Consider the following 57671-nt stretch of genomic DNA (forward strand, 5'->3'; position numbering starts at 1 on the left):
TTTATCGATTGAGAACTGCCATCCATAACATGCTATGGTGCTACTTCGCAATGCAAAATTCGGGATGACTCATGTTTAATTGTTATAATGAATAAGTGATAAAATAATCACTCCATGACAAATCACTAACTCACTAAGTATTAGTTGGCTGGAATCATTTTCACTGTTGCGTCAGTAGAAGGAATACCCAATTGAGGAATTGATGCAGTACCTGTAAAGTCGAAATTAGCGTCTTCCAAACGAGTCACCGTAATAGTACCAAAGTTAATTCCTGCGAAGTTGATTCCTGAAATTTCAATTTGAGTTTCGTTGTTTACAAACTTCCAAGTACCACTTGTCGAGGTATTTCCGTTGTTATCTACGCCACGAATTGTTCCGTTTGAAAGGAATTCTAAACGCACTTTTGATAAATCATATCCATTGCTGGCCAAATCTCTTTTGTACACCACTACCAAGCCTCCTGTTGAAGAAACTTCGGAAACCATCCATACTTTGGCAGTCAATTTTTCAGTGTTGGTTTTTGTAGAAACGTTATTCTTTTTACAACTAGATGAGACAACTAATAACAATCCTACAAGGACAAGGGCTAAATGCTTCATAAAAAATTTATTTGATTTGATATTTTCTTGTAAACGGCAATTGGGGACTTTTAGTACAAATATAAGTAAATTAAGAGAACTTCCACTGACAGATTATCTGCAAGTTACCTAAAAAAGCAATTTTAACAATTTGATAAACAACTTAATACCATTCGACTGTCCTTTTGCTAACTTCTCCAATTTTTTATTCTATAATAGGACTTTGTTATGATATTATCCATTTCAATGGTATCACCATAACTGAGTAAGGTTGGCATTTTTGCTGACCGTTCTCATACCTCCAATCTCAAAATAGATACAACTTTGCCTTTGAAGATTCGCTTACTATTAATCAAAAACATCTCAGATCTTCATAAAACTGAATTCTATTCAGACTTAACATTCGCATCATTGTACCCAAAACCATTTTAAACCATGAGTAGCAAAAAACATATTACCGAGTTGCACACAGAAATTAATGAGTGGAAGAGCAAAGTGAATTTTGTAAAAGATGAGTTAAAAACATTTCAAGACCAACTTGCTTCTGTTTCAGCACAAAATACCGCTCAGGAAATCAAAATAAAAGTAGGCCACTTTGAAAGTATTTTTATCAGACAAGATGAAGTAAACGATGAGTTATCGCATGAGTTACAAATTACTGATAATGAGTTGGGAGAAAAAGTAAAAGGTAATCCCGCTGGTGATCGAGTATTGTTTGATGATTTGGTAGAACTTAGAGATAAAATACAAGTATTTGAAAAAATCTGGTCCGAAAACAAAACCGATTTCAGAAGATTTTTGTCGGAAAGTTTGTAACGAGTACAAAAAGAAAGTCACTCCTAATTTAGGAGTGACTTTGCTGTATAAACCTCTTTAAACTTCTCAATCAAAAAGTCTTTTGCCGTGACCTAGTCTTTACGCTTTTTGAGATATATCTCATATTGCTCTGGAGTCAAAACGGCTTTAAAATCATTATCTTTATCAGCCTTCATTTTTTGCATTTGCTCACGAAGTTTAATTCGTGTTTCTTCTGAAGGAGGAGTTGTTCCGTTGTTTGTAGCCTTTTTTATCGCCTCATACATGTCCAATCGTTGGAAAGCATATTTGATGTTGATATCCTCGACTTTCATTTGTTGATCCTCGTTCAAACTCAATTTCTTAGTCATCCAACGAGTTTCTTCCTCTGCAATTTTTTCTGGGTCTGGAGTATTATCTCTCTTTCGTTCTTCGCCTTGACCAGCCTGCGGAATACCGCTACCAAATCGACGACCTCCATAGCCACCGCCGTATCCACCACCATAGCCGCCGCCATATTGGGCGTCAGCTTCATTTGTTGAGCATATTAACAAGCCCGCTCCCATCAAGAGCGCAGCGAGTATTTTTTTTGTAACGGACATTGTTTTGTTCTTGTGATTATTGCAATAGAATCAGTAGCAAAAATATGTATATACAGTGAACTTTCATATAGTATGCGACAAAATCGCATAAAAAAAAGACTAAAAGCCCCTTTTTGCAGTTTCTTCTTCTGTTTTCTATCTTTGAAACAAAAAAGCCATCTGCTTTCACAGATGGCTACCAAATTATCTATGTTTAGAACTTCACATTCAAACTTGCTTGGAAGGTAGTTCCTAGCTGGCTGAACTGAGAACCGTCGTAGGTAACATTTGAATAACGACCATTAAAAGTAATCAAATTGTATTGATCAAAATACTTCTGAGAAGGCACGTTATTGCTTGCATCATAGCGTGTTCTAACACCTGTTTTCAAGTCGATAAAATCCCATTTTGGCATAACATTCAAGATATTGTTCACATTGAAATTAAATGTAATATCTTTTGAAAGTGGTATCGAAACTGCCAAATCGGTCAAAACTGCTGGTACGAATTCTGTATCGGTATTTGCATCCAAACCATTTTGGTGGAAATGAGTAGTACCAAACAAGGTATTATTCAAGTTAATGTTGATACCTTTTACTGTATAATCCAAGCCTAAGATTGTTTTGTATTTTGGTCTTGACTGGAACAACAATGCATCTTGAGTTCTATCAAATACAGACTTACCTGCATCTGCAATTAATTTAGTATTTGTAATGGATGTGTATTTATTTTCAAATGTATAGTTACCAGCCAAGTTGACAGCCAATTTACCAGAACCTAACTCGATATTACGCAACGATACTACATAGTCTAAACCAGAAGTTACGGTATTCAAGGCATTTGAGAAGAAACTTACTGCTACAATACCATTTTTTACCAAGATCTGATCTAAAGCAGTATTTCCACTTGCCGTTCCTGAAATTTCAGAACCTAACACAATACGGTCTTTCACGACGATGTTGTAATAGTCAAGCGTAACACTCAAGTTCTTGTTTGGCTTATAACCCAAACCTAAAGTAAAGTTTGTTGATTTCTCAGGCGTCAACTTTGGTACACCTAATGCAAATGCTTGAGGAGATACGTTGTTTACGATACCTTTTGTTTGGATACCTTGTCCAGGCACAAAACTAGCTTGAGCTTGTTGTTGATAGATTTGGTGCAATAATGGCGCACGGAAACCTGTCGAGAATGAGCCACGAAGCGTAATTTTATCATCATTAAATTTATAACGAGAGCTAATTTTGTAAACAGTTGCGTCACCAAAGTCGCTGTAACGCTCCTGACGTACTGTACCATTTACTAAAAAGTCTTTAGTGATGTCATAACCTAAATCAATATAACCACCAAAGTTGAAACGAGAGAAAGTACCTGCATTATTTGGCGTTGTACCTGGGAATGAATCTGCCCCTGATCCTACATAAGAAGAAGTATCGCCAGCATATACCGTAAATTGCTCCATACGGAACTCAGATCCAAAAGCAAAGCTCAATTTATCAGAAAGCTGTTTCGAAACGTCAATGTTTCCTACATTGTGTGTAAACTCATATCCCCCTGGTTTAAAATAAATAGGGGAATTTTTTCCTAGACTTCTATTACGAGTATTTGAAACTGTGTACAATTGTTTATTTCCACCTGTAGTGAAACTCAAGTCTGTACTCCAACCATTATTGTCACTTTTAACACCCACTGTTGCATTGTAATCATTCAAATCTCCTTGAAATGTAGGCACATAACCCATATAAGGCTGGCCAGCTGGTGTCAATAACCCATCATCTGTAGTTCTCCAATAAGGAGTACGATAGTTAGCAAATGAATTTACTTTTTTGTAAACATAAGCAGCATTAAAATACAGTTGCGATTTTTCTGTCAACGGAATACCACTATTAATCAAAAATTTAGCAGCCGTGTTTTCAGGTTGACCATTGATATTACCTGCATCTGGTTTTTGAGCTAAAAAGCTTTTAACAGTTGCTAAAGGTGCATCAAAACCTAAGTTTGCATCTGCCTCAGCTTCAGCGCTTACCATTCCTGGACGGTTGGCTAATGAGGTTCTGTTAAATTCGATGGTATAGTTAACATATCCTTTATCACCAAAAGAAGCGCCATTGTTGACCGCAAAACTTAAACTATTTCCATCTCCTTTGTGAGTAGTCCCTAAGCTCAATGTCGCAGAACCATACTCAAATTTATCTTTCAAAATAATGTTCATTACCCCTGCAATCGCATCAGAACCATATTGTGCTGAAGCTCCATCACGCAAGATTTCGACACGTTTGATAGCTTGTTGAGGAATAGCAGCAATATCAGCACCACTTTCGCCACGTCCTGGTGACGTTTGGATATACATCAAGGCTGAAGTGTTTTTACGTTTACCATTAATCAAAATCAAGGTACGGCTTGGTCCCATGTTACGAATTTCGTAAGGGTCAAGCAAGGATGTTGCGTCGTTTACTGGCGTACTTACCGTGTTAAACGATGGCACACGGTATTGTAATGCCTTATCGAACGATGTCTGTCCAGTAGTTTTCAACTCCTGTGCCGACAAAATATCAATCGGTAAAGGAGTATCAGTCGCCGTACGTTGAGAGGCACGACTACCAACCACAATTACTTCAGCCAGTTGATCTGTCGAAGGTTCTAAACTTACGTCTTCCGTAACATCCGAAGCTGAAATCGTAATAGATTTAGTTACAGAGCCGTACCCAACAAATGAGTATCTAACCTGTGCTGTTCCTTTACTGAGCTTAAGCACATATTCACCACCCGAACTTGTGGTTGTTCCAATAGCTTTACCCACTACAGATACCGTTACACCCTGCATTGGGGCATTGGTTTTGGCATCCTTTACGATACCTTTTACGCTGAATTGCGCCATTACGGCGTTTGTCAACAGCATTACAAACAAAAGAGTAAAGAGTCTTTTAGTCATGTTAATAATTAATTTAGTTAAGTTAAGATTATGGTATGAATGATTAATATTATCAAATCTCAAGATAGCATTGGGTCAAACGTTGATGCTTGGTGTATTCAGTGATGAAAATAGAAGCCTTGAAGCTTCAAAATTTGAAGCTCGATTATCCAAAGTTTTCAACAAGAAAATCACCTAGCCCAAAGCCAGAGTCGAAAAATAGCATTTAAAGTCATTGATGAAAATCAATGAACAGGAACCGAAAAACGGAATTCGATTATATTAGAGATAAGAATTAAGAAAGATAAAAGTTAACTTGCCAAAAGTTTAATGACCGAATAAATACACGACAATACAGTTGAGTAGAAACAATACTCCTAGTCGAGAATACAACAAGGTTTTGTAAGCATTTGGAGTTAATTGAGTAGTTGGTAAAGTGTTTATCATATAATTTAGAAAAGGTTATATTAAAGCAAATATTAAGCATCCATTAATATTCTTTCGCAATTACGTAAAAAATCAGAATATTAATCAAGTAAATCAGTAAAAAATTACTGCAAAAATTTCGCTAAACGTTTGAAACAACCAAATAATCTAAATTATTATCTAGTATGTCCAAATTAAAATTTATTTATTCGGCATTTCACAGTTTTTTATTTTACAAACATTGGTTTTTTCTAAAAATAACTTAATTTTATTTGGGTGATTCAATAACTCATAAAATAATTAAGCATTTATACTTAAAGGTTCCATGAGCTTTTAATCAAAAACAATTTTCCAACTTAATCCTAGAAACTTATGCTAAGTCGAGTTGCTAATTCTATCTATTGGATGAATCGCTACATTGAGCGTGCCGACAATTATGCCCGTTTTATTTCTGTAAACTTCAACTTGGCGCTTGACTTGCCTCCCAATGTACCCGAACAATGGGAACCTTTAATCATTGCTACTGCCGACCACTTTATTTTTCAGGAACATTACGACGAACCTACTCGTGAAAATATTCTTTATTTCATGACATTTGATGTTCGTAATCCGAACTCTATTCTTTCATGTTTGCTAAATGCCCGTGAAAATGCTCGTACTATTCGCGAGAGTATTTCAAAGGAAATGTGGGAATATGTCAACCAGATTTATTGGACTGTCAAAAATGCTACGCACGAAAGTAAATCTTGGGAGTTATCGCAGTATCAAGGCTTTTTGGAAAATATCAAAACAGGTAGTCAATTGTTTTACGGTATCGTAGACTCCACCATTACACGTGGCGAAGGCTGGCATTTTGGTCGCTTAGGTAGATTGATTGAACGTACTGATAAAACTACTCGCTTTTTGGACGTAAAATATTTTACCTTATTGCCAAGTATCGAGTCGATCGGTTCGCCTCTTGACTTGATGTTATGGTCAGCGGTACTACGTTCGGTGAGCGCCTATAATATGTTCCGTCAGCAATACCCAGTGATGAACCCTACCAAAATCGTTGAATTTTTGTTGTTAGATAAGCGATTCCCTCGTTCTGTGATGCATTGTTTACGTCAGGCAGAATTGTCTTTGTACGAAATTTCGGGAACATCAGTAACAAATGGTTATTCTAACGAAGCCGAAAAAGCTATTAGTCGTTTGCGTTCTGAAGTAGAATTTACAGAAATTGAAGATATTTTTGAAATAGGTTTGCATCAGTACTTAGACGAATTTCAAACCAAAAACAATGGTGTTGGTCGCGCGATTTTCGAAACCTACTTCGACTTAAAACCCGTTGTAAGCGAATAATACATCCGAGTATTAGTGCTTAGTCTCAAGTTTTTTTATCTTTGTCATACTTTTAAGGGAATGGCTTCTCATTATGCATCTGTAAATCAACCAAATATCTTCTTGTCTACTAAAAAGCAACAGAAAGATATAGGAGATACATTTTGTAATTTGCACTCATAAATAAAATCATAGAATTATTAATACCAGAATCTTTTGACATAGTTATCTGACTCGTTATCAAAACTTAATCTCTTCATTCTGTATCCACAATTCATTGTTTTTAAGATACCCATTCAAAGGCTTTTGAGGAAAACTTGAGACATATTTAACCACAAAACATTCGTTACAGAAAGTTGTAACAATGTTTATCACTACAAATCAAATGACATACTGTTTAGGAATTAAGGTCCGAGGCGGACTAGTGGCAATTGCTGATACCAGAATCACTGCGGGAACAGAAATGTACTCAAATAAAAAAGTATCAGTACATGAGGTTGGGAAACACTCTTTGTTCATCATGACAGCGGGTCTGCGTTCGGTACGTGACAAATCTATTACCTATTTTAATAGAATGACCGAAGAACAAGGGGTAACTTTCGACTACATGTTCGAAGCAGTAAATGCTTTTGGAGATATGCTGCGAAAAGTAGCCAAAGAAGATAAAGAAATGTTGAAGTCGGAAGGTTATAATTTCAATCTTCATTCAATCATCGGTGGACAAATGTCTAAAGATGATGAGCATAAGTTGTTTTTGGTCTTTCCTGAAGGAAACTGGATTGAAATCAATGAAGGCCTTCGCTTTCAAATCATCGGCAATTCAAATTATGGTAAACCATTATTGAACCGTGGACTTACTTATGAAACGTCGTTAGAAGATGCTATTAAATTAGGCTTCTTGTCGTTTGATGCCACTCAGGTTAGCGCAACAGATGTAGATTATCCGATTGATGTAATTGTGTATCAAAAAAATAGTTTCCATTTAATCGAACATCGTCTTGAAAAAGAAGAAATGGAAAGTATCAGCAAGCAATGGACGGGCTTGTTGAAAGAATCGATGAATAGCCTAAACGATAGTTGGGTACAAAATATCATGGATAAATCCTTGATTTCGCAAGAACAGTAAAACCATTTCATAGAACAAATGTTGAAAAAGAGTAAAATACTTGAATCTGGACTTTCTTGTATTTTACTCTTTTCTTGCTAAATAAGCCCACTAAATTATTGTCGATTCATTTCATCAAACAATCTTATGAAACTAGCGATTACCCACACTTTGCTGTATGATTATAGTAATGATGTTCGACTCGAACCACACTACCTCTATCTGCATCCCAAGCAAGGGCCTTTTCTCAAGGTTGATCAATATTCCTTACAAATTTCACCAACACCCGACTTTATTTCGAAAAATGTCGACTCGGCTGATAATATTCAACATATCGTATTTTTTAATAGCAGTACTCGTCAGCTTAGTATCAAGGCCGAGTCTGTCATTGAAGTCACAGAGTTTAATCCCTACTCATTTATCTATCATCCTTTTGAGTCGAGTAAATTGCCCATTAAATATGCCAACGATTTAAACGATTCTTTACAATCATATCTAAGTCGAAAAGGGGTAACCACTTTTGTTGACCAAACGGCTCGTCAGATTGCGGCAAGCGTTAATTGGGACACCAGCAGTTTTCTTTCTGAGCTCAACAAATTTATCCATTCTTTTGCCTACGAAATTCGAGAAGAAGGCGATGCCTATTCACCCGAAAAAACCTTATTAGAGCGCAGAGGCTCTTGTCGCGACTATTCGGTGTTATTCATGGCAATGTGTAGAGCGTTGGGTATTGCTTCCAAATTTGTGAGTGGCTATTATTTTAGTGATCCAAATCAACCTCAATATCTTCACGCATGGGTCAATGTGTATTTGCCTGGCGGTGGCTGGAGAGGCTATGATCCTACCCAAAACTGTCTGGTTTCGGGACGTCATATTCCTCTAGCTACATCTGCAATGCCCAATTTGATTTCACCGATTCATGGTACTTTTAGAGGCAATGCTCAATCTATATTTAAGGCAGAAGTTTCGGTAAGAAAAATAGAAGAGTAACAATAATCACCCAATTCATGCAAGAGTTTATTTATTTGAATAATGCCTTTGTAAAGGCTGAAGATGCTAAAATCCATGTTTCAGACCTAGGATTAGTAAGAGGATATGGAATTTTTGATTTTTTTAGAGCTATCGATGGCAAAGCCATTTTCTTAGAAGACCATTTAGATCGTTTTGAAAACTCAGCTCGTTTGATGGGACTTCCCATTCCTACTACTCGCGACCAACTTAGAGCTATTATCTTAGAAAGTATTCAACGTCATTCTCTTCCCTTATTGGGTATCAAAATGATATTGACAGGCGGTTTTTCTACGGATGGTTATCTTCCTGCCGAAACCTCTAATCTTATTGTCACTGCCAAACCTTTTGAGTTTAAAAATCCAGATAAAGGAATGAAACTCTTAAGTTTAGAGTATAAGCGTGAAATCCCTGAAATTAAGACGCTTAATTACATCGTCCCGATTAGAATTCAACCTCAGCTTCGTGCCCAACAAGCCGATGATGTACTGTATCATCGCGATGGGATTATTTCGGAGTCTTCGAGAAGTAATATATTTATTGTCAAAAATAACACCATTGCTACGCCAAAAGATGGAGCCTTGTTTGGTGTAACCCGAAAACATGTCATTAAATTGGCTTCTGAACATTATAAGGTGGAAGAACGGGATGTTAGTTTTGAAGAATATCTACAAGCCGATGAGGTATTTACCACAGGAAGTACCAAACGTATTGTTCCTATTACTCAAACTGATGAAGTGATTTTCAACAATGGACAAACAGGGTCAGTCACAAAGCACTTACAAGAATTATTTTTAGCTTACGAAAAGCAGAATGGATAAGACAAACCAACGCACTTGGAAATCATTTTCCGAGTGCGTTTTGTTTTAAAGTGTTTCTATATTACAATGTTTAAATCGGTCGTAATATGTCTCTACAATCAGCCCATTGGGCGAATAGTTACTCAATTATTTATATTTTAGGCTAAATATTACTTATTTAGGTACAAAATTCAACAAACCTTTTGTGTAATTTATGAAAAAGACCTTCCTATTACTTTTTTCATTACTAGGAGCATCGGCGACGCAAGCACAGCAATCCCTGCTTTTGCGTCATCCGAGTATCAACAATGATGGCTCTGTAGTAGCGTTCTCATACCAAGGCGATATTTGGACAGTACCAAGCACTGGTGGACAAGCTACTCGCTTGACCATTCATGAGGCTTATGAGAGTAATCCAACCTTTAGCCCAGATGGTAAACAAATCGCTTTCTCTGGTGCAAGATTCGGCAACAATGATATCTTTATCATGCCAACCACTGGCGGAATGCCAAAGCGTTTGACTTTCCATTCAAGCCAAGACAATATCGCTAGCTGGACGCAGGCAGACAAAATTCTATTTTCAACTTCTCGTGAATTCCGTCAAATCGAGCGCCCTTCTGAAGTATATGCTATTTCTCCAAAAGGAGGTACTGAATCAAGAATGTTAGATGTTCTTGGATTTGAGCCAACAGCTTCGCCAGATGGACGTTTTGTGGCTTTAGTTCGTGGCGACATCAACCCAGTAGCTCGTCAAGCATATACTGGTAGCTCAAATCGTGAGATATGGATTTTTGACACAAAATCAAAAAGCTATAATAAACTTCCTTTGTTTGCTACCAACGACGTAATGCCTCAATGGGGAAAAAACAATACGCTCTATTTCTTGAGCAGTGTCGATGGAGCATACAACCTTTACCAGTTGAAAATTTCTAACGATGGTAAAGCAGAAGGAAGTCCTAAAAAGTTGACCAACTTCAAAGATGAATCTATCCGTCATATCAATATCTCTACAGACGGCAATACCATTGTTTTTGAACAAGATATGAATCTTTACACCTACAAAGTGGCAAATGGTTCTATCCAAAAAATCAATGTTACCATCAATGCCGACGATAGATTCGATGCTTCAGAAAGTAAAACATTTACTTCTGGTGTTGAAGATTTCAAGGTGTCGCCTAATGGTAAATTATTAGCTTATGGAATCCGTGGCGAAATTTTTGTCAAAGAAGCTGATAAAGAAAAAGCTCGTAGCATCAACGTTTCTTCTCACGCTTTCCGTGATATTGAACCTGCTTGGTTAAATGACTCTACCTTACTTTTCACAAGTGACCGTACAGGTGGTAACTTCGAAATGTTCATGGTACAGTCAGCAGATGCTTCAGAAAAGAATATCTTCAAAACATTGAAGCATAAAATTACACAGTTGACTACAACTCCAGACGATGAGTCAAATTTGGTAGTTTCGAACGACGGTAAAAAAATTGCTTATGTACGTGGTAGAGGCAAATTCGTCGTTGCCGATATTAGTGCAGATGGAAAGTTGAGTAATGAAAAAGTTATCAATGATAGCTGGGCATCACCTAATGACATCGCTTGGAGCCCTGACAACAAATATTTGGCATATAGCTTAACTGACTTGTATTATAATCAAGAGATTTTTATCAAAGCTTCTGACAACACAGGCAAAGCAGTAAACGTAACGATGCATCCACGCCGTGATTCACGTCCTTTTTGGAGTGGAGATGGTTCAAAACTAGGCTTTGTTTCAGAGCGTAGTTCTGGTCGTAGTGCCGACGTATGGTTTGTTTGGTTGAAAAAAGAAGACTGGGAAAAAGAAGCGCAAGACTGGCAAGAAAAAGACTCCGCTCCTACTGAAGGTGCTGCTGGCAAGTCAGATAAAAAAGAAAAAGGTGTTAAACCAATCGTCATTGACTTCGATGGTATTCACAACCGTGTAGTTCAAGTGACCAACTTCCCTGGTTCTGAATCTGATTTTGTTATTTCAAAAGACGGTGAAACATTCTATTATGTAACCAACAGTAGCTCGGCAAAAGGTCGTGATTTGTACAGCATCAAATGGGATGGTAAAGATTTAAAAGAAATCACCAAAGGTGGTAGCAACCCTGGTGGTCTGTATTTGGATAAAGAAGGAAAGTATATCTATTATAGCCGTATGGGCGGTTTTGGTGGTGGAGGCTTAGCTCGTATTGACACCAAAGCTGGTCTACCTGAATCATTACCAGTAAGTGCCAAAATGAAAGTAGACTACACTGGCGAGCGCACTCAAGTATTTGAAGAAGCGTGGCGTACAATCCGTGATGGTTTCTACGACCCACAATTCCATGGAAATAACTGGACGAAATTACACGACAAATACAAAGAACGTTGTATCAATGCTAGTACATCAAGTGATTTTAGAGATATGTTCAACTTGCTTTTAGGTGAATTAAACTCTAGTCACATGGGCTTAACAGCACCTGAACGTGCCGAAACTCAAAGAGAAGTAACTGGATTACTTGGTACAGAGTTGACTCCTACTGCAAATGGAATGAAAGTGTCACACGTTGTGCCAGAAACGCCTGTTACTAAATCAAAAAGTATCATTAATGAAGGCGAAACAATTGTAGCAATCAACGGACAACCTGTTGGACAATCTGATAACTTCTATGAATTGTTGAATGGTTTGGCTAATGAAAAAGTAATTGTCTCTGTCAATGATGCTACAGGTAAAACTCGTGAAGTTGTGGTTCGTCTAACCAATAGCATTAGCAACAACCTTTATGATGAATGGGTAGAAAATCGCAAAAAGTTAGTAGAAAAATTCTCTAACGGTCGTTTGGGATATATCCATATCAAGAGTATGGATTTCCCTAGCTTTGAGGTAGTTGAGCGTGAGTTTACGGCAGCAGGATATGGCAAAGACGGTATCGTAATAGATGTACGTTACAATGGTGGTGGTTCGACAACTGATTACTTAATGACGATTTTGAACTACAAACAACACGCCTATACGATTCCAAGAGGCGCTAGTGAAAATTTGGAAAAAGATAAATTGAAATTCCGTGATTACTATCCAATTGGAGAGCGTTTGGTTTATGCAGCTTGGACAAAACCGTCAATTGCTTTGTGTAATGAAGGAAGTTATTCAAATGCTGAAATTTTCTCACATGCTTACAAATCATTAGGTATTGGTAAGTTGGTAGGTTTACCAACAAATGGTTCTGTAATTTCAACAGGTGGAAAATCATTGATGGATGGCTCGTTTGTTCGTCTTCCAGGTCGTGGTTGGTACACCAAAACTACAGACAAAAACCAAGAACTCGGACCAGCAGTTCCAGACGTTATTGTAGAAAACGAACCAGAGTGGATTTCGAAAGGTACAGACAATCAATTAAAAGTAGCCGTTGAAACTTTATTAAAAGATATTGATTCAGCGAAAAAATAATCTAAAATTTATTTAATATTTAAAGGGCTTCTGATTTGTTTCGGAAGCCCTTTTTTGTATTTTTAGGCGACCTTACGACGTTGAATTATTTTATTTCACAAACCTGTGACTTCTTGCCTTGTTCAACGTTTAGAGGTAGATTAATTTAAACTTAAATCAAACTTATACCGCTATGGGACTTATGTCTTTCTTTAAGGGTGTTGGTGAAAAAATTTTCGGAAACCACACTCAAGTAGAGCCAGCAAAAGCTGCCGAAGTAGAACCTCTAAGAGCTAGTGCTCTTTTAGCACACGTAAAACAATTAGGTCTTGCCTACAACTCATTAACTATCCGTACAAATGGTGACACAGTTTCAATCATCGGAGAAGTTGCCAAACAAGAAGATGCAGAGAAAATTGCATTAGCTGTGGGTAACGTTGAAGGTGTAAAGGTTGTAGATAACCAACTTACGGTAGACGAACCAGAAGAAGAAGCACAGTATCACGAAGTAGTAAAAGGTGATTCTTTATCAAAAATTGCCCAGCATTACTACGGTGACATGATGAAATATCCTGTGATTTTCGAAGCAAATAAACCGATGTTAAAAGATCCTAATTTGATCTACCCTGGTCAGTTGCTTAGAATTCCACCATTGAAATAAAAGTATTAAGGCTAGTCAAAACTGACTAGCCTTATTTTTTATATCGCAAATCGACGCGTTTCTATCCCTTGTGCTTCTACCTTGCATCTAAATATGTGTCCACTCATAGGATAAGTCAAAAGTTCACGCTCATCCAAGCCTTCTCTAGCGGTTGTAATCACCAATTCGTTAAAATCAGGACCTATCCAGTTACAAGAAGTTACATTCGGAACTGGAAGTTTTATTTCGGCCAGCTCCTCTCCTGTTTTTGAGTCAATACAAGCAACCCTAAAACCACCCCAGAACGCTACCCACAAATTACCCTCAGTGTCAATACACATTCCATCGGGTAGCTCATCACGATTTCGAGATTGATAAACCACCTTTTCTTTGGTCAATATCAGCGCATTTTGCTCGTTTATTTCAAATCTTCTAATATTTCGTTTAAGTGAATCTATAAAGAAAAAGTATTGCCCATCTTGGCTCCATGCCATACCATTCGAGATTCCTAACTTAGACAGCAAGTGTATTTGCTCTCCTGTGGGCGAAATACAGTATAAATTTCCTTCATTTCGCTGATTTTCGATTTGCATAGTACCCACCCATAATCGCCCTTGAGGGTCTATTTGTCCATCATTACACCTATTATAGACCAAATGAGTCTCCATTGGCTTCCACAACTCCAAATAACTAGTTTTGACATCATACCAACATAAACTACCCTGCAATCCCAAAAGTACCTTGTAAGGCGTATTTGTCAACGCTACCATACCTATACGCTTTGAGATAGCACTAAGATGGTGTACTTGAGTATTCAAACAATACCAGTTGATTGTTCGTCCTTCAATATCAACCCAATAAATCGCATTGGTAGACGAACACCATACAGGACCCTCTCCCAATCGACAGCTCGATTCTAATAGCAACTCAGCTTGATATACTTTTTTCATAGTCAGTTCGGATCTTCTAAACATTTTTGATGAGAGAATAGAGTTATACAATAATAGTTTTTTTCGCAGGCTATTTTGCGAAAAATCAAAGATATTTTTCAGAATGAACCTACTTATTTCTTACCAGATGTTAACCTAAGTAAAACTACCTGTAGCATTGTTATAACAAGCTTAATTTTGTACAATCGACAATCTTGTAAAAATACAATTAGTTAAGGAGAGAGAAAAATCATCGAAAATTCAGGCTATTTCCCATAATATATTCTTTATTGAGTGTGTATGCTAAATAAAAATAGCTGTAAATACATCAATTTTTCCAAACACTTTACTGCTATTAATGGTTACTTAATACACTGGCAATCAAGACATTTTCAGAAAGAAACACGGTAAATAAAATCTAAGAAAAATCATATTTTATTTTTTTGAGTAAATCTGCACCGTTTTTGTTCTTTTTATGTTAAAAAATTAGAAAGCCCTTAGATTTGAAATTTAAGGCATAATTTAATAGACTATTATAAAGAAAAAATATAAAGAGAACAAGAAAGTAATTATTATATGACAGGAATTGTGCAATTTTAAGATTATTTTTTTGTTACCTATTCGAATAAGTATAATATAACTAACGAGATAATTTTTTTTGTGAGAAATGCGTAAAAAATTAAAGAGTGCTGCCAACTATTCAGATGTTGTTTTGATTGGGGCAGGCGTTATGAGTGCGACGCTCGGGGTGTTGTTAAAAGAACTTCAACCTGATTTAAAAATTACTATTTTCGAACGTCTTGATTTGATTGCAGGAGAAAGTTCGGAAGCTTGGAACAACGCAGGTACAGGTCATGCCGCATTATGTGAGCTGAACTATACTCCTGAAAAACCAGACGGTAGTGTTGATGGATCTAAGGCGTTAAAAATTTATGATTCATTCCAACTTTCACGCCAATTCTGGTCATATTTAGTCGAAAAAAATATTCTTTCACCTGAGGATTTTATCCAATCTGTACCTCACATGAGTTTTGTTCATGGTGAAAAGAACGTAAGCTATCTTCGTAAGCGTTTTGATTTATTGACTCAATATCATGTTTTCAAAGATATGATTTATACCGAAAATCCAGAAGAAATTAAAAACTGGATTCCTTTGGTAATGGAAGGTCGCGATGAGAATCAACCTGTGGCAGCTACTTACACTGATGCAGGAACTGATGTCAACTTCGGAAATTTGACACGTATGTTGTTCGATCATTTGAAAAACATGGACGGTGTTAAAATCCGTTTGAAGCATGAAGTAACCGATTTAGAGCAATTAGAAGATGGAAACTGGTGTATTACTTTAGATAACCTTGCTACCAAAAAGCGTAACAAAAAGAAAATCTACGCAAGTTTTGTGTTTGTTGGTGCTGGTGGTGGTGCTTTACCATTATTAGAGAAATCTAAAATTGAAGAGGGTAAAGGTTTTGGAGGTTTCCCAGTAAGTGGACAATGGTTAAAGTGTAACAATCCTGAAGTTGTAGAACGCCACAATGCAAAAGTATATGGTAAGGCGGCGGTAGGTGCTCCTCCAATGTCTGTTCCACACTTAGACTCTCGTATGATCGATGGTCAGAAAGAACTTCTTTTTGGTCCTTATGCGGGCTTTACGACTCGCTTCTTGAAAGAAGGTTCATTATTAGACTTACCTTCTTCTATCAAGTTGAGTAATATAGTACCAATGATGCAAGCAGGTTTACAAAATATTGACCTGACTAAATATTTAATTGAACAAGTAAGACAATCACCAGAAGATCGTTTAGAAGCATTGAAAGAATACTTCCCGAACGCACGTATGGAGGATTGGGAATTGTTAGTAGCTGGACAACGTGTACAGGTAATCAAGAAAGACCCTGTAAAAGGTGGAGTACTTGAATTTGGTACTGAAATTGTAGCAGCTTCTGACGGTTCAATTGCGGCCTTATTAGGTGCCTCTCCTGGTGCTTCTACAGCCGTTGACATTATGTTGAAATTATTGGAACGTTGTTTCAACGAAGAGTATCATACAGAAGAATGGCAAAGTAAATTGAAAGCGATGATTCCTTCATTTGGTCAGTCTCTCATTAGTAACGATGAGTTATTTAACCAAATCAACCATTGGACCAATGATGTACTTGGTCTTAAATCGGCTGAATTAGCTTAATACTAGATACTATTTCTCACAAAAAAGCCTTTCCTTGTATCAAGGAAAGGCTTTTTTGTGTTGGCTTCTTTTGTTTCAAGTAAAGTTTGGAAACTGTCACAAAACAAAAAAGCCTAACTCATTGAGTTAGGCTTTGTCGGGATGGCAGGATTCGAACCTACGACCTCCTGCTCCCAAAGCAGGCGCGATACCGGACTACGCTACATCCCGAATTTTCTAAATTAACTTAACATTAATAAGAAAAGTATTTTGTTAAAAGATTCACGCTTCTGTTCATCTTATTCTCAGGTGTGATTCCGTCAGGATTCGAACCTGAGACCTACTGCTTAGAAGGCAGTTGCTCTATCCAGCTGAGCTACGGAACCGGAATAAAAAAGGATTCTGATTCCAGACGGAACTGAAAATTCACTTATGTCAATCTTCAAAATCCTAAATTATGGTCGGGATGGCAGGATTCGAACCTACGACCTCCTGCTCCCAAAGCAGGCGCGATACCGGACTACGCTACATCCCGAACTTTTGGCCATTCCACTTTAAAAGTGGCGGAGAGAGAGGGATTCGAACCCTCGGTACCGTTACCAGTACGACAGTTTAGCAAACTGTTCCTTTCGGCCTCTCAGGCATCTCTCCTTAACACTCAAAGTATCTCGTTAGATACCTTCCTTGTGTTTAGGTGATGCAAAGGTACGGCTTTTTTTGTTTAAGATGCAAGTCGAAAATGAAAAAAAAATGCTTTTTCTTGAAAGTTTTTCACAACACACACCATACAATTCTGATTAACAATTACTTAAAACAACTATTACAAAAGCACTTTTTTTGAAAGTTTTTTCAGCTAAAAACCACTTCTAGTTGTTTTTTAAGGCATTTTCAAATTTATCTAAGATTTAATATTTCAATCTAAAAGTTTATCGTCTACGTATATCTGAAAAATATAATCCATAAAAACTTTGAATTGCCTACAACATGAAAAAATCATTTCTACTATTCACACTTTGTGGGTTTGGGGGTATTATCTTTTTGAGCGCTTGCTTAAAAAATTCTGATGCCCAACCACTAGAAATCTTTAAGGTTTCTACGCTCTTCGTTTCAAATGCTGAAACAACAGTCAATGCAAAAAATCTACAATTATTCAAGCCGGCAGACTCTACGGTACTCGTTCCGAAGTTTGAACTAAACAACGGTGCACAGGATGCTAATGGTGTTCTATTTGTTGCCAGTAAAAAATTTTTATTTCAAGTTAGTCGTGCACAAAAAAGTATCAGACTTTACACCAATGCTTCTACTCTTTTTGAAGCCTCGTTACCCAATAATATCATCATTGACTCTACCCTATCGAGCGGAAGAGAAATTGCTTATGACGAGACAAATGATGCCCTATTCGTCGCCAACAATACAGATAGTACAATTAGAGTCTATGAAAAAGTATCGACTTTAAATGGCAAATATGTAGGAAAAAAACTTAAACTGAGTGGCGAGCCATGGGGAATTACCTACGATAAAAAGAACAACCGACTATTTGTTGTAATGGATAAAAATGCTCTTAGAATAGAAATATATAATAATCCTTCTGGTATAGAGGCTGGGAAAGTTACTGCTAGCCTCAGGTTTTTTATAAATGGTTATAAAATCAATGGCGCAACAGCACGATTGCATGGCATTGCCTATTCATCGCAAAGGGATATGCTATTTGTAACAGAGATAGGAAATGCTTCAGGTACGAATTTTGATAAAGATGGTGGTATTTATATTATAGACAAAGTATCTAAGATTACCAATAATAGCTCAATCCTTGCCAATAGAGCGATTTATGGCTCAAACACAGGCTTGGGTAACCCTGTAGACATTGCGATTGATGATCGTAATATAAAAGGGTTTATTTATGTGGCCGAAAAAGCCAATAAAAAGATTCTAGTTTTTGGATTTGGAGATAATGGGAATGTCGCTCCTATTCGGGGATATACTTCAACCTTTTCGCCTGAAGCTATTGATATTGATTATTGAGATTGCAGTCGTAAAAGTACTGTGGTAGCTAGTCATCAAACATGAGTCATCCCGAATTTAGCGAGTGAGTGATTATATAAAAATTTGTATTCAGTCGGTAGAGACGCCATGATTGCGTCTTAAGCAAAGTTATATCCAACATATTAGCATTAAAAAAGCGGTCGAAAATTATTTTCGACCGCTTTTTTAATGCTAATATACTAGTGAATCGTAAAATCAAAAGATAATTACTCATTCTTTCAATCAGAATTCACTCATCTTGAAATCATTACACAACTGAGAAGGTAGACACAGCCTTAGCCTCAAGAATAGAAGAACCTTGAAGATAAATATCTGCTTGACGAGCTGCTTCACGACCTTCAGAGATAGCCCAAACTACCAATGACTGACCACGACGCATATCACCTGCTGCAAACACTTTATCAACCGAAGTCTTATAATTCGTTGCTTTTACATTGCCTCTTTCGTCAAACTCAAGTCCTTTTTCTTCTAATTGAGCCAAAAGACCTTCACGTTGAGGATGTAAGAAACCAGCAGCGATAAGGGCTAATTCGCAAGGAACTTCACGCTCATTTGTATGAACCTGTTGAGCTTTACCGTCAACAACTTCCATAGCAATATCAGCAATTTTGATACCTTTTAAGTTACCATTACCATCACCCACATATTCTTTCACAGCAATTGACCAATGACGATCTGCTCCTTCTTCATGCGAAGTAGATGTACGCAACATCATTGGCCAGTTTGGCCAAGGTGTTTGTGTAGCACGCTCAGCAGGAGGCATTGGCATTACTTCTACTTGAGTCACAGACTTCGCTTTGTGACGGTTTGAAGTACCAACACAGTCTGAACCTGTGTCACCACCACCGATTACCACAACATTTTTGTCAGTAGCCAACAATTCACCATTTGCGTAAGCAGCACCACGGTGATCAAATTGACGATCAATACCAGCTACACGCTTGTTTTGTTGTGACAAGAACTCCATAGCAGGATAAATTCCTTTCAAGTCTGAACCTGGAATAGGCAACATTCTTGGAACTGTCGAACCACCAGCTAACATAATCAAATCGAAGTCTTCCAACAACTCATCACCTTTGATGTCAACACCAATATTGGTTGAAGTTTTGAAAACGATACCTTCTTCTTTCATTACCTCAACACGACGTTGAACTACCCATTTCTCTAATTTGAAATCTGGGATACCGTAGCGTAAAAGTCCACCAGCTTCATCAGCACGTTCAAACACGGTAACTGAGTGACCAGCTTTGTTCAATTGAGCAGCAGAAGCCAAACCAGCAGGTCCTGAACCAATAACTGCTACTTTTTTACCTGTTCTTTTTGCAGGAATATTTGGTTTTACTAAGCCATTTCCAAAAGCATATTCGATAATCGATTTCTCGATGTATTCGATCGTTACAGGAGGCTTGTTGATACCTAATACACAAGCAGCTTCACATGGTGCAGGACAGATACGACCTGTAAACTCAGGGAAGTTGTTGGTTGAAGATAAAATTTCGTATGCATAAGCCCAGTTTTGGTCATATACTGCATCGTTAAATTCTGGGATAATGTTGCCTAGTGGACAACCATTATGACAGAAAGGAACGCCACAGTCCATACAACGACTCGCTTGTGCAGTTATTTTTTCTGTAGTAAAATCAATATCTATTTCTTTGTAATCGCCAACACGTTCAGCGACTGGTCTTTTCTTTGGAGTTTCTCTTGTTACCTCTAAAAATCCGGTTGGTTTTCCCATTGTCTTAATTTGAAAATTTTAGGATTCGAAAGTCTGAAGATATTTTTTGAATACATCCAGACTTTCAAAATGGATTAGTGAGCAATTTCAACTTGGATGTCTTTGTACACCACATCTTTATTTTCAAGAACCTCAGCAACTGTAACGTTACGAGAAGCAAGTGCTTTCTTGAAGTCTTGCGGCATTACTTTAACAAATTGCGCAAGTGATTCAGACCAGTTGTCTAAGATTCCCTTAGCTACATCTGAGTTAGTGTATTGCAAGTGTTGTTCTACATATAGTTTCAAGATTGCCTCGTCTTCTTGAGTCAATTCTTCGATCGCTACCATTTCAGGGTTTACTTTAGAAGCAAAATCACCTTTAGCATTCAACACATACGCTACACCACCTGACATACCTGCTCCGAAGTTACGACCAGTATCGCCCAAAATCACGACCAATCCACCAGTCATATATTCGCAACCGTGGTCACCGATACCTTCTACCACTACTTTAGCACCAGAGTTACGTACGCAGAAACGCTCACCAGCCATACCACGTAAATAAGCTTCGCCTGAAGTAGCACCATAGAATGATACGTTACCTACTACTGAGTTTTCAGAAGGATTGAATGGCGCTTTTTTGTTTGGATAAACAATCAATTTTGCCCCACAAAGACCTTTACCGATGTAATCGTTAGCATCACCTTCTAATTCGAATGTAATACCATTTACAGAGAATGCTCCGAACGACTGACCAGCAGTACCTGTAAACTTGATATGGATTGTATCATTTGGTAAACCTTTCGCCCCATATACTTTCGTAATTTCGTTTGAAAGCATTGTACCAATTGTACGATTTACGTTGATTACTTCAAATTCACCGTAAACTTTCTCTTGATTTTCAATGGCTGGTTTAGCAACTTTCAATAAATCCCAGTCTACTTGTACATCCAAACCGTGATCTTGTTCTTCTTGTTTGTACAAGGCAACATCCAATGACATTGGTTGCTTGAACAAGATTGGAGAAAGGTCTAAATGTTTGTATTTCCAGTGTTGGATATTTTCTTTCATTTCTAGGCGATCCACTTGACCTACCATTTCATTCACAGTACGGAAACCAAGTTCAGCCATTAATTCACGGAACTCTTGTGCCAAGAAATAGAACAAGTTTACTACGTGATCTGGATTACCAGTGTACATTGCACGCAAGCGTGGGTCTTGAGTAGCTACCCCAACAGGACAAGTATTCAAGTGACACTTTCGCATCATGATACAACCTGCTGTAACTAATGCAGCTGTTGCTACACCAAATTCTTCAGCACCTAATAGGGCTGCGATAGCAAGGTCACGACCTGTTTTGATTTGACCATCCGTTTGTACAGTCACACGACCACGCAATTTGTTACGAACCAATGTTTGGTGAGTTTCAGCCAAACCAAGTTCCCAAGGTAAACCTGCGTGACGGATAGAAGAAAGTGGCGAAGCACCAGTACCTCCATCGTGACCTGCAATCAAGATATGGTCAGCGTGTGCCTTAGCAACACCCGCAGCGATTGTACCTACACCTGCCTCTGATACCAATTTCACTGAGATACGAGCAGCACGGTTTGCATTTTTAAGGTCAAAAATCAACTGTGCTAAGTCCTCAATTGAATAAATATCGTGGTGAGGAGGAGGCGAAATCAAACCTACACCTGGCGTTGAGTGACGAGTTTTACCAATCCAGTCATCTACTTTGTGACCTGGCAACTGACCACCTTCACCTGGCTTAGCTCCTTGAGCCATTTTGATTTGTAGCTCTTGTGCGTTTGTCAAATAGTGAGCAGTTACACCAAAACGACCGGATGCCACTTGCTTGATAGCAGAGTTCATCGAGTCACCGTTTGCCATTGGCTCAAAACGGATTGGGTCTTCACCACCTTCACCTGTATTTGATTTACCACCAATACGGTTCATGGCAATAGCCAATGTAGTGTGAGCTTCGTAAGAAATAGAACCGAATGACATAGCTCCTGTAGCAAAACGCTTGAAGATATTTTCGATTGGCTCAACCTCTTCGATTGGCACAGGAGTACCTTTCTTGAATTTCAACAATCCACGAAGCGTCATCGCTTTCTCAGTCTGATCATCAACGATCTTCGAGTACTTCTTAAACAACTGATAGTTGTTTGTTTTAGTAGATTGTTGTAATAAGTGGATTGTTTCAGGGTTAAACAAGTGAGCTTCACCACGGTGTTTCCATTGGTACACACCACCTACTTCTAGTTTTGGATTAGCTACTGGTTGTTCAGGATACCCATTTGTATGTTTGATTAGGGCTTCTTTTTGGATTCCTTCCAAATCAATACCACCAATACGAGATACAGCTCCAGAGAAATATTTATCAACTACTTCTTTTGCCAAACCAACGATTTCGAAGATTTGAGCACCTTGGTAAGATTGAAGTGTTGAAATACCCATTTTAGAGAAGATTTTCAACAACTCACCATTTACAGCTTTGATGTAGTTTTGTTGTAATTTTTCGTAAGGGTAATCTACTTGCAAAATACCTTTGTCTTTCATACCACGAATGGTTTCGAAAGCCATGTATGGGTTTACTGCCGAAGCACCAAAACCAATCAAGGTTGCAAAGTGATGTGTTTCCCAAACGTCACCAGCCTCAACGATAAGACCAACTTGTGCACGTTTGCCTTTACGAATCAAATGATGATGAACCGCTGCTGTAGCCAACAAAGATGGAATTGGTGCATGTGAGCTATCCACACCACGGTCGGTCAACAACAAGATTGCGTAGCCATCATCCACTGCATCTTCGGCATATTGACAAATTCTATCCAATGCACGTTTCAATTGTCCTTTCTCGCCATTAGCTCTGAAAGTTGTATGAATCGATTTAGTATGGAAGTTTTTGTGGTCAATCCAACGAATTTTCTCAATCTCAGCATTGGTTAATACTGGTTGACGAATTTCGATTTGACGACAGTGTTCTGGTGTTTCTTTCAACAAGTTTTTCAAGCCACCAATATCCGACAACAATGACATTACCGTACGTTCGCGGATAGGGTCAATTGGAGGGTTGGTTACTTGAGCAAACAATTGTTTGAAATAATATGATAAATGTTGCGCTTGGTCAGACAAAATCGCCAATGGAGTATCCACACCCATTGAGCCTAATGCCTCTTTACCAGTCTCAATCATCTGTGACAATACTACACGAAGATCTTCAGTAGTGAAGCCAAATACTTGTTGACGCAACAACAATTCTCTTTCGAATGGAGCACGGTACTCAGCTCCAGCAGCAGGAAGGTCTTCAACTTTAATTTTGTTAGCCTTCAACCATTCTCCATAAGGTTGTTGTTTACAGATTTTTTCTTTCAATTCATCGTCAGGAATGATACGACCTTGTTCCATATCAACGATGAACATTTTACCTGGTTGTAAACGACCTTTTTTGATAACTGTAGATTGGTCAATATCCAATACACCTGCTTCAGAAGCCATGATTACGAAGTCGTCGCTAGTTACCCAGAAACGAGATGGACGCAAACCGTTACGGTCAAGAGTCGCACCAATGATTTTACCATCTGTGAATGAGATAGAAGCTGGACCATCCCAAGGCTCCATCAAAGCAGCGTGGTATTCGTAGAAATCACGTTTGTAATCTTCAATATGTTCGTTGCCATCCCATGCTTCAGGAATCAACATCATCATTACATGAGGCAATGAACGACCAGATAAAGTCAATAATTCTACGGCGTTGTCAAGTACAGCTGAGTCAGACTGACCTAATTGACAAACTGGCAAAATCATTTCCATTTCTTCTTTGCTGAACAAATCAGACTGAAACAATGCCGACTGCGCTTGCATCCAAGAAGAGTTACCTTTTACAGTGTTGATCTCACCATTGTGACCCATATAGCGGAATGGTTGAGCCAAACGCCATTCTGGGAATGTATTTGTAGAGAAACGAGAGTGAACAATTGCCAAAGCAGATGTAAACTCATCACGGCGCAAATCATCAAAATAACCAGGTACTTGCATTGTAGTCAACATACCTTTGTAAATGATTGTGCGAGCCGAAAGTGAAGCATAGTAGAATTTACCTTCTACAGCTTTCACCGTTTCGTTAATTACTCTTGCAGTGTACTGACGGAAAACGTACAATTTGCGCTCAAATGTTAATTCATCTTGGTCTTCAGGACGTTTGATGAACAATTGTTCCATTTGAGGCTCTGTATTTCCAGATTCAGCACCTTGAATTTCAGAATTGTCACAAGGGACAACACGATAACCCAAAATTTCCAGACCTAACTTTTTAGCCTTTCGTGCAATGATTTCCTTACACTCGTTACGAGTAGTTTCATCTTTCGGAAAGAAAACCATACCGACGCCATAATCTAAGGCGGCCGGCAAATCGATGCCAAGTTTTGTACACTCTTCAAGGAAGAACTCGTGAGGAATTTGTACTAAAATACCAGCACCGTCACCAGAATTAGGGTCGCAGCCACAAGCTCCACGGTGGTCCATGCGAATAAGCATTTGAATTGCATCAGCCACTACTTTGTGTGACTTTCTACCTTTCATGTTCGCTACGAAACCGATACCACAAGCATCATGTTCGAATTCCTTGCGATACAACCCTTGATTATCAAAGTTAGTCATGGTAATGGGGTTTGTTTTTTTAAGTTTAAAATTTAACCTGTTCTAGGTAGCCTTTATTTATTATAGTGGTATTATTATCCTTCTTCTTTTGAAAAGTTGTAAATATTTTAGATGGTTTATTGACAAAATCAAAATTATTTCGTAAAATATTCTCCGACCTTTCTTCGTGATTATGGCTATATATACTTCACTCTATTTCGCTTTTACAAAGATATACAAAAAATTATTTGGATAAAATAGCATTTTGCCGAATAATCATCTGTATTGAACAAAATCAAGTTTTTGCAAAAAATATTCTTAGTTAGATACAATTCACAAGCGTATAAGTATTTTTACAAAAATCCGATTTTATGATACCTATTTATGACAATTTAGCAGTATTTACTCAAATTACCCTGAAAATTAAAACCTATTTTATAGAATTTTACAAAAAAATAACGCAAAATAGCTTTTTTCAAAACATATCTATTTTTACAAAAAAAACCTTCTTTTTTTTTCACAGAATACCTTTAAATCCCCTTTTTAGGTGTGTTTTAGGCTTCATTTTATGATTAAATTTTAATCTATAAATCATATAGATTAAATAATCTTTTGTTCTTAAAATAGACGAATGATTGATTTTTTTCTGCCAATAATAAAATCTTAAATTATTCAATGTAAAAGGTCAGGATTTTGTATCTTAATACGATTTGAGGGTAATGATGAAGTGAAAACAGGAATCGTTAATAACTAGGCTTACAAGTACTTATCAGAAAAATACTTAAACGGTGGCAACCTTTCATCTACACAAACTGTCGTATAGTTGAATAGTTTTTGTATCTAACAAATTACTTGTAATTTACATAAACTCTTCGAATATTACAATCTCTTACCTTAGATTATCATTATTCCTAGTCTTATTTAACTCGAAACTACAACAACTTATGAAGAAAGCTTTACTGTGTATTTTTTTACTGTTGGGATACTTACAAGGGCGAGCAACTCACATTGTGGGAGGAGATATTGATCTGCAACGAATAAATGACCAAGGTTTCACTCATAGACTCTCTCTAAATTTATATTTTGATGCGATCAATGGCCAACCTGGAGCCTTAGACCAGACTGTCACTTTAGGCTTTTTCAGAAAAAAAGATAATGTTGCTATGGGATTCGTTGAGGTACCTATAATTCAAAATAACCAAATTCCTTATACCAATCCTGACTGTGCAGAGTATGGAAATGTAAGAACTAAATTGATTAAGTATTCTACCTTAATAACGTTAATAACTTCCACGTTCAATGACCCTGAAGGGTATTACATCGTATGGGATAGGTGTTGTAGAAATGATGTTATATCGAATATTATAAACCCTGGACGTACTTCCTCGCTTTTCTATACTGAGTTTCCTGCTATTTCTGCCAATAATAGGGAGTTCATTAATTCAACGCCAAAATTCAAAGACTTATCAGGCGACTATATTTGTATCAATAGACCGTTTAATTTTGATTTTAGCGCTACAGATGCAGACGGAGACAGTCTAGTATATAGTATCGTAAGTCCTCTTGCTGGCTTTAGCTCTGTACAATCTCCTAACCCACAATTTCCAACAGGAAGTTTTAATTACCCTCATGTTACGTGGGCATCTGGGTACTCCAATAGTAATGCTATTCCGGGTAATCCTGCCTTGAGTGTCAATAACCGTACAGGGCGCTTATCGGTTACTGCTAATCAATTGGGATTATTTGTTTTTTCGGTGAAAGTGGAGGAATACAGGGCGGGAAAAAGAATAGGTTATGCGCTACGAGATTTTCAATTAAAAGTAGTGGATTGTCCTATTAATAACGCTCCAATTAGCTTTGCCAAACTTAAAGGTAGTTCAAAAAAGATTGGTAAAGACGAGATTATCACAATTCCCAATACTCAAAAAAATGCCTGTTTTGAGCTATTCTTTACAGACCCTAATCCTTACACTCAACTGCGTCTTAAAGCCGTTGGACAGAATTTTTCTGATAAAGGTTTTGCCAATATTCCTATTGCCTATAATATTCTGTCCACTGCTGATACGTTGAAAGCAGAAATTTGCTTAGATGAATGTTCGCAAAGCTTTGATGGAAAACCCTTAGTCTTTCAAATATTCACAAGTGATAATGGTTGTCCGCAATCCTTGAGTGATACGCTCACAGTCAAAGTGTACCGTCAACCTCGTGATAATAGTAAACCTGTGATTAGCACCGATGCTATCAGTAAAACCTTGACTGCTTCTATTAATTCAACTCTTTCGTATAATATCTTCGGTAAAGATGTTGATGTAGACTCATTAACTTTACGAGCAGTAGGGCGAGGTTTTACATTGTCACAAGCAGGTATTACCTTCAATGGTGGCACGGGTGTCGGAAATATCCAGTCGCCTTTTACATGGAAACCACTTTGTGACCAGATTCGAACGACTGATTATTTGGTCGACTTTATAGTTTCGGATAGATATTGTAATAGAAGTAAAAGTGATACCTTAACGATTGCCTTTAAGCCCACTCCTATCGTTTCGAACAAACCGCACGTGAGCACAACCTTAAAAGACCAAAATATTACGGTTGTATTGGATGGGGAAAATGCTACACCATTAAATTTTGATGTGAATGCAAAAGATCCTGACAGCGACCCTATCCAGCTTTATGGTATTGGACAAGGATTCAATTTGGGAAGTGTTGGGATTATCTGGAGTAATAAAAATGGGATAGCCTCACTTACTTCACCATTTCAATGGAATCTTTCTTGCGAATTATTAGGTCAGGAAAAAGAAAAAACATTCGTTATCAATTTCGTAACAGAGGATAATTCGTGCAGTCCCATGCGTTTTGATACGACCAAAGTCACGGTTTTAGTCAAAAACAAAGAAACAGCCTATACATTTACGCCGCCTAACGTCATTACGCCTAATGGGGATGGTAAAAATGATTCGTTTACGATTACAAATCTTCCAGAAAACTCATGCTTTGATAAATTTGAATATATTCAAGTATTTAATCGTTGGGGACAACAAGTGTATCAGTCTTATGATAGAAAATTTGAGTGGTTTGCCGATGAAATCGTAAGTGGGGATTATTATTACCTTTTAAAATTTACACGGCAAAACTTCAAAGGTTGGATAAGTGTATTAAAATGAGGCATCTATTAGCGGCATTCGAATAACAATTTCGAATGCCGTTATTTTTTAATCATACCAAATCTCTAAAGTCTATCGACATTCCATCTTCTCCTAGAATGGTATTATGAAAAACTTGTTTTGCTTCATCTATAAATGGCGTAAGGTCTTTGTATCTAGACGAGAAATGTCCTATCAATAAGTTTTTCACACCAGCTTCCTTAGCAATTTGCCCAGCTTGATAAGCGGTAGAATGGCAAGTTTCCTTAGCTCTTTCTACCAATTCATGTAAAAAGGTGGTTTCGTGATAAAGTAATTTGACCCCTTTGATAATTGGTAAAATAGCAGGATGATAAGCCGTATCAGTACAAAAAGCATAACTATCTGGCGCAGGTCCTTTGATTGTGTAATAGTCGCATGAGTACAATACTTCACCATTGTCATCTAGCACATCTTGCCCATCTTTGAGGCATTTGATTTGTTCAATACTTATATGTGATGGCAATAGTTCCTTCAGAATTTTGTGTGGTTTTTCTTTTTCTTCAATCAAAAAACCACAACATGGCACTCGATGAACCAAGGGAATTGTCGTGACCTTCACATAATCGTTTTCCATTAAGAGGTAGGACTCTTCGGAACGAGTTTCCTCAAAATGTACTTTGAAATTAAGACGTGTATCCGAATATTTCATTTGAAGAGTCAGCACTTCAGCAAGACCTTTGGGACCATAGATATACAAATCGTCAACTCTATGATGCATGTTAAGTGTTGACAACAAACCTATTAACCCAAAGAAATGGTCGCCATGAAGGTGAGTAATAAAAATATATTTGATACGAGTGGCCTTGAGTTTGAAACGAAGTAATTGCGTCTGGGTAGCCTCTCCACAATCAAACAAATACCCTTCTTGTTCCACCATCAAAAAGTGGGAAGTTGCATTACGCGTTACTACTGGGTTGGCAGAACCCGTACCTAGGATAGTAAGATGGAAACTCAAATTGTTATAATTTTAAATTACTGGTAAACAAAATAATTAAGTAATAAAGCACTTTTTACGCTCTAGGCTTTATGCCGTAGGCTAAAAGTTGAATAGTATTTCTCATGAAATAGTTGAAGCTTTTTGCCTAATGCTTACTGTTTAGTGCCTTAAGCTTATTAATGCAAAATAAGATTGCACTAATAAACTTTAGGGTTCAATATAAAAAAAAACCTTATCAGACTAACGTCTAATAAGGTTTTTTTGTTCGAAAAACAGCAAAAATACCCTTTGATGAATACTTTTAAGTCTTTGTATTATACAATTTGATTAATAATCTTCTTCGCTTTCACTGTATTCGCCACCGCCAAACTCATCTTCGTCCTCTGATTGGAAATCATTTTCGAGTTCGTTCAAGAAAACGGCATCAATTGCTTCCTGAACTGTTGGCATGATAGTCAAATCCTCGATTTTGGCACGATCTAATTGGTCGATAATTTCATCATTTTTAGTTACAATGATGAACAAACCTAACTCGTTTAAACAGATTTTATTGCCTTTACGAATTACCGAAACGCCATGACCATCTAATTCGACAATTTCATCAAATTTTACGATAACATTTCCGTAACCAGCACGGAAAAGTTGACGGATAATATTTTCGAAATCAGCGTGATTTTCTTGAGTTAAAGCTGTTTCGTTAAGTTCGATAAGAGCGTATTGCTCGTTTTTTTCAATCTTAAAATTCATCTTTTTACTACTTTATATAATCGCAGTAGATTTTTTTTGGAATTAAATATGCTTTAGGGACTTGCCCCTAGTTTGTATGCTTGAAGGAATAAGTGTCACAAAACGGGTGTCTTTTCAGAGACATTCACTTCGCATGACCTACCTGCAAATGCTGTGCAATTTAGTAATTTTCACGAAAAATATTTGTACTTATAACTACAAATAAGCTCCTGCAAAACAAGAGCTTATTCAAGTACAATTTATTACTAAAATTTTTAAAATTTCTTGCTACTATTATCTGTTTGCTAAGAACGTCAATACATTTTTTTCAACTCTTTCTAAAACATTATCAGTCACAGATTTTTCGAAAGCTTTGCCTGTAACTTTTTCAAAAAGCTCGATATAACGTTCTGATATTTGGTTTACCCATTCAGGAGTCATTTCAGGAACTGTTTGTCCTTCTTTTCCTTGAAAATTATTAGCAATCAACCATTCACGAACAAATTCTTTTGAAAGTTGTTTCTGAGATTCGCCGCTTGCTTGTCTTTCAGCATAGTCATCAGCATAAAAATAACGTGATGAATCAGGCGTGTGAATTTCGTCAATCAGTACAATTTTGCCGTCGATCTTACCGAACTCATATTTTGTATCAACCAAAATCAAACCTTGTTCGGCAGCCATTTGCGTACCTTTTTCAAACAATGCCAAAGTATATTGCTCTAACTGAACATAATCCTCCTCGCTTACTAATCCTTTAGCAAGGATATCTTCACGAGAAATATCTTCGTCGTGACCCTCGTGAGCTTTGGTGGTTGGTGTAATAATTGGCTGAGGCAATTTGTCATTTTCTTTCAATCCTTCAGGCAATGTTACTCCACAAAGCGTACGAAGTCCTGACTTGTAAGTACGTGCTGCATGACCTGCTAAGTACCCACGCACGACCATTTCAACAGGAAAAGCTTCGCATTTTAGACCCGCACTTACATTAGGATCTGGCACTGCTAATAACCAGTTTGGAACAATCGATTGTGTAGCTTTCAAGAAATGTTCAGCGATTTGGTTCAATACCTGTCCTTTAAAAGGAATCGCTTCTGGAAGCACTACATCAAAAGCTGAAATACGGTCAGAAGCCACCATTACAAGGAGGTCCTCAAACGAATATACATCTCTTACTTTACCTTTGTAAAAGCCCGTTTGGTTGGGAAAATTGAAATTGGTACTTTTTATTACGTTCATTTTATATTGGGTAGTATTAAAAACATCTAAGTTAGTGGACATTTTACCCGATTTAGGCTCTAAGCAATATACCTTAAGCTAAAAGTGAAGCAAGCATTCTGTTATTTCACGAAAAATACTTTTGAACTTCTAGCTTAGGGCATAAAGACTAATGCTTATTGCAGATAAAACGAATTTTATTTGATGCACTAAATTTTTTGTTTAAAACCTCTACCGATTGAAGTTACATTTTTTCGATCACAATAGCCGAAGCACCGCCACCACCATTGCAAATACCTGCTGCACCAATACGACCACCTTTATGTGTTAAGGCACTTATCAAAGTTGTCACAATGCGCGCACCCGAAGCCCCCAGTGGATGACCCAATGAAACGGCACCACCCAAAACATTGATTTTATGTTGTGGAATATCCAACAATTTTTCAAATGCCAAAGGTACAACAGCAAACGCTTCGTTTACTTCAAACAAATCAACTTCTTCTTTGATAAGCCCTGCCATACGAATCGCTTTGGGCACTGCCACGGTTGGCGTTGTTGTAAACCATGCAGGTTCTTGTTCGGCATCAGCAAAGCCAATAATTTTTGCTAATGGAGTCAATTTGAGTTTTTCAGCTTTCTTTTTTGACATTAAAACTAGCGCAGCAGCACCATCATTCAACGTAGAAGCATTGGCTGCGGTAACTGTTCCCTTTTTCTCAAAAGCGGGTTTTAAGTTAGGGATTTTCTCAAAATTGACATTCTTATATTCTTCATCCTCCGAAATCGTTACGACTCCTTTACGAGTTTGGACTTCAACAGGGATAATCTCGTCTGCAAAATAACCTTTTTGTGTAGCCTCAGCGCTGCGGCGGTATGACTCAATCGCAAAATCATCTTGATCTTCGCGCGTGATACCGTATTTACGAGCAGTTTTGTCTGCAAAGATACCCATTGCACAATCATCATAGGCATCTGAAAGACCATCTTTTTCGAGACCATCGACCAAAGTACTTGAGCCGTATTTATAGCCAAAGCGAGCGCGTGGTACATAATATGGAGCATTAGACATACTTTCCATACCTCCAGCCACGATTACATCTGCCATTCCGAGCATGATACTTTGTGCTGCAAAGATAATGGCTTTTGCGCCAGATGCACACACTTTGTTGATAGTTGTACAACGTGTTTCGTGTGGGAGACCAGCTTTGAGTGCCGCTATACGTGCAGGAGCTTGTCCTAAGTTTGCAGAAATAACGTTACCCATAAGTACCTCTTCTACTAGCTCTGGTTTGATTCCAGCTCTTTCAACTGCGCCCTTTATGGCAATACTGCCCAAATCTGTTGCCGATAAACTCGATAAAGCTCCGCCAAAACTTCCGATAGGAGTTCTAACGGCTGAGACGATATACACTTCTTGCATAATAAAGTTAAAGTTTGGTATTGTAATGGTGGTTAAATAGTAATCTTAGGAATTACCAAGATTGTTTCATGTTAGACTTATTCTTCTTGAGTAATCCCTTTTTTTGCTGAATATACTGTACTTCGTTATTTTTCATAGCTTCTAGGATACTCCTAGCTTTTTCAGGGGAAAGTCCGTAATTCTTGAGCGTTTTCAACATTTCATCCTGTGCATCTGTGTGTTCCACTTCGGCGTGATTAGCGCTTGGTGGTGGCATTGATTTAGACTGTTGCTCAGGCTTAGGCTCCTCGGAGGTTCCTCTAAATTTGAGTTTTAATAATTCAAAATTGAAACGGGCAATTTGGTTTTGGGGATTAAGCTTAAGTGCTTCTTTAAAATAGACTAATGCTTGAGCACTGTCTTTGAAAGCACTACTAATTACGCCCAGTTGACAGTAGGTTGTTGAGGACATTTTGTAATCTTCGAGGTGAATCAGCCGTTTATACATGCTTTGTGCACGCAAGGTATCTTCAGATAGCAAATACACATGCGCTTGGTTTAGCACAACCTCGGGGGGAGTAAAATAAGAATTGTCCGATATTGTCTGGTAATATTTTACAGCATCCTTATATCTTTTTTCTCGAAATGCCCTTTCTGACTCTATTTTAGCCAGATTTCGAGCACTTACCTTAGTAAAGGACGCATTTTCTAAAATCCAGAGGAATATGTAAAAAATAAAATAATTCAACTTATTATACCCTAAGTAATATTTTATGCAAAAATCGTATAAAACTGCTCTATAAAAAACTTTTAACCTAAATTTTCTACAACTGGAAAGTCCTCACTGTAAAAAATACGTCTATGCCTAGCAAAAATAGTGCAACAACTAAAAAGTAAAAATACTTATTGGCTGTCACCGTAACAGTTCGTTGGTCAATTAAATTGGCAGAAATATTTTCGATTTGTTTTATCAAATCAACAAAACTATCTGACACACTATGCACTTCAAAATAGCCTCCTCTTGTTTCAGCAGCCATTTTTCTCATCAAATCTGGATCTAGCTTTGTTACTACGACATTACCATCTTCATCTTTTTTGAGTGATTTTCCTTCCTTGATTGTACTACCTTCGGCAGTGCCCACCCCAACAGTGAAAAGATTGACTCCATTTCTTCGAATTCTGTTGAGTAAGCTATAGTCAAGGTTTCCAAAGTTTTCACCATCACTCATCAGTACGATAACTTTGGACTTATTGCTTGTTTTGATTTTGGTAAGTTTATCCAAGGCTAGTTCCAAAGCTGGAGTAAAATTGGTACCACCAGCAGGTAAAAGTTCAGAATTAATTCTTGGAATAAATAAATTGATGGCATTATGGTCAAAGGTAAGTGGTGAAAGCATAAAAGCATCTTCCGAAAATACAATCACCCCTATCCTATCGCTTGTAAAATGATTAACAATACGACTAATTTCAAATTTTGTTTTTTCAATTCTACTTGGTTGGACATCAGTGGCATCCATAGATTTGGACACATCTACCAACAAAAATATATCTCGACCCTCAGCTCGAATGGTTCCATTAATTTCACCAAAAGACGGGTCTAGTAATGCCAAGATAAGTAAGGTAAAATAGCAACTTCTTAGTACAAATTTTAAGATACTCGACCGTGCCACGGTTTTTAATTTTCTGGCAATTAAAAAAACCCTGACAAGGTAAAAAACATATATGAGAATAAACAGGACAATGAACATTCTCTCGGTTTGTCCCAAATCAGCATTCCAGTTCATATCCTAAAATTGTACAGAACTTGCTAGAAAAGCAAATTTTAGCATATCCAAAGCAAAATTCTCATTAACGAATCCATCAAATTCTAACGATTAGCTTTGAACGTATTATCACTTCTTCACGTACGTAGTCGTCTGGTTTTTTCATAGCCTCCACCAATAGATTCGCTGCTTTGGCTCCCATTTCGTAAGGAAATTGCTCTATACTGGCAAATGGAGGTTTTTCGAGATACTTACAAAAACTTAAATTTGAAAAACTTACAAAAAATATATCTTGGTTGATTATCAATCCTCGCTCTTTGGCAATCTGCATGGCATCGAGGGACATATAATCGTGGAAAGCAAAAATCGCTTGTGGAGGCACTGCCAAATCCAACAGTTCATGTGTTTTCTTAACGGTATCCTCAAAACTCAAATCTGTGGTTTTGATATAAATCGGATTGAGCTCTATTTGGTGTAACTTGAGCGCATTGACATACCCCATCAGTCGTTCATTGGACGACTGCATCGTATTTGGACCGTTTAATAACGCAATTTTTGTCAACCCTTTGTTGAGCAATAACTCCACCGCCTCAAATGACGCCTGCGTGATGTCGGTATATACACAACTATTGGGGAGGCTTTTTACAACTCTATCAAAAAACACCAAGGGAATCCCTTTGCGATTTACCTCCAAAAAGTGACGATGATTGTAAGTTCCCGAACCCATCGACACGATAATACCGTCGACACCATGTTTCATAAGTGCTTGAATGGCTTGTTCTTCTCGCTCAAAATCGTCCCTAGATTGTTGCAATACAACCCTATATCCTTTCTCAAAAAGGATATCCTCAATACCAGTGATAGCCATTGAGAAAAACTGCTCAGTGAGCCAAGGCACTACAACACCCACGTTTTTGGTAGACTGTTTTTTTAGGTTTATCGCGGTGGTATTAGGGCTATAATTTAGCTCTTTTGCCAACGCCATCACGTCTTCTCGCATCTTCAAACCAATACGTGGATGGTTTTGCAAAGCTCTCGAAACCGTTGAAACTGAGGTTCCTAGACGCTTCGCCAATTCTTTCATAGTTATCTGACTCATAAGCTTTTATCAATTGTGCAAGCAAGTTAGAACTTTTGCACAAATTGCACAATCGGTTGCACGCTTTTGCACAATCGGTTGCGCAGTCAAATTTCTTATTCAAAGCCCACTTGAAGCATATTTTGATAAGCTCAGAAAACTATCTTTGTTCAAGGATTAGCTTACCCAATTTTCCAACTATGAAAGATTTACATATATCAACCCCTGGCAGAATTTGCTTATTTGGCGAGCACCAAGATTACTTAGGCTTGCCTGTTATCGCCGCTGCCATTTCAAGACGTATTCATATTGAAGGACGAGTTACCAGCACGCCTTCTGTTCATATTCAATTACCTGATATTCAATCTGAGGAATCTTTTCCTTTAGCCGAAACAGTCATTTATCATAAAGACCGAGATTATTTCAAAAGTGTTTTAAATGTATTGAGAAGAGAAAAAGGTATCTCTTTTGAAAAAGGTATTGAAGCAAAAGTATATGGAAATATCCCTATCAATTCTGGCACATCAAGTTCGTCGGCATTGGTAGTGGCTTGGACACATTTTCTACTAAAAACAGCTAATCATCCTATTGACCCAGTTGAAATCGGACAATTAGCCTATTTAGCTGAAGTAGAAGAATTTGGCGAGCCAGGCGGATGCATGGACGAATACGCGACATCGATTGGTAATATTATGTATTTGGAAACCAAGCCTAATATTCTGGTAGAAGCTTATCAAGCGCCATTGGGAAAATTTGTCCTTGGGGACTCGCTTGAACCAAAAGATACCATTGGGATTTTGAAGCATGTCAAATTTGGGATGCTCGATGCTATCAATAAAATCAAGCAAGTCTATCCAGATTTTCAATTAAGCAAAGCGCCTATCGAAAGCGCCGAACAATATCAATCATTGCTGAATCCAGACGAATATGCACTGTTTTATAGCAACCTTTCAGACAGAGATATTTTGCGCACAGCCAAAGCCATGTTTGAAGGAAAAGATACATTTAATGATGTAAAATTGGGACAGTTGTTGAGCGCTCATCAGGACAACTTGAGAGACGCAAAACGAGTTTCTACACCTAAAATTAATAGAATGATAGAAGCCTCCCTAAAAGCAGGAGCTTTGGGAGGTAAAATCAATGGCTCAGGAGGTGGAGGCTGTATGTTTGCCTATGCACCCACCAACACCGAAGCCGTGGTAGAAGCCATCGAAAGAGAAGGAGGCAAAGCCTATATCATCGAAGTGGCAGAAGGGTCGAAAGAAGAGATCTAGTCATAAACAGACAGCAAAATATCATTACCGATTTACCAAATAAGTTAGTGGGCTAAATGAAATTAATTTCACCCGCAATAGGTATTAAGCCAAAAAGCTTTTTTGAATTCACTAGGAATATTTTTGCCGAAAGCCCATTGCTGAAAGTCGAAAGCCAAAAATGTATCAATTCTGATAACTGATACACTAATAACATCTTATTACCATCAAATCATACATCCAATTTTCTATGAAAACTCAAAGAATTGTAATCCTTGCAGGGGGTGCAGCTACTCGCATGAAAAAAGCTGCACCTGACCTAAAAGACCTAGACCCGACTTTGGCTAATCAAGCCGATACGTTGACAAAAGGGATGATTGGTCTGGGGGATTCGGGAAAATCTTTAATAGATTATCAGTTAGAAAATGCCTCAAATGCAGGATTTAATGAGGTTTTGATGTTACTTCATCCAGACGATGATTTTACACAACAGTATTACGAAAAACTAGCGCAAGAAGGTAATAGCTGGGGCATACATTTTGTATTTGCCCGACAACACATTCATGCTGATCGAGTAAAACCCGCAGGAACTGCCGATGCTGTTTTACAAGCATTAGAGCAACATCCTGATTGGCAACAAGGGCGAATGGTGGTTTGTAACAGCGATAACTTGTATTCGACACAGGCTTTTGAAGCACTTTGGCATAGTCCAAACCCCAATGCTTTGATTAGCTATGATAGAGATGCTTTAGAGTTTCCACTGGAGCGAATCAAAGCATTTGCTATTGTTGAACCAGATGAGAATAATTATTTACAAAATATCATAGAAAAACCCTCAGACGAACAAGCAGAAGCTATTGCTCAACGCTACGGTCGCATTGGGGTAAGTATGAATGCTTTTGTTTTTGAAGCTTCGGATTTGTTTCCTGCGTTACAGAAAACCCCTTTTCACCCTGTACGAAATGAAAAAGAATTACCAACGGCTTTATTAATTATGACCAAAGAATTGGGAAAACCTATTTCTTGCATTCCAATGGCAGAAAATGTACCTGATTTAACCTCAAAACAAGATATATTAGTAGTACAGGAATACCTCAAAAAAGTAAAAACATTGACATTACATTAACAAAGACTTCAGAAAAGTCGATACCTCATAATTTACCATTTAAACCCAAATAATTGGCAATGAAAAATAATACACTTCAACGACGCGATTTTATTCAAAAAGGAGGCTTAGCCTTAGCAGCAGGGCTAGTTTTACCGAAAGATATCTTTGCTAAAAAAGACGACCGCAAGGTGCGCCTTGGTTTTATTGGCACAGGTCTCCGTGGGCGAAACCACCTTGCCAATGCCATGGCATTTCCAGAGGTGGAAGTCACTTGTATTTGTGATATTGACCCTAATGCCATTGCAAAAGCTCAAAAAATTCTCAAAGACAAAGGCCGTAAGGAAGCGGTGGCTTATGGAAAAAATGAGAAGGATTTTGAAAATATGGTAAAACGTGATGATATCGACGGTGTAATTATTGCCACACCTTGGGAATGGCACGTACCGATGGCATTGGCAACCATGAGTGCAGGAAAATATGCAGGCTTGGAGGTATCTGCTACAGTTAAATTGCAGGAATCATGGGACTTGGTGAATACTTTTGAAAAAACAGGTTCTCACTGTATGTTGCTCGAAAACGTATGTTATCGTCGTGATGTGATGGCGGTACTTAATATGGTGCGAGAAAACCTATTTGGTGAAATCACTCACTTGGAATGTGGCTACGAGCACGATTTGCGTCATGTAAAATTCAATGATGGTAAACAAGCGTATGGTGGTGGTGTGGAATTTGGAGAAAAAGGCTTTAGCGAAGCCAAATGGCGTACACAACACTCAGTAGACCGCAATGGAGACCTTTATCCTACACATGGTTTAGGTCCAGTTGCCGAAATGATTAACATCAACCGTGGAAATCAATTTTTGTATTTGACTTCTATGGCGTCGAAGGGAGTAGCATTGCATAAATACATTGTTGATAAAGGAGGAGCAAATCACCCGAATGCGAAAGTCAAATTCAAACTTGGGGATGTGGTTCAAACAATGATTAAGTGTGCTAACGGAGAAACCATCTTAATTACGCATGATACTAACTCTCCTCGTCCGTATTCGCTTGGTTTTAGAGTACAAGGTGATAGTGGATTATGGATGGACGATGGTAATCAGATTTATGTAGAAAACGTATCCGCTAAAGCAGACGTTTGGGAGTCGGATGAGGCATATATGAAGAAATATGATCACGGCATTTGGAAAAGATTTGAATCTGAAGCTGTTGGCGCAGGTCACGGAGGAATGGACTATTTTGTTTTAAGAGATTTTATTAATTCTGTTAAAAACAAAACTACCCCTCCTATCGACGTGTACGATGCCGCTGCTTGGTCGGCGATTAGTCCATTGTCAGAAATGTCGATTGCCAAAGGTTCAGCACCAGTTCAAATTCCAGATTTTACTCGTGGAAAATGGAAAACGAATAAGCCGATTTTTGGGTTTGAAGTTTAAACTACATTTCCATTGAGTGAATGGCGATTGAGTGGATGAGTGATTATTTTTATCAATATTTAGTTTCAAACTGTTAAAAAAAATAAGTCCAAGACTAAGTCTTGAACTAGTAATTTCAAGTTTTTTCTAGAAATAAAAAGGTGGTTGAAAAATAAATTTCACCACCTTTTTCATGCTAAAATTCGTAAACGCAAGGTATAACCTTTTGATTATGAATATCCTCAAATAACGAATATACTATTAACTAATAACATCCTCCTAGAATGTTATGGTATTCACTGTGCTAGAGGTGGAAGTCGTAGTAGTTGATTTCAGCGTCGCACCAGAAGTGGAATACGTTCCTCCTGTATATAACCCCCAACCCGATGAACCTCCAATATAACTACCTCCTGTATAAGAGCCTCCAAAATAGATTTTGTATTGAGCTCCTTTAGTCATACTCGGCGTCGAAACATGGAAATATCCTGAAGCACTTTTAGGCTTGAAGGTTACAATATCTTTTCCATTCGCATCTTCAATATGAAATAGCGAAGAAGTTGCCACCGATGCACTAGATTTTATAAAAATACCCACTTGTGTAGAAGCCGTCCCCATTGCTTTTGTCATATTACTGGCTGGCTCTGCTCCCATCAACGTTCCTCCATTAACCAAGAAATTTCCGTTCACGTCAATATCTTCATTTCCGTTGGTAATCACATATCCTCCACTAATTGTAAAATTACCATTGCTATCTATTGCATCAGAACCAGTCACTATCAAAACGCCTCCTGTAACCTTCAAATGACTATTATCGTTTGATTCTGTACCACCAGAAACAGTTCCGTAAGATGTATTGATACCGTCATTACTGGCAGTTAAGTTACATACACCACCTGCAATGGTAATGAAGATTGATTCCATGCCCTCATACGACTTGGTAACATTAACATTTCCATCATTAATGGTAATAGAAACGTCTGATTTGAGACCGTCATCTCCTGCCGAAATATTGAGTGTACCGCTATTCATTACAAAAGCACCATCACTTTTGAATCCTTTGGGATCACTAGTATTCGCCGAATTATACGTGTAGGTTGTACCAGTTGTTGTAATAGTAGTTGTGCCACCATTTATGGTCGCAGTTCCATCAACTGTTATACCTTTCGCGCCTATTCCAGAGCTTGTAATGGTCAAATCACCACCTTTGATTGAAAGGTTTTTATCACAGTTGATACCCGCTGGCGCAGCAATATCAAGGTCTGTGGTATTATAATAGGCAGCACCTGTGGTTGTAATCTTAACAGTTCCAGAAGTCAGCGTAAAATCTTCTCCTGTTTTGATACCTTTCGAGCCCTTGCCAGATACCGTCAAGGTCACAGCATCGGAAGTGCCAATAGTGGTATAACTTTCACTTTTGATGGCATTACCCTTTTCTCCTGAAGTATTTACGGTAATTTTTCCTCCTTTGATTAAGACATAAGGAGTAATTGTAGCATCAGTACCTTCGTACGATGCAGTAATTCCATCATCAACACTCGAAACATTGATCGTACCACCATTTACCACAATATATCCTTCATCAGCCTCTATCCCATCGCCAGAAGATGCGACCGATAATGTTCCATTATCCATCTGGAAATAATCTTTGGCATGAACACCATCACTAGCCGCAGATTTAACGATGATAGTTGCTTCACTTATGGAGATATAATCGTCAGCTGCAATGCCATGTTTGTTATTTCCAGTAACATTCAAAGTACCTGTGCCCTTAAAGAGTAATTGTCCTTCGCTAAAGAATGTTCCTTTTTGATCTTCGCTACTTGTGGTATAGGTAGCGCCGTCTACAAGCGTATTGGTGGTTCCAGCTACAATATTAATCGTTCCTTTTTTACTCGATTGAATATTAATTGCAGGTCCTACACTATTGGTTACACTTAGCCCTTTCATAGCAATATTGTATTTGTAATCACTGTACAACTTGAAACTTCCCTTACTAGCGGTTCCTGACAACAAATAGACAATTTCCTTGGTTGTATTGGTCGATTTTACGGTTACATCTGCTCCACTTGTGGTTACTGTTACGCCAGCACTTTGATATGGATTACTTACCGAAGCGGTTGTTCCTGAATATACAATTACTACGGTATCAACAGCTGGAGTGGCAGTTCCTGAGCTACCAGCGGTAACCGTAATTGTGATAGTACAGGTCTGTCCACCAAAGCTTAAATTAAAGGTAGCAGTCCCCGCAGAGGTTGGCGTACCTGATATTTTGTAAGTCAATGTGCCTGAACCAGCAGCAAGCGTTCCAGCATCTAACGTGGCGGTAAGTCCTTCCACACCTGTCGAAGATGCCGTTGACACATCGTAAGTACCACCATTAGCACCAGTGTACGCCAAAGTCGCAACTCCTGTATAGGCTGTGCCACTCACACCTGCTGAAGGCACAACACTACTTAATACCAAGCTTGATACAGTTGCTTTTGAAGCCACAACTGGTAAGGATAGCGTACAAGATTGTCCACCCAAATCAATCGCAAAAGTAGCAGTACCAGCCGAAGCAGGCGTTCCTGTAATTACAAAAGAAGCCGTACCACTTCCGCTGGTCAGTTGTCCCGCCGATAAAGTTGCTGTTAGACCTGTTACCCCTGTAGACGCCACAGGAGTTCCCGCTTGATATGCCGCGCCATTTCCGCCTGTATAAGGAACTGTCGCAGTGGCAGTGTAAGATGTTCCACTCGTTGCCGTAGCTGAAAAGGTAGCATCACTACAATTTAATCCTGTAATACTTGCTGAGGCTGTAATATCATCAGTCTTACACGACTGGATACTTAAGATGAAGGTTAGCAATAAGCTAATCGCAATAAAGATTCTTTTAGTCATAAGTATGTGTTTTTAGGAAATATATTGGTGCAAAATTTTATTTCATCCTGCTACAACAAATGACCAGAAAAGCAGTAAAAACGTTACAGCTTTTTTAAAAACAGTTCACTTTACAACAACACTATTTAGAAAGATTATAAAGTAAAAAGGTTATTTAAATTAAAAAAAAATGGTATTTACCATAAATAAAAACATTTTTATTTCACTGAAAATAAATACATTACAATAAAAAAATCATCCAAAAAAATAATTTTAATTTTTCATATCATTTAAAAATATCAGTAAAACTATAGCCATAAACTTTCTGTTAATTGTAGACAAATACGTACAAAACGTATACTCTTTTATCTACACAAAATCTTATGTTTTGAGTGAATGTGCTGAGTCCGAGACCAAATAGTCAAGTCGAAACACCCAGTTTCTTTGCAAAAAATATCTCTAGTGCTTAAGTAGGATTCATATTTTTTTCGGAACTTTACCGCTATTACTTATTTGAAACAAAACTATTTAGCCCCAAGCTTGAATTTAATCAAGAACAGCCATCTAGTTTACGGTATTGAAGTGTCGCAAGAGGAGTTTGAGTACAACCAAGTCTAGTATAAAAGATGTAGTGTTAACCAACCCAAATAAATCAATTCGCAGATTCTCTTTCCCCAACCTAGGTCCTATTCTCGTCTATTTTCCTGCCGAACGACTAGATATTTCTTACAAAAGCAATTATGGAAATCCTAAAAAGTAGTCGCCTTGACGCGCTCCGCTACGACATTCGTGGTCCCGTTTACGAGAAGGCTCTCCAATTACAACGTGAGGGCTATAAAATCACTTCTCTAAACATCGGCAACCCAGCGGCATTTGGCTTTGAGACACCAGACGAAATCATTCATGACATTATCATGAATATTCGCAATGCTCAAGGTTATGCCGATTCTAGAGGGTTGTTTGCCGCCCGCAAGGCCGTTATGCAGTATTACCAAAGTCGCGGCGTAAGAAAAGTCGAAATCGAAGATGTATTCATCGGAAATGGGGTGAGTGAGTTGATCACTATGGTAATGACTGCTTTGTTGAATAATGGAGATGAAATTTTGATACCTTCACCCGACTATCCACTTTGGACTACCTCGGTAGGACTTGCAGGTGGCACTCCTGTACATTATGTATGTGATGAGGCTTCGGATTGGAATCCAGATTTGAAAGACATCGAATCTAAAATTACCAAGAAAACCAGAGGTATCGTTTTAATCAACCCTAATAACCCAACGGGAGCAGTTTACGAAAAAGAAATTGTAGAAGGAATTGTTCGTATTGCTGAAAAACATAAATTGATTGTTTTCGCAGACGAAATTTATGATAAAATTTTGTACGACGGAGCAGTGCATCACACCACGGCAGGTATGTCTGAAGAAACCCTCATTATTACCATGGGTGGTATGTCTAAAAACTACCGTGCTGCTGGTTTCCGTGGAGGATGGATGGTGTTGACAGGGGCAAAACATAGAGCAAAATCCTATATTGAAGGTTTGACTTTTATGGCTAGCATGCGTTTGTGTGCCAATGTAATCACCCAATACGGTATCCAAACAGCGCTGGGAGGTTATCAGTCTATCAACGATTTGGTGATTCCGACAGGTCGTTTGTACAAACAAATGAATTTGACACACGAAAAATTAGTGGCTATTCCAGGAGTGTCTTGTGTAAAGCCTAAAGGTGCGATGTACCTTTTCCCAAAATTTGATTTAAAACAATTCGACTTCAAAAATGATGGTGATTTTGTATTAAGTCTGTTGGAAGAACAACGTATTTTGGTTGTAGCTGGAACAGGATTTAACTTCAAAGAACCAGACCATTTCCGAATTGTATTTTTACCACATTTGGAACAATTAGAATTAGCCCTCGACAAAATCGGGACGCATTTCGAAAACCATAGAAAAGGTAAGCCTAAAAGTTAATTTTTCTGATTTGAAGATTTGAGAATGAAACTTCTTTGTGATTACTAGTTCAAGACTTAGTCTTGGGCTAGTAATTACAAAAGTTTTTAAACTTTTCTTGCAAACATGAGTCATCCTGAATTTTAAGATTTGGGTTACTCTCCAAATTTTCATTAAAAAAGCGGTCGAAAAATATTTTTCAACCGCTTTTTTGATACTACGATACTAGATATAACTTGGCTCAAGACGCAATCATTGCGTCTCTACTACTAGAATACAAATTGTAACATAATCACTCATCCGCTCAATCACTAAATTAGGGATGACTCATGTTTAGTTTTATTAGCTCGTTCTTCCACCTACGATTTTATCATATTCGTTGTCATAAGGCTCCCAAAGCTCAATCTTGTTGCCTTCAAGGTCTAAAATATGAACAAATTTGCCAAACTCTAGTTCTTCTATTTCATCCAAAATAGTGACACCTTCAAGGCGGAGGATTTCTACTAATTCTCTCAAATTATCGACACGATAATTGATCATAAACTCCTTATTGGATGGTGCAAAGTATTGAGTACTATCAGGGAAAGGACTCCATTGAGTGAAGCCTTTTTGTTCGTCCATTTGACGCCACTCAAAGTTTGTTCCATATTCATCGGTGTTAAAGCCAAGATGCTCCTCATACCAATCTTTTAATTGTTGTGGGTCTTTACATTTAAAAAAGATACCACCGATTCCTGTCACTCTCTTCATTTATTTTATATTATTAACTTGGATTTTAGACTAAGCAAGGGGATAATTTCAAATTTACCATTTAGGACTTAAAATTTGATGCAATTTTAATGAAAAAACAGAGATAAACTAATGATAATCGATTGGAATTCAAATGTCTGTGGTAAGTCTTGTAAAGAGAGGATAATGTAGGAAAGACATTTGCTAATTGGAAGTTAGAAAAAAAGTCTATCAATTTGTGTCTAAAATTAAATTTATTGTACTGGTTGTTTGAACAAATCAAATAGTAAGTTCATGAAGGGATTGTTTACTTTACAAAGAGATTAGTATTAAATTGCGTATTGTTTGGTAAGATAGTGTAGTCGATTCGTTATTTTTGCAAAGATGAAACTTTTTGATTTTAAATATACACGCCAATCCATTGGTATTTTCCTCGTATTTATGGGGTCTCCTTTGATATTCTTTTTCAAGGAGACGTTAGGGTTTGGTGGTTCTTCAGCCTTTACTTTAGGCGGGTTTATTTTGGGATTTATTTTGATGTTTTCGAAAGATACCTTTCGAAAATACTATAAGCTAAATACGCCAATATTTAGACTAGGCGCAATATTTACCTTAATTTCATTAATTTACTTTTATGCTTATAATCAAACATTTACAGAAAGCTATTTAGTCGGTAGAGATATCGCCAACTATCTATTAATTGCTGTTTTCTTCTTTATGCTTGTCTCAGTTTCAAACGAGGTAAAGGAGTATTTTCTTCCTGTCGTAATTGCACTTACATTGCTAGGAAACCTTTGTCTCATATACTCGATGGTGACCAATCCATTTTTTGTCATAGGGCAGCGAGCAACAGTTGTTTTTGGTGATGGTTCTTCGGCGGCAAGTGGTAATCCCCATGTTTATGCCAGAAATGCTTTTGCAGGTATATTTGGATCTTATCTAATGTTTAGTTCAAAAAATACCTTATGGAAGCTTGTGTGTATATTAAATTGTTTGATATCAATAGCAGTGCTATTAATGACTCAAGTAAGGACAATATTTTTGGCATTTATCATATCAGCGGCACTTTATGTTTATTACAATACTTCATTAAACAATGTAAAAAAGACAATCAAGCAGTTCTTGAGTTTTAGAAATATTTTGTTAATGTTGATGTTATTAGGCGGCATAATTTATTTTATATCAACAAATGAATTGATTATTAATATATTAACGAGTTATTATGAGAGCTCAAGCACAGCACTTACCAAAGCTGTTTTAACTGCTGCGGGTGTAGCAGATGAGAAAAATACAGATGCTTCAGCTTTAGGAAGAGTAGGAAATTTGGATTTTTTTAAAGGTATTTTATATGGAGAGCCGTATTCATTAATTCTTGGCAAAGGTTACAGGTTTTGGTATATGGATATGCCAATTGTTGAAGCTTTTTTAGATTATGGATTGATAGGTTTATGGAGTTTCGGGTTGATGAATTTACTAATTTTAAAAGAGTCTCTAAAAGTCATGAAGCAAGGTAATAATCCTTTTACAATGTTTTTAGCCTATTTTTATTTGACTTATTTTCTGGGTTTATTTACTGGAGGACGCCCTAATGACACACCTTATTGGTTTGTTTTTGCAGTGATGATTCGTTTTGTTGGTGTAAAATATCTTGATTTAATGCCATCAAAATCAGACATATCGTCAGACTGCAAAGAACAATCAACTACTTGATAATAAAATGAAGGTATTGATATTACATAATATACTTTGGGCACATTACAAATCTCTTGTATTTGATGCTTTGAATGAAATAAGCCAAAAGTCAGAAGATTTTGAGTTACTTGTTGTTCAAACTGCCCGTACAGAAAGAAGTCGTATTTCTATGGGTAATACCAGTAGCACTGAGGTAAGGTATCCATATAAACTGATTGGAGAAGGAGTTTTAGAAGATGTCTCCCTAAAGCAAAGAATTCTGGGAATGCTTAGTGCAATAAGAGAATTTAAACCAGATGTTGTAAACATAACAGGGTATTATGATTTAGCCTTTTGGGTAGTACTTTTTTATTGTAAACTCCATAGGATTAAATTAGTCTTGTCGAATGAGTCAACTGCTGTAGATCATATAAGAAATGGATTAAAGGAAAAAATAAAATCAATTTTCGTAAGACAATTTGATGGGTTCTTTAACTTTGGCTCCCTTTCTGCTCAATACATGCTATCGTTAGGAGCCCAATCGAATCAATTATTAGTAGAAAAAAACTGTGTAGATAATGCTACAATAAGAACTATCTACGATGATGCTAAACTACAAGCTGAGCAGACAAAGCAGAATCAACAGCTAAAAAAGTATAATTTAATTTTTGTGGGAAGATTAATATCTTTCAAGAATTTATCTTTTTTGATAAAAGCCTTTGGTTTGGCTAAAAGTAAACTTTCCAATGAATGGGGACTCATTATATTGGGAGATGGTGAAGATAAAGCAAAACTTGAAAATCTGACGAAAGAGCAAAACGTTGAGGATATAAACTTTTTCCCAGGAGTAGGCTGGCAAGAAGTACCTAGATACTTAGCTCTTGCAGATGTTTTAGTGTTACCTAGTTATTCGGAGCCATGGGGGTTAGTTGTAAATGAAGCAATGGCCTGTGCTATGCCAGTAATAGTCTCTGAAAATTGTGGCTGTGCTGCAGATATAGTAAAGGATGGTATCAATGGTTTTACTTTTAACCCTTATGATATAAATCATTTTGAAGAAATTTTAATAGCTGTGATGAATGATATTACTAAACTCGAAAAAATGGGAAAGGAATCTGAGCGCATCATAGCAGAATATACTCCTCAAAAGGTAGCTGAAGAAATGTATAATGGTTTTTGTAAATGTACATCTTTAAGCTATTATCAAGACAAATAAGCGTCATTGCTTTTGCGATTAATCTATATGTCCCCAAAAAAAGTCATCAATTCTATTCAAATTTTACGAGGTGTTGCTGCTGTCGTAGTGTTAATTTACCATGTATCAGGTTTTTTAAGAGTAAATTATTCGCAGGTTATTTTTGCAGACTTTTTTCGTAAAGGATTTGCAGGAGTTGATTTGTTTTTTGTTATAAGCGGTTTTATCATTAGCTATACTACCAAAACATATATAGGAAATCCAACTAAATTTAAAGAATATTGGAAAAAACGTATAATTCGTATATATCCTATTTATTGGATAGTCCTTGGAGGAATTCAACTGTTACAATTAATTTTATCCAATTATTTGAAAGTGACAAGTTTTGAAACCTACAGTAATATTGGGATATGGGCTCATTTTAAAACCTATACTTTATTACCCAAACATGTAGCGATCGACCCTGTAACATGGACAATGAGTTATGAGATATATTTTTACGCTCTATTTTCAATTGTAATTTTATCTAAGAGACTTTGGATAATTCCAGCTATAATTTTGGGATTAACAGTTCATAATTCAATAGTTCATCCTGTATTTGACCCTGAAAATGGTTTTTCATATTATAATTTCGTATTTAGTAATTATAACTACGAATTTTTAATGGGTATTCTTATTTCTCACTATTACGATAAAATTAGGTTTTCGCCTATCATATCTATATTTCTTGTAGTTATAGCAGTATCTATAATTTATTTATGGGGAGATTTTGTGGGAGACTATGACAATTTTAAAAGAATTTTAATTTTTGGTTCAGCAGCCTCTATGATACTTGTTAGTTCTATAAACATTGAAAAAGCAGGCTTTTTAATAGCTCCTTCATTTTTCATTTCGGTAGGTAGCGCATCTTATGTGCTTTATCTGATACATTTTCCCTTTTTATTGATTTTAAATAGGATTCCTAATATGTTTGGTGTCACTTTAGACGCCTTTCAAACGTCATTATATAATTACGTGGTTGTGGTCATCAATATTTTGGTGGCAGTGTTTTTGCACAAAAAATTAGAATTACCACTTACCTCTTATTTAAGCAAAATTTTCAAGTGAGTCAATCTTTAAGAATTTTACATATTTGTGCTTATACTTGGGATATTGGTGGACCTCCCAAAGTAATTTACGACAATGCTGTTGTACAATTAGCGAATGGAGCGGAGGTTACGATATTGACACCTATTTCTGAAGGACAAAAACTTTATCCTGTACCTGATGGCGCTGAGATTGTTTGCTGTAAGCGACATAGTTTGGCTCGTTTTTGGGCAGAGTTTTCTCCAGAATTGTACCAATGGTTAAAAAAGAATGGGGAACAATTTGATGTAATACATATTCACGGTATTTGGCATTTTGGTAGTGTAGCGCCCTTTTTATTGAACCTAAAAGTAGCAAAATGTATTACTGTGCATGGCTTGCTAGACCCTTGGGCTTATCGAAATGGCTATTGGAAAAAGAGATTATTCCGATGGCTTTTTCAGAAAAATGCCCTTCAAAAAGCTGAAATGATTCATGTGTTCAATACAGATGAATTACGTGATGTAACCAATTTCATAGGGGAGAGCCATCCCAATATTGTCATGATTCCGAATGGTATAGACTTAAAACCCTTCGATAACTTACCAGATAAAGGATATTTTGCACAAGAACTAGGTTTTTCTGGAGATAAAAAGGTTATCTTATTTTTAAGTAGAATCAATATCAAAAAAGGCTTAGATTTACTGCTTCCTGCTATTTATGAATTAGCAAAAGAGCGAGAAGACTTTATTTTAGCCTTGGCTGGTCCCGACGATGGTTATTTGGAAGCAACTCAAGCGTTTATCAAACAGCATCAGGCTGAGTCCTATATTAGATGGATTGGCATGAAAACTGGACAAGAAAAATTGGCTGCTTTTGCCGACGCTGATGTATTTGTACTACCTTCTCATTCGGAAGGATTTTCGATTGCCACTTTAGAAGCTTTAGTTTCTGGAACTCCATCGGTATTGTCTGACAAAGTTGGTTTTGCTGACAATATCATTGCAACTGAATCAGCCATCATAGTTGATCTTACTACCGAGTCTATCAAAGATGGCATTAATCGTCTGCTCGGCGATACTGAGTTAGCCAATAAGATTGCTAAAAATGGACAGCATTTAGTCAGAACTCAATATAATATTCGTGTGGTAGGAAAACGTATCATGAGTGAGTTTTTAAAAATTATGAAATAAACCATTGCAATATGCAACAAGATATATCGGTAATTATCCTAACCTTTAATGAGGAAAAACATATTGCCCGTTGTATTAAATCGATTTTGCCATTTACCCATAAAATTTTTATCGTTGACTCTGGCTCTACCGACAAAACGGTGGAAATTGCCGAAAGATTAGGTGCGATAGTGCAGTACAATCCTTGGGTAAACTATGCACAGCAGTTTAATTTTGGTATTGAGAATAACCCTCACAAAACCAAGTGGTTGATGCGCATGGATTCGGATGAGTATATCATGCCTGAATTGTCAGAAGAGATTTCGAGTAAACTAGATGGCTTGAATGACCAGATTTCGGGTATTTATGTAAAACGCCGAGTGATGTTTTTTAACAAATGGATTCGTCACGGGGCTTATTATCCTATTTGGTTGCTCAGAATTTGGAGAAATGGACGAGGTGTTTGCGAGGAAACTTGGATGGATGAGCATATCAAAATTACAGAAGGAATTACTCAGAACTTTTCGCATGATATTGTTGACCATAATCTGAATAATTTGACTTGGTGGACTCAAAAGCATAATTTGTATGCGATTAGAGAAGTGATAGACTTACTCAATATGAAATATGATTTTAGGGATTTTGAGTCGGTCGAGCCAAAATTATTCGGTTCTCAAGAACAACGGAAAAGATATTTGAAAATGAAATATGCCTCATTACCTTTATTTACGCGTCCATTCATGTACTTTATCTATAGGTATTTTTTTAGATTAGGATTTCTGGATGGAACTAAAGGTTTAGTATGGCATTTTTTACAAGGCTTCTGGTATCGTTTTTTAGTAGATGCCAAAATATATGAGGTTTACCAGCGTGTTGGAAAAGATAAAAACGCGATTGTTGACTTTTTTCAAAAAGAGTATAATAAGAACCTTCGTTCGTAGTTAAAATAATACATGAAGGGAAACGAAAATAGTGTTGGCGATAACTTGAAGACAATGTTTAAAACAGATTTGTCTAAATATGATAATTCGTGGTACAAACCAGGGTCGAAGGCAAAGATTATCCTTTGGTTTTTGGTGAATACCTGTGTAATCAATAATTACTTACCCATTCCTGTTAGTCTAAAGATTTGGGTATTACGGCTGTTTGGGGCGAAAATAGGCAAAGGTGTTATGATAAAGCCTAAGGTAAATATCAAATATCCTTGGTTTTTACGAATTGGAGATTTTGTTTGGATAGGCGAGGAGGTGTGGATTGATAATTATACGTGGGTAAGTTTGGAAAATCATACTTGTATTTCACAAGGAGCAATGTTGTTGACGGGCAATCATAATTATAAAAGTTCAGGCTTTGGATTAATGATTGGGGAAATAAAACTAGAAGAGGGTGCTTGGATAGGAGCAAAAGCAGTTGTTTGTCCTAATGTGACCGTTTACTCACATGCCGTACTTTCTGTTGGTTCTATTGCAACCAAAGATTTAGATTCGTACTCTATATACCAAGGTAATCCTGCGGTTAAGGTTAGAGATAGGAGTATTTTAACTTAGTAATTCTTGTTGTTTTATAGAATAGTTGTAAATTCGATAATTAAATTTAAGGAGTTTTTCCGAAATTGCTCTTGCTAAAAATTGAACTTTAGGGCACATAGTTAAGTGGTTATGAATAGTATTTTTACTGAAATATACAATGATAGGCTTTTTCAAATTATAGTTTCAGCGATAGTAGCAGCTATTGTTTCGGTGGCAGCTATACCTGTAATTATTAAAATTTCTCGTTTGAAAAACCTGATGGCTGAGCCTGGAGAACGAAGCTCCCATATCAAAAAAACACCTACTTTAGGTGGTGTTGCAATCTTTGCGTCCACGCTTATCAGCTACTTTCTTTGGAGCAATCCAGATGAAGGTGAATTTGTGCACCTTTCTATTTCAGCTATGGTGATTTTGTTTTTCTTAGGAGTCAAAGATGATATTTTGGTTCTATCTCCGAAGAAAAAAATGTATGTGCAAATCGCTGCATCTGCCTTGGTTGTAGTATTTGGAGATGTTCGTCTCGAAAATCTGTTTGGAATTTTTGGTATCGATGAAGTGCCTTATATTTTGAGTCTACCGCTGACAGTATTTGTATTTATTGCCCTAATCAATGCCATCAACCTTATTGATGGAATCGATGGCTTAGCGGGTGGTATTGGGATGATTTGTGGAGGACTATTTGGTTTATGGTTTTATTTGAATGGATATTTTGCCATGGCTTGTTTAGCCGCGTCAATGGCAGGGTCTCTTTTTGGATTTCTACGTTTTAATTATTCCAAAACGTCTAAAATCTTTATGGGTGATACGGGGTCACTCATTGTTGGTTTCTTGCTGACAATGTTTGCCATTAAGTTTGTACAATTAAACATCGCTTACCGTTTTGACCCAAATGCTTTGTTTAGTGCGCCTATCTTAGCTATTGTGGTATTGATTGTTCCAATCTTTGATACACTTCGTGTGTTTATTGTAAGATTAAAAGATAAAAAATCTCCATTTGTAGGTGATAGAAACCATTTGCATCATATCTTGATTGACAGTGGTATGACTCACCTTCAAGCCTCGGTAGTACTTTGGGTATTTACTGTGGTGTCGACAATTGCATTTTTGTTTATCACTAAAAATAGTGACAATACAACATCGCTCTATATTCTTGGAGGCTTGTTTGGATTATATATGTGGTTATCACATATTTTGAAAGCCAGAAACGCTAAACGTCAAGAGTTACTCGATGCGGCGGAAGCAGAGGCACAGAAACAAAAAGAGATACAAGAACAGCAAGCAATTTTGTTGGAAGAGAAAAAGTTAGGAAAACCTGCTTTAGAGATTCGTTAAGATTAAGAAAAAATAAAACCCTGTTAGCATGCTAACAGGGTTTTTTATGGTGTTAGGGAAGGTATTTCGTCGTTTCTTTAAGTTTTTTATCAATTCTATTGAGTACCATTTCACTATTTTTGAGTTTGTCGATACTCTCTTTTGAACCATTATCTACCTCTTGCTTGAGAGCATCTCTGATAGCAGTCCATTTTGCTTTTTGTTGATTTAATAACTCTTGTTGAAGAACAGCTTCGTCTTGAGTAAGAGCTCGTTTGCTTCTAGTATTACTTTTTGAAGAAGAACCTTCAGTTGTACTTTTATCTGATGATTGGAATTCTTCTGTTGATGTACTAGGCTTTTGTGTGGTCTCTGATGCGCTATTGGAACTTGAAGGCGTGCTTGCATTACTACTATTGGTATCAATGCCTAGTTCTTCGCTCAATTGTGCATTTGCTTTTGCAATAGCAGCAGAGTCGCTATTACTAGCCTTGTTAAGCTGAACAGAGTCGATAATTGGTACCGAATCTCCATTTAAGCGATGACTATTAGAATTGTACCAAAGAAAGAAAGCTATTCCTCCTGCGATTAAGCCTAAACTTGTCCAAAGAATGAGCGAATTCGTTTCTTTATCTTTGTCCTTAGGTTTACTTACCGTTGGAATATTTTTTTGCTCATTTTTCGCTGCTACAACTGGCTCTATGGGTTTTGTTACTGGAGTTTCTTCTGGCGTTTTGCTATTGATAACTTCTAGTATAACAAGATTGATTTTGAGCTTCTTTTGAGGATCTACCGTACTTTGCAGATTTTGAATACCATTTTCAGGAGTATTACTTTTCTGCAAAATCTCATCAATTTCATTATCAGATAAATGTTGTCTTAAACTTTCACTACAAATCAGTAATTTATCGCCTTCATTGAGAGTAAAACTGATAATGTCGAGCTTAGATGGACGAGCTAGGAATTGGAGTTTGTGCCCTTTTCTGCTTAAATAACAGTGAGTATCACTTATCCAGTTCATTAAAGAGGTATCTGCCAAGTCCCATGAAACTTGTAATTCATGGTCTGGATTAGATTCTTTAGCAATTTTAGTACCCAAATGAAAAACCTGTAAAATAGAGTCTCTCATAGCACGGTATGCTGTTTCTGAATCTTCAGGTTCTAGGATATTTTGAGAATAATTTGTATCCATCGTAAGGAATAAGGAATGTTGTGGATTCCGTAGTAGAGGTTATAAGATTGATTACTACTTTGCAAATAACTAACGATTGGAAAGAACAAAAAACATGCCGAATCTCAACTCTCTGCGACATATTCCATTAAGTTACTGGGCTTCAAACTCTTCTATCCAATCAATCATTTTTAAACACCCTTTTTCGATAGCGCTACTCAAAAAGTTTTTAGAGGATTTGAGGTCTATTTTACCCATGCTTGGCACAAAACGTTCGAATCCTTTATACTTTTTGACGTTTGTGAGGTAAGCACTTTGTAATTTCTTTAAGGTTTTGAGGGTTGATTCATTGAGCCCAATTTGATTTTTGAAATAGCCTTTTTGCGTAGCTAAAGACAAATTTTGCCATTGAAGTATATGTAACGGAAATGACTGAGCGATGACATAACTACCATTCTCATCTATTGAGAGCGGATTTTCGATCCAATTGTATGGGTGATAATGAACTCCTATTTCTGATTGTACGTATACATTTTCTTGAAAAATAGGAATAAAATTTAGCCAAAGTTGTTCTGCACCAAACCCATGACAAAAATCGAAATAGCCTTTTTCTTTTGTTCTTTCTTTCCAATAAGTCAAAAAGTTATTGGCTTGCATACTTGGTTTGTAGCCCCAAAAACCTGCATTATAAAGTCCAGCATTCAAAAATGTTGGTTCATTAATAGGATGATTAGGATTACGTTGTTGTGTAATATTAGGACTCAAAACAATGTCATATTCATCAAGAATTTCCCACGTTTTTGATAAAGACTGAAAAAGTTGAGTTTGACTTTCAAGAAAAATAATTTTGTTTGCTTGATGCTTTTTTTCTAAAAATGAGGCAAAATAAGGCTTCAATGAACGGGTAAGTTCATCGACGGTATATTTTTCTGCCATTTCTGATAAAAAAGGTAATCCTAACTCATCTGCACTTATGATAGGAAATGCTACGGTAGGCAAATCACTGGGTAGGCGATCTACAAGACCAATGACAAATTGTGTATTGGGTTCGTATTTTTGTAAGTCTTCGCCCAAAGCTAACGCAAATGGTATTTGAGAAATTGAGCAAACTGTATAGACTAACTGTTTCATATTCTAATGGGGTAATGTTAGGATTTTGAAGTGTTTTGAATATGTTTTTCTACAGCATTCCAAACTACTTCAAATGGTAAATCAGCACAAGGTTTTTGCCCGTCTGTAATCATGATGGCATTGTTGGTTGCGTATCCACCTGAGTAAGGAAGATATTTGTCAAAATGTACAAACTTTCCGAATAACAGCAAGCCATACGTCCCAACGGCATTTGCCAAATGCGCAGGGCCACTGTCTACGCCCATAAAAAACTGTGCTCTACGGATAATTTCGGCTGTTTGGAGCAAACTAAATTTCCCACAGCAATTGATATATCCCGGTAATGATTGATTTAAACTGCTTTTTAAACCCACTTCAACAACGTGATAACCAAGCTCATAGAGGCGTTGAATAAGGTTTTCCCAATGGAACGTTTGCCAGTCTTTTGGCGAAAAGTTGGAGTGACAGTGAATCGCAACAAATTTTTGCGGTAAAGCCTGCTGGTCTATTTTTTGTCTATCGCTCTCGCTAATATAAACTTTGGGCGTTTCTTGACTTAATGGTAAACCACCCACCTTGGCAAAAACTTCTAATAAATTTCCGAATTCAAAGTAGTTTTTTACATGAATACCAAGTTGCTCAGCATACGGATTAGTCAAAAATGTAAGCGTCGGTATATGGAGGCGTAACTCAGGCATGTGAAGATTATAAAAAACATCAAAGTTATGGTGCTTGCTAGTGAGAATACTCTGATATAAGTTGGTTTCTTCAATAGTGTAGTCAATATTGGGGTTACTATCTATGAGCTCTCTAAATGGTTTGCGAACAATCCAAAAGACTTTGCTTTCAGGATGCTTCTGTTTAATAATGCGAGAAAGGGGCTCTGCTGCTACAATATCTCCAAAATGTTCTGCCAGAAGCACGCCAATCATTTGTTGTTTGGGATTATTTAATTTAATCCTACGAACCAACAAATAGCTTTGAACGAATCTCCAAGCTGGTACATATTGTTGAAGTATATATTTGTTATAGCGATGTTTCCAGAGGTCAATAAAACGCTGAATACCCATTTTTACTTTAAGATTTGTCTGAAATTAAGTATTAATGCAAAATAAAATTGCGTTAATATGCTTTAGGCAGTAAGCCGTAGGCATTAGGCAAAAAAACTTCTATTACTTCCTGAGAAATACTATTTAACATTTACCCTAGCGCATAAAAGAGCTCATAGCGTATAAAATTATTATTTTTTACACGCCTTAGGCTCTAAGCACTATGCCGTAAGCTGAAAGTTCAAAAGTGTTTCTGATGGAATCATGAAAAAATTCCTATAGTCTAAAGCGTATTAATTAACGATTTAATAGGGAAACCACTTTGCGAAAAGGCATTTGTAATGCTTTTCTGACACGTTTATAACGTTTGACTTTAGGTGGTTTGATGTAAAAACAAGAGATTTTAATGTAATAATCGTTAAAGTTATCTTTCAGCTTTTGGGCATAATATTGAAACAAAGGAACAATATCTGGTCTATTTTCGAAGCTAGAACGGTTTTGGTATTTCGAAACTTCGTTCGGCTTTTTCAACTCATATCCACTATAATGGAAGAAAATCAGAGGCTTGCCATTGATAAAATATTTGCCATCTCTTATACTCACTGTACGCTCATGTAAGTTCCAGTAGGCCATATTGTAGCCAGGGTATTTATCTACCAATACGTCATTTGGATAGAACAGAGGCACAAAATTAATCCAATGCTGATCTACAAATAAGCCATTGCAAAGATCAATTCTACAGTCTTTTTCTAAGCGGTCTTTCCACCAACTCACCATGTGATAGGTCGCTTCGCTTCTTGATGTGGCGATAAATCCAAGGTTGTATAATCCTGTACTTAAATGGTCAGTTTCTTTGGTATTCAAATCATCGTTGATAGGCGAGCAGATATGTGGCGTCACCACCATCGGGTATTTTTTCAAAGAATCTTCAAGTGGTTTCAAGCTGTCAAAAACAATGATGTCTGGGTCAAAGTAGATAACGTTTTGAATATCAGGACGATTTTTGTAAAAATAATCTATAAAATAGGGTTTTACTGCGGTATTAAGCTCCGTGATATTATAAATCTCACACATTTGTTCAAACGATTCGATATTGATTTTGTCAATTTCGAGCATTTGAAATGGAGGAATTTTGTCTGGTTCAAGCTCCACTTTGTCGAGTCTATCTACCAAGCCAATCACAAATTCTATGGATGGGTTTTGTTCTTGCAACGATTGACCCAATGTTTGAGCTTGAGCCAAATAGTTAATTGAACAAATGGTGAATGCTAAAGTCATAATTGTATTTCGGTAATACTATTGGCAGATTATGCCATTCAAATTAAGTTGGTTTCGGGTTCGGTTTTGAACTATTATGAAATTTGTAAAATTGTCAAAAATTCCTGAAAAGCTTTTTCTGTCGAATGTCTTTGAAGAACTTTCTCCCTTGCTATTCGTCCCATTTTTGTACGAATTTCTGGATTTTCCTTCATAATCCTAACGGCATTTGCCATGGCTTCTAACGACAGATAAGGGACTATCATGCCTGCATCTGTCTCAATCAAATCTTGGGCGCCACCTGCTTTTTCAAAACAAACCATCGGTTTTTGTAATAAAGCAGCCTCCAAAACTACCAATGGATAAGGGTCTTCACGAGAGGTGAGTGCAAAAATATCGAAAACTGACAAGTAATCCAGCGGATTGCTCACAGCTTCCACAAACTTG

At 37.2% G+C, this 57671-nt stretch carries 41 protein-coding genes and 4 tRNA genes (1 of these 45 running past the window's edge); 21 read left to right on the top strand and 24 right to left on the bottom strand.

What is annotated here, in order from left to right; translation table 11 throughout:
• Window positions 1-140 precede the first annotated feature (140 nt).
• Window positions 141-599, bottom strand: a complete 459-nt coding sequence (locus tag GVN22_RS20580; protein ID WP_166552898.1) for a hypothetical protein — start codon at window positions 597-599, stop codon at window positions 141-143.
• A gap of 414 nt (window positions 600-1013) precedes the next feature.
• On the opposite strand from GVN22_RS20580, the gene GVN22_RS20585 reads away from it, so the two are divergent.
• Window positions 1014-1394, top strand: coding sequence for a hypothetical protein (locus GVN22_RS20585; protein ID WP_166552899.1), 381 nt, complete (start codon window positions 1014-1016; stop codon window positions 1392-1394).
• 92 nt (window positions 1395-1486) lie between these two features.
• Here GVN22_RS20585 and GVN22_RS20590 read toward each other — a convergent pair whose 3' ends face one another.
• Together GVN22_RS20590 and GVN22_RS20595 are read right to left on the bottom strand one after the other, a co-directional pair.
• Window positions 1487-1975, bottom strand: a complete 489-nt coding sequence (locus GVN22_RS20590; protein WP_166552900.1) for a DUF4890 domain-containing protein — start codon at window positions 1973-1975, stop codon at window positions 1487-1489.
• Between the two features lie 193 nt (window positions 1976-2168).
• Window positions 2169-4883 carry a TonB-dependent receptor gene (locus tag GVN22_RS20595; protein ID WP_166552901.1) on the bottom strand — a complete coding sequence of 905 codons (2715 nt, stop codon included), beginning with the start codon at window positions 4881-4883 and terminating at the stop codon, window positions 2169-2171.
• Between the two features lie 777 nt (window positions 4884-5660).
• On the opposite strand from GVN22_RS20595, the gene GVN22_RS20600 reads away from it, so the two are divergent.
• The 6 genes from GVN22_RS20600 (at window position 5661) to lysM (ending at window position 13606) form a co-directional block, all read left to right on the top strand.
• Window positions 5661-6629 carry an alpha-E domain-containing protein gene (locus GVN22_RS20600; protein WP_166552902.1) on the top strand — a complete coding sequence of 323 codons (969 nt, stop codon included), beginning with the start codon at window positions 5661-5663 and terminating at the stop codon, window positions 6627-6629.
• 364 nt (window positions 6630-6993) lie between these two features.
• Complete coding sequence (locus GVN22_RS20605; protein ID WP_095163533.1) at window positions 6994-7734, top strand: peptidase; 741 nt, start codon at window positions 6994-6996, stop codon at window positions 7732-7734.
• Window positions 7735-7860: 126 nt separating this feature from the next.
• Window positions 7861-8703, top strand: a complete 843-nt coding sequence (locus tag GVN22_RS20610; RefSeq protein WP_166552903.1) for a transglutaminase family protein — start codon at window positions 7861-7863, stop codon at window positions 8701-8703.
• A gap of 17 nt (window positions 8704-8720) precedes the next feature.
• Complete coding sequence (locus tag GVN22_RS20615) at window positions 8721-9542, top strand: aminotransferase class IV (RefSeq protein ID WP_166552904.1); 822 nt, start codon at window positions 8721-8723, stop codon at window positions 9540-9542.
• Between the two features lie 193 nt (window positions 9543-9735).
• Window positions 9736-12966: a S41 family peptidase gene (locus tag GVN22_RS20620; protein WP_166552905.1), complete on the top strand. Its 3231-nt coding sequence runs from the start codon at window positions 9736-9738 to the stop codon at window positions 12964-12966.
• Between the two features lie 172 nt (window positions 12967-13138).
• Window positions 13139-13606: a peptidoglycan-binding protein LysM gene (gene lysM, locus GVN22_RS20625; RefSeq protein ID WP_095163495.1), complete on the top strand. Its 468-nt coding sequence runs from the start codon at window positions 13139-13141 to the stop codon at window positions 13604-13606.
• Between the two features lie 38 nt (window positions 13607-13644).
• On the opposite strand, the gene GVN22_RS20630 is transcribed toward lysM, so the two are convergent.
• A complete protein-coding gene (locus tag GVN22_RS20630; protein ID WP_166552906.1) occupies window positions 13645-14535 on the bottom strand; it encodes an SMP-30/gluconolactonase/LRE family protein in 891 nt (296 codons plus the stop codon).
• Between the two features lie 646 nt (window positions 14536-15181).
• Between GVN22_RS20630 and GVN22_RS20635 the strand changes: the two genes are divergently transcribed.
• Window positions 15182-16699 (top strand): malate:quinone oxidoreductase, encoded by a 1518-nt coding sequence (locus GVN22_RS20635; protein ID WP_166552907.1) that lies wholly within the window; start codon window positions 15182-15184, stop codon window positions 16697-16699.
• A 136-nt stretch (window positions 16700-16835) separates the two neighbouring features.
• Here GVN22_RS20635 and GVN22_RS20640 read toward each other — a convergent pair.
• The 4 genes from GVN22_RS20640 to GVN22_RS20655 form a co-directional block, all read right to left on the bottom strand.
• A tRNA-Pro gene (locus GVN22_RS20640) sits at window positions 16836-16909 on the bottom strand.
• Between the two features lie 81 nt (window positions 16910-16990).
• Window positions 16991-17064, bottom strand: a tRNA-Arg gene (locus tag GVN22_RS20645).
• A 72-nt stretch (window positions 17065-17136) separates the two neighbouring features.
• Window positions 17137-17213: transfer RNA gene (locus tag GVN22_RS20650), tRNA-Pro, on the bottom strand.
• Between the two features lie 26 nt (window positions 17214-17239).
• Window positions 17240-17329, bottom strand: a tRNA-Ser gene (locus tag GVN22_RS20655).
• Window positions 17330-17662: 333 nt separating this feature from the next.
• Here GVN22_RS20655 and GVN22_RS20660 point away from each other — a divergent pair.
• Window positions 17663-18700, top strand: a complete 1038-nt coding sequence (locus tag GVN22_RS20660; RefSeq protein WP_166552908.1) for a hypothetical protein — start codon at window positions 17663-17665, stop codon at window positions 18698-18700.
• A 268-nt stretch (window positions 18701-18968) separates the two neighbouring features.
• Here GVN22_RS20660 and GVN22_RS20665 read toward each other — a convergent pair whose 3' ends face one another.
• Together GVN22_RS20665 and gltB are read right to left on the bottom strand one after the other, a co-directional pair.
• Entirely contained in the window at window positions 18969-20459 is a 1491-nt protein-coding gene (locus GVN22_RS20665) for a glutamate synthase subunit beta (RefSeq protein WP_166552909.1), read from the bottom strand.
• A 74-nt stretch (window positions 20460-20533) separates the two neighbouring features.
• Window positions 20534-25102 carry a glutamate synthase large subunit gene (gene gltB / locus GVN22_RS20670; protein ID WP_166552910.1) on the bottom strand — a complete coding sequence of 1523 codons (4569 nt, stop codon included), beginning with the start codon at window positions 25100-25102 and terminating at the stop codon, window positions 20534-20536.
• 923 nt (window positions 25103-26025) lie between these two features.
• Between gltB and GVN22_RS27910 the strand changes: the two genes are divergently transcribed.
• Entirely contained in the window at window positions 26026-28245 is a 2220-nt protein-coding gene (locus GVN22_RS27910) for a gliding motility-associated C-terminal domain-containing protein (RefSeq protein ID WP_166552911.1), read from the top strand.
• Between the two features lie 52 nt (window positions 28246-28297).
• Here the strand turns inward: GVN22_RS27910 and GVN22_RS20680 are convergent, their stop codons facing one another.
• The 7 genes from GVN22_RS20680 to GVN22_RS20710 form a co-directional block, all read right to left on the bottom strand.
• Window positions 28298-29221, bottom strand: a complete 924-nt coding sequence (locus tag GVN22_RS20680; protein WP_166552912.1) for a ribonuclease Z — start codon at window positions 29219-29221, stop codon at window positions 28298-28300.
• A gap of 309 nt (window positions 29222-29530) precedes the next feature.
• Window positions 29531-29950, bottom strand: coding sequence for an anti-anti-sigma factor (locus GVN22_RS20685; protein ID WP_095163487.1), 420 nt, complete (start codon window positions 29948-29950; stop codon window positions 29531-29533).
• Between the two features lie 273 nt (window positions 29951-30223).
• The gene (locus GVN22_RS20690) at window positions 30224-31207 is read right to left on the bottom strand and encodes a phosphoribosylaminoimidazolesuccinocarboxamide synthase (RefSeq protein WP_240915729.1); all 984 of its coding nucleotides are present in this window, start codon (window positions 31205-31207) and stop codon (window positions 30224-30226) included.
• Between the two features lie 181 nt (window positions 31208-31388).
• Window positions 31389-32564 carry an acetyl-CoA C-acyltransferase gene (locus tag GVN22_RS20695; protein ID WP_166552913.1) on the bottom strand — a complete coding sequence of 392 codons (1176 nt, stop codon included), beginning with the start codon at window positions 32562-32564 and terminating at the stop codon, window positions 31389-31391.
• 52 nt (window positions 32565-32616) lie between these two features.
• Window positions 32617-33051, bottom strand: coding sequence for a tetratricopeptide repeat protein (locus tag GVN22_RS20700; RefSeq protein ID WP_166552914.1), 435 nt, complete (start codon window positions 33049-33051; stop codon window positions 32617-32619).
• Window positions 33052-33367: 316 nt separating this feature from the next.
• Window positions 33368-34153 carry a VWA domain-containing protein gene (locus tag GVN22_RS20705; RefSeq protein ID WP_166552915.1) on the bottom strand — a complete coding sequence of 262 codons (786 nt, stop codon included), beginning with the start codon at window positions 34151-34153 and terminating at the stop codon, window positions 33368-33370.
• 250 nt (window positions 34154-34403) lie between these two features.
• Window positions 34404-35405, bottom strand: coding sequence for a LacI family DNA-binding transcriptional regulator (locus tag GVN22_RS20710; protein WP_166552916.1), 1002 nt, complete (start codon window positions 35403-35405; stop codon window positions 34404-34406).
• A 179-nt stretch (window positions 35406-35584) separates the two neighbouring features.
• Between GVN22_RS20710 and GVN22_RS20715 the strand changes: the two genes are divergently transcribed.
• The 3 genes from GVN22_RS20715 to GVN22_RS20725 all read left to right on the top strand — a co-directional run bounded on the left by GVN22_RS20715 (window position 35585) and on the right by GVN22_RS20725 (window position 39181).
• Window positions 35585-36658 carry a mevalonate kinase gene (locus GVN22_RS20715; RefSeq protein WP_166552917.1) on the top strand — a complete coding sequence of 358 codons (1074 nt, stop codon included), beginning with the start codon at window positions 35585-35587 and terminating at the stop codon, window positions 36656-36658.
• Window positions 36659-36887: 229 nt separating this feature from the next.
• Window positions 36888-37763, top strand: coding sequence for a sugar phosphate nucleotidyltransferase (locus GVN22_RS20720; protein WP_166552918.1), 876 nt, complete (start codon window positions 36888-36890; stop codon window positions 37761-37763).
• A 59-nt stretch (window positions 37764-37822) separates the two neighbouring features.
• Entirely contained in the window at window positions 37823-39181 is a 1359-nt protein-coding gene (locus tag GVN22_RS20725) for a Gfo/Idh/MocA family protein (RefSeq protein ID WP_166552919.1), read from the top strand.
• A gap of 258 nt (window positions 39182-39439) precedes the next feature.
• Here the strand turns inward: GVN22_RS20725 and GVN22_RS20730 are convergent, their stop codons facing one another.
• Window positions 39440-42040: a carbohydrate-binding domain-containing protein gene (locus tag GVN22_RS20730; protein ID WP_166552920.1), complete on the bottom strand. Its 2601-nt coding sequence runs from the start codon at window positions 42038-42040 to the stop codon at window positions 39440-39442.
• A 719-nt stretch (window positions 42041-42759) separates the two neighbouring features.
• Between GVN22_RS20730 and GVN22_RS20735 the strand changes: the two genes are divergently transcribed.
• On the top strand, window positions 42760-43986 hold the full coding sequence (locus tag GVN22_RS20735) for a pyridoxal phosphate-dependent aminotransferase (RefSeq protein ID WP_205690980.1): 1227 nt from the start codon (window positions 42760-42762) through the stop codon (window positions 43984-43986).
• A gap of 321 nt (window positions 43987-44307) precedes the next feature.
• Here GVN22_RS20735 and GVN22_RS20740 read toward each other — a convergent pair whose 3' ends face one another.
• Entirely contained in the window at window positions 44308-44715 is a 408-nt protein-coding gene (locus GVN22_RS20740; protein ID WP_166552921.1) for a VOC family protein, read from the bottom strand.
• Between the two features lie 363 nt (window positions 44716-45078).
• On the opposite strand from GVN22_RS20740, the gene GVN22_RS20745 reads away from it, so the two are divergent.
• The 7 genes from GVN22_RS20745 (at window position 45079) to GVN22_RS20775 (ending at window position 52658) form a co-directional block, all read left to right on the top strand.
• A complete protein-coding gene (locus GVN22_RS20745) occupies window positions 45079-46404 on the top strand; it encodes a hypothetical protein (protein ID WP_166552922.1) in 1326 nt (441 codons plus the stop codon).
• 7 nt (window positions 46405-46411) lie between these two features.
• Window positions 46412-47581: a glycosyltransferase family 4 protein gene (locus GVN22_RS20750; protein ID WP_166552923.1), complete on the top strand. Its 1170-nt coding sequence runs from the start codon at window positions 46412-46414 to the stop codon at window positions 47579-47581.
• A 27-nt stretch (window positions 47582-47608) separates the two neighbouring features.
• Entirely contained in the window at window positions 47609-48667 is a 1059-nt protein-coding gene (locus GVN22_RS20755) for an acyltransferase (RefSeq protein WP_166552924.1), read from the top strand.
• Window positions 48664-49818, top strand: coding sequence for a glycosyltransferase (locus GVN22_RS28460; RefSeq protein WP_166552925.1), 1155 nt, complete (start codon window positions 48664-48666; stop codon window positions 49816-49818). The genes GVN22_RS20755 and GVN22_RS28460 overlap by 4 nt, the downstream gene beginning before the upstream one ends.
• A gap of 11 nt (window positions 49819-49829) precedes the next feature.
• The gene (locus GVN22_RS20765) at window positions 49830-50738 is read left to right on the top strand and encodes a glycosyltransferase family 2 protein (protein ID WP_166552926.1); all 909 of its coding nucleotides are present in this window, start codon (window positions 49830-49832) and stop codon (window positions 50736-50738) included.
• A 12-nt stretch (window positions 50739-50750) separates the two neighbouring features.
• Complete coding sequence (locus GVN22_RS20770; RefSeq protein WP_205690981.1) at window positions 50751-51344, top strand: WcaF family extracellular polysaccharide biosynthesis acetyltransferase; 594 nt, start codon at window positions 50751-50753, stop codon at window positions 51342-51344.
• A 111-nt stretch (window positions 51345-51455) separates the two neighbouring features.
• Window positions 51456-52658 (top strand): glycosyltransferase family 4 protein, encoded by a 1203-nt coding sequence (locus GVN22_RS20775; protein ID WP_166552927.1) that lies wholly within the window; start codon window positions 51456-51458, stop codon window positions 52656-52658.
• A 52-nt stretch (window positions 52659-52710) separates the two neighbouring features.
• Here GVN22_RS20775 and GVN22_RS20780 read toward each other — a convergent pair whose 3' ends face one another.
• From GVN22_RS20780 to GVN22_RS20800, 5 genes are all read right to left on the bottom strand, one after another.
• Window positions 52711-53829, bottom strand: coding sequence for a hypothetical protein (locus tag GVN22_RS20780; protein WP_166552928.1), 1119 nt, complete (start codon window positions 53827-53829; stop codon window positions 52711-52713).
• A gap of 132 nt (window positions 53830-53961) precedes the next feature.
• Entirely contained in the window at window positions 53962-54939 is a 978-nt protein-coding gene (locus tag GVN22_RS20785) for a hypothetical protein (RefSeq protein WP_166552929.1), read from the bottom strand.
• Between the two features lie 17 nt (window positions 54940-54956).
• Window positions 54957-55988, bottom strand: coding sequence for a glycosyltransferase family 9 protein (locus GVN22_RS20790; protein WP_166552930.1), 1032 nt, complete (start codon window positions 55986-55988; stop codon window positions 54957-54959).
• 276 nt (window positions 55989-56264) lie between these two features.
• Complete coding sequence (locus GVN22_RS20795) at window positions 56265-57245, bottom strand: glycosyl transferase (RefSeq protein WP_166552931.1); 981 nt, start codon at window positions 57243-57245, stop codon at window positions 56265-56267.
• 74 nt (window positions 57246-57319) lie between these two features.
• Window positions 57320-57671, bottom strand: the 3' end of a protein-coding gene (locus GVN22_RS20800; RefSeq protein ID WP_166552932.1) for a glycosyltransferase family 4 protein. The gene runs 803 nt beyond the window's last position; 352 of the gene's 1155 nt are visible here — the last part of the coding sequence; its start codon lies beyond the right edge, outside the window; the stop codon is at window positions 57320-57322.

It is taken from the genome of Cellulophaga sp. BC115SP (assembly GCF_009905545.1).
GTDB classification, from domain to species: Bacteria; Bacteroidota; Bacteroidia; order Cytophagales; family Spirosomataceae; genus Flectobacillus; species Flectobacillus rivi.

Coding starts and splice junctions, on each gene's coding strand:
- GVN22_RS20780 (WP_166552928.1), bottom strand. CDS start 53,829: ATGGATACAAATTATTCTCAAAATATCCTAGAACCTGAAGATTCAGAA.
- GVN22_RS20635 (WP_166552907.1), top strand. CDS start 15,182: ATGCGTAAAAAATTAAAGAGTGCTGCCAACTATTCAGATGTTGTTTTG.
- GVN22_RS20690 (WP_240915729.1), bottom strand. CDS start 31,207: ATGTCCACTAACTTAGATGTTTTTAATACTACCCAATATAAAATGAAC.
- GVN22_RS20715 (WP_166552917.1), top strand. CDS start 35,585: ATGAAAGATTTACATATATCAACCCCTGGCAGAATTTGCTTATTTGGC.
- GVN22_RS20710 (WP_166552916.1), bottom strand. CDS start 35,405: ATGAGTCAGATAACTATGAAAGAATTGGCGAAGCGTCTAGGAACCTCA.
- GVN22_RS20600 (WP_166552902.1), top strand. CDS start 5,661: ATGCTAAGTCGAGTTGCTAATTCTATCTATTGGATGAATCGCTACATT.
- GVN22_RS20615 (WP_166552904.1), top strand. CDS start 8,721: ATGCAAGAGTTTATTTATTTGAATAATGCCTTTGTAAAGGCTGAAGAT.
- lysM (WP_095163495.1), top strand. CDS start 13,139: ATGGGACTTATGTCTTTCTTTAAGGGTGTTGGTGAAAAAATTTTCGGA.
- GVN22_RS20605 (WP_095163533.1), top strand. CDS start 6,994: ATGACATACTGTTTAGGAATTAAGGTCCGAGGCGGACTAGTGGCAATT.
- gltB (WP_166552910.1), bottom strand. CDS start 25,102: ATGACTAACTTTGATAATCAAGGGTTGTATCGCAAGGAATTCGAACAT.
- GVN22_RS20620 (WP_166552905.1), top strand. CDS start 9,736: ATGAAAAAGACCTTCCTATTACTTTTTTCATTACTAGGAGCATCGGCG.
- GVN22_RS20765 (WP_166552926.1), top strand. CDS start 49,830: ATGCAACAAGATATATCGGTAATTATCCTAACCTTTAATGAGGAAAAA.
- GVN22_RS20700 (WP_166552914.1), bottom strand. CDS start 33,051: ATGTATAAACGGCTGATTCACCTCGAAGATTACAAAATGTCCTCAACA.
- GVN22_RS20630 (WP_166552906.1), bottom strand. CDS start 14,535: ATGAAAAAAGTATATCAAGCTGAGTTGCTATTAGAATCGAGCTGTCGA.
- GVN22_RS20740 (WP_166552921.1), bottom strand. CDS start 44,715: ATGAAGAGAGTGACAGGAATCGGTGGTATCTTTTTTAAATGTAAAGAC.
- GVN22_RS20695 (WP_166552913.1), bottom strand. CDS start 32,564: ATGCAAGAAGTGTATATCGTCTCAGCCGTTAGAACTCCTATCGGAAGT.
- GVN22_RS20735 (WP_205690980.1), top strand. CDS start 42,760: ATGGAAATCCTAAAAAGTAGTCGCCTTGACGCGCTCCGCTACGACATT.
- GVN22_RS20745 (WP_166552922.1), top strand. CDS start 45,079: ATGAAACTTTTTGATTTTAAATATACACGCCAATCCATTGGTATTTTC.
- GVN22_RS20755 (WP_166552924.1), top strand. CDS start 47,609: ATGTCCCCAAAAAAAGTCATCAATTCTATTCAAATTTTACGAGGTGTT.
- GVN22_RS20790 (WP_166552930.1), bottom strand. CDS start 55,988: ATGGGTATTCAGCGTTTTATTGACCTCTGGAAACATCGCTATAACAAA.
- GVN22_RS20730 (WP_166552920.1), bottom strand. CDS start 42,040: ATGACTAAAAGAATCTTTATTGCGATTAGCTTATTGCTAACCTTCATC.
- GVN22_RS20665 (WP_166552909.1), bottom strand. CDS start 20,459: ATGGGAAAACCAACCGGATTTTTAGAGGTAACAAGAGAAACTCCAAAG.
- GVN22_RS20610 (WP_166552903.1), top strand. CDS start 7,861: ATGAAACTAGCGATTACCCACACTTTGCTGTATGATTATAGTAATGAT.
- GVN22_RS20795 (WP_166552931.1), bottom strand. CDS start 57,245: ATGACTTTAGCATTCACCATTTGTTCAATTAACTATTTGGCTCAAGCT.
- GVN22_RS20775 (WP_166552927.1), top strand. CDS start 51,456: ATGAATAGTATTTTTACTGAAATATACAATGATAGGCTTTTTCAAATT.
- GVN22_RS20785 (WP_166552929.1), bottom strand. CDS start 54,939: ATGAAACAGTTAGTCTATACAGTTTGCTCAATTTCTCAAATACCATTT.
- GVN22_RS20580 (WP_166552898.1), bottom strand. CDS start 599: ATGAAGCATTTAGCCCTTGTCCTTGTAGGATTGTTATTAGTTGTCTCA.
- GVN22_RS20725 (WP_166552919.1), top strand. CDS start 37,823: ATGAAAAATAATACACTTCAACGACGCGATTTTATTCAAAAAGGAGGC.
- GVN22_RS20585 (WP_166552899.1), top strand. CDS start 1,014: ATGAGTAGCAAAAAACATATTACCGAGTTGCACACAGAAATTAATGAG.
- GVN22_RS20595 (WP_166552901.1), bottom strand. CDS start 4,883: ATGACTAAAAGACTCTTTACTCTTTTGTTTGTAATGCTGTTGACAAAC.
- GVN22_RS20685 (WP_095163487.1), bottom strand. CDS start 29,950: ATGAATTTTAAGATTGAAAAAAACGAGCAATACGCTCTTATCGAACTT.
- GVN22_RS20750 (WP_166552923.1), top strand. CDS start 46,412: ATGAAGGTATTGATATTACATAATATACTTTGGGCACATTACAAATCT.
- GVN22_RS20590 (WP_166552900.1), bottom strand. CDS start 1,975: ATGTCCGTTACAAAAAAAATACTCGCTGCGCTCTTGATGGGAGCGGGC.
- GVN22_RS20770 (WP_205690981.1), top strand. CDS start 50,751: ATGAAGGGAAACGAAAATAGTGTTGGCGATAACTTGAAGACAATGTTT.
- GVN22_RS27910 (WP_166552911.1), top strand. CDS start 26,026: ATGAAGAAAGCTTTACTGTGTATTTTTTTACTGTTGGGATACTTACAA.
- GVN22_RS20720 (WP_166552918.1), top strand. CDS start 36,888: ATGAAAACTCAAAGAATTGTAATCCTTGCAGGGGGTGCAGCTACTCGC.
- GVN22_RS20660 (WP_166552908.1), top strand. CDS start 17,663: ATGAAAAAATCATTTCTACTATTCACACTTTGTGGGTTTGGGGGTATT.